The 56489-nt window shown below is 62.9% G+C and carries 56 protein-coding genes (2 of these 56 running past the window's edge); 36 read left to right on the top strand and 20 right to left on the bottom strand.

All coding sequences use genetic code 11. The annotated features are described in order from the left end of the window. The 3 genes in view from AC1RJW_RS15385 to AC1RJW_RS15375 are tightly spaced (at most 36 nt apart) and all read left to right on the top strand, a layout consistent with a single transcriptional unit that may run on beyond the window. Positions 1-719, top strand: the 3' portion of a protein-coding gene (locus AC1RJW_RS15385) for a pyridoxal-dependent decarboxylase (RefSeq protein ID WP_493045670.1). The gene continues 871 nt to the left of window position 1, outside the view; only the last 719 of its 1590 coding nucleotides appear in the window; its start codon lies beyond the left edge, outside the window; it ends in the stop codon at positions 717-719. 36 nt (positions 720-755) lie between these two features. Next, a complete protein-coding gene (locus AC1RJW_RS15380; RefSeq protein ID WP_493045669.1) occupies positions 756-1997 on the top strand; it encodes a voltage-gated chloride channel family protein in 1242 nt (413 codons plus the stop codon). Next, complete coding sequence (locus tag AC1RJW_RS15375; RefSeq protein WP_493045668.1) at positions 1994-2725, top strand: class I SAM-dependent methyltransferase; 732 nt, start codon at positions 1994-1996, stop codon at positions 2723-2725. Before AC1RJW_RS15380 ends, AC1RJW_RS15375 begins: the two co-directional genes overlap by 4 nt. Here AC1RJW_RS15375 and AC1RJW_RS15370 read toward each other — a convergent pair. From AC1RJW_RS15370 to AC1RJW_RS15345, 6 genes are all read right to left on the bottom strand, one after another. Next, positions 2722-3672 (bottom strand): cupin-like domain-containing protein, encoded by a 951-nt coding sequence (locus AC1RJW_RS15370; RefSeq protein WP_493045667.1) that lies wholly within the window; start codon positions 3670-3672, stop codon positions 2722-2724. The two genes, AC1RJW_RS15375 and AC1RJW_RS15370, sit on opposite strands and share 4 nt — an antisense overlap. 53 nt (positions 3673-3725) lie before the next feature. Then, positions 3726-4313 (bottom strand): chemotaxis protein CheB, encoded by a 588-nt coding sequence (locus tag AC1RJW_RS15365; RefSeq protein ID WP_493045666.1) that lies wholly within the window; start codon positions 4311-4313, stop codon positions 3726-3728. Between the two features lie 234 nt (positions 4314-4547). Beyond that, positions 4548-5291: a DNA-binding protein gene (locus tag AC1RJW_RS15360; RefSeq protein ID WP_046684938.1), complete on the bottom strand. Its 744-nt coding sequence runs from the start codon at positions 5289-5291 to the stop codon at positions 4548-4550. Between the two features lie 141 nt (positions 5292-5432). Beyond that, positions 5433-6050 carry an LON peptidase substrate-binding domain-containing protein gene (locus tag AC1RJW_RS15355; protein WP_493045665.1) on the bottom strand — a complete coding sequence of 206 codons (618 nt, stop codon included), beginning with the start codon at positions 6048-6050 and terminating at the stop codon, positions 5433-5435. 66 nt (positions 6051-6116) lie between these two features. Further along, positions 6117-7355: a DEAD/DEAH box helicase gene (locus AC1RJW_RS15350; RefSeq protein WP_493045664.1), complete on the bottom strand. Its 1239-nt coding sequence runs from the start codon at positions 7353-7355 to the stop codon at positions 6117-6119. Between the two features lie 118 nt (positions 7356-7473). Continuing rightward, a complete protein-coding gene (locus tag AC1RJW_RS15345; RefSeq protein WP_493045663.1) occupies positions 7474-9693 on the bottom strand; it encodes a TonB-dependent receptor plug domain-containing protein in 2220 nt (739 codons plus the stop codon). Positions 9694-9932: 239 nt separating this feature from the next. Here AC1RJW_RS15345 and asd point away from each other — a divergent pair, with 239 nt between their 5' ends. Further along, on the top strand, positions 9933-10781 hold the full coding sequence (asd, locus tag AC1RJW_RS15340; RefSeq protein WP_493045662.1) for an archaetidylserine decarboxylase: 849 nt from the start codon (positions 9933-9935) through the stop codon (positions 10779-10781). Positions 10782-10796: 15 nt separating this feature from the next. Here the strand turns inward: asd and AC1RJW_RS15335 are convergent, their stop codons facing one another. Then, entirely contained in the window at positions 10797-11702 is a 906-nt protein-coding gene (locus tag AC1RJW_RS15335; protein ID WP_493045661.1) for a LysR family transcriptional regulator, read from the bottom strand. Between the two features lie 112 nt (positions 11703-11814). On the opposite strand from AC1RJW_RS15335, the gene AC1RJW_RS15330 reads away from it, so the two are divergent. The 3 genes from AC1RJW_RS15330 to AC1RJW_RS15320 all read left to right on the top strand — a co-directional run bounded on the left by AC1RJW_RS15330 (position 11815) and on the right by AC1RJW_RS15320 (position 14426). Next, complete coding sequence (locus tag AC1RJW_RS15330) at positions 11815-12414, top strand: FMN-dependent NADH-azoreductase (RefSeq protein WP_493045660.1); 600 nt, start codon at positions 11815-11817, stop codon at positions 12412-12414. 68 nt (positions 12415-12482) lie between these two features. Further along, complete coding sequence (locus AC1RJW_RS15325; RefSeq protein WP_493045659.1) at positions 12483-13358, top strand: pirin family protein; 876 nt, start codon at positions 12483-12485, stop codon at positions 13356-13358. A 117-nt stretch (positions 13359-13475) separates the two neighbouring features. Next, positions 13476-14426 (top strand): cation diffusion facilitator family transporter, encoded by a 951-nt coding sequence (locus AC1RJW_RS15320; protein ID WP_493045658.1) that lies wholly within the window; start codon positions 13476-13478, stop codon positions 14424-14426. A 41-nt stretch (positions 14427-14467) separates the two neighbouring features. Here AC1RJW_RS15320 and AC1RJW_RS15315 read toward each other — a convergent pair whose 3' ends face one another. Genes AC1RJW_RS15315 through AC1RJW_RS15305 form a run of 3 tightly spaced genes read right to left on the bottom strand, consistent with a single transcriptional unit; the run spans position 14468 to position 18051 of the window. Then, positions 14468-16720, bottom strand: a complete 2253-nt coding sequence (locus AC1RJW_RS15315) for a RelA/SpoT family protein (RefSeq protein WP_493045657.1) — start codon at positions 16718-16720, stop codon at positions 14468-14470. 40 nt (positions 16721-16760) lie between these two features. Then, entirely contained in the window at positions 16761-17111 is a 351-nt protein-coding gene (locus tag AC1RJW_RS15310; RefSeq protein WP_070221557.1) for a RidA family protein, read from the bottom strand. A gap of 58 nt (positions 17112-17169) precedes the next feature. Further along, complete coding sequence (locus AC1RJW_RS15305) at positions 17170-18051, bottom strand: alpha/beta fold hydrolase (protein ID WP_493045656.1); 882 nt, start codon at positions 18049-18051, stop codon at positions 17170-17172. 226 nt (positions 18052-18277) lie between these two features. Between AC1RJW_RS15305 and AC1RJW_RS15300 the strand changes: the two genes are divergently transcribed. Further along, positions 18278-19615, top strand: coding sequence for a dicarboxylate/amino acid:cation symporter (locus AC1RJW_RS15300; protein WP_493045655.1), 1338 nt, complete (start codon positions 18278-18280; stop codon positions 19613-19615). Between the two features lie 234 nt (positions 19616-19849). Continuing rightward, positions 19850-20260, top strand: coding sequence for a DoxX family protein (locus AC1RJW_RS15295; protein WP_493045654.1), 411 nt, complete (start codon positions 19850-19852; stop codon positions 20258-20260). Between the two features lie 50 nt (positions 20261-20310). Here AC1RJW_RS15295 and AC1RJW_RS15290 read toward each other — a convergent pair whose 3' ends face one another. Continuing rightward, positions 20311-20961: a CoA transferase subunit B gene (locus tag AC1RJW_RS15290; RefSeq protein ID WP_077403229.1), complete on the bottom strand. Its 651-nt coding sequence runs from the start codon at positions 20959-20961 to the stop codon at positions 20311-20313. Positions 20962-20981: 20 nt separating this feature from the next. Continuing rightward, positions 20982-21683, bottom strand: a complete 702-nt coding sequence (locus AC1RJW_RS15285; RefSeq protein WP_493045653.1) for a CoA transferase subunit A — start codon at positions 21681-21683, stop codon at positions 20982-20984. A gap of 147 nt (positions 21684-21830) precedes the next feature. Here AC1RJW_RS15285 and AC1RJW_RS15280 point away from each other — a divergent pair, with 147 nt between their 5' ends. After that, positions 21831-22397: a LuxR C-terminal-related transcriptional regulator gene (locus tag AC1RJW_RS15280; protein ID WP_086137696.1), complete on the top strand. Its 567-nt coding sequence runs from the start codon at positions 21831-21833 to the stop codon at positions 22395-22397. On the opposite strand, the gene AC1RJW_RS15275 is transcribed toward AC1RJW_RS15280, so the two are convergent. Continuing rightward, a complete protein-coding gene (locus AC1RJW_RS15275) occupies positions 22394-23170 on the bottom strand; it encodes an SDR family oxidoreductase (RefSeq protein WP_034752351.1) in 777 nt (258 codons plus the stop codon). The genes AC1RJW_RS15280 and AC1RJW_RS15275 overlap by 4 nt on opposite strands. Before the next feature lie 251 nt (positions 23171-23421). Between AC1RJW_RS15275 and AC1RJW_RS15270 the strand changes: the two genes are divergently transcribed. The 13 genes from AC1RJW_RS15270 to AC1RJW_RS15210 all read left to right on the top strand — a co-directional run bounded on the left by AC1RJW_RS15270 (position 23422) and on the right by AC1RJW_RS15210 (position 38893). Beyond that, positions 23422-25098, top strand: a complete 1677-nt coding sequence (locus tag AC1RJW_RS15270; RefSeq protein ID WP_493045652.1) for an electron transfer flavoprotein-ubiquinone oxidoreductase — start codon at positions 23422-23424, stop codon at positions 25096-25098. 186 nt (positions 25099-25284) lie between these two features. Further along, positions 25285-26013 carry an LbetaH domain-containing protein gene (locus tag AC1RJW_RS15265; RefSeq protein ID WP_493045651.1) on the top strand — a complete coding sequence of 243 codons (729 nt, stop codon included), beginning with the start codon at positions 25285-25287 and terminating at the stop codon, positions 26011-26013. Positions 26014-26192: 179 nt separating this feature from the next. Continuing rightward, positions 26193-29405 (top strand): tetratricopeptide repeat protein, encoded by a 3213-nt coding sequence (locus AC1RJW_RS15260; RefSeq protein WP_493045650.1) that lies wholly within the window; start codon positions 26193-26195, stop codon positions 29403-29405. Further along, the gene (gene vioA, locus AC1RJW_RS15255; RefSeq protein ID WP_493045649.1) at positions 29402-30550 is read left to right on the top strand and encodes a dTDP-4-amino-4,6-dideoxy-D-glucose aminotransferase VioA; all 1149 of its coding nucleotides are present in this window, start codon (positions 29402-29404) and stop codon (positions 30548-30550) included. Before AC1RJW_RS15260 ends, vioA begins: the two co-directional genes overlap by 4 nt. Beyond that, positions 30547-31257, top strand: a complete 711-nt coding sequence (locus AC1RJW_RS15250) for a WbqC family protein (protein WP_493045648.1) — start codon at positions 30547-30549, stop codon at positions 31255-31257. Before vioA ends, AC1RJW_RS15250 begins: the two co-directional genes overlap by 4 nt. A gap of 106 nt (positions 31258-31363) precedes the next feature. Next, a complete protein-coding gene (locus AC1RJW_RS15245) occupies positions 31364-32353 on the top strand; it encodes a glycoside hydrolase family protein (RefSeq protein ID WP_493045647.1) in 990 nt (329 codons plus the stop codon). Next, the gene (locus AC1RJW_RS15240) at positions 32350-33321 is read left to right on the top strand and encodes a glycoside hydrolase family protein (protein ID WP_493045646.1); all 972 of its coding nucleotides are present in this window, start codon (positions 32350-32352) and stop codon (positions 33319-33321) included. Before AC1RJW_RS15245 ends, AC1RJW_RS15240 begins: the two co-directional genes overlap by 4 nt. After that, positions 33318-33773, top strand: coding sequence for a GNAT family N-acetyltransferase (locus tag AC1RJW_RS15235; RefSeq protein ID WP_493045645.1), 456 nt, complete (start codon positions 33318-33320; stop codon positions 33771-33773). Before AC1RJW_RS15240 ends, AC1RJW_RS15235 begins: the two co-directional genes overlap by 4 nt. A 10-nt stretch (positions 33774-33783) precedes the next feature. Continuing rightward, on the top strand, positions 33784-34548 hold the full coding sequence (locus tag AC1RJW_RS15230) for a class I SAM-dependent methyltransferase (RefSeq protein ID WP_493045644.1): 765 nt from the start codon (positions 33784-33786) through the stop codon (positions 34546-34548). A 138-nt stretch (positions 34549-34686) separates the two neighbouring features. Then, a complete protein-coding gene (locus AC1RJW_RS15225; RefSeq protein WP_493045643.1) occupies positions 34687-35559 on the top strand; it encodes a flagellin N-terminal helical domain-containing protein in 873 nt (290 codons plus the stop codon). 243 nt (positions 35560-35802) lie between these two features. Continuing rightward, the gene (locus AC1RJW_RS15220; protein WP_215409574.1) at positions 35803-36678 is read left to right on the top strand and encodes a flagellin N-terminal helical domain-containing protein; all 876 of its coding nucleotides are present in this window, start codon (positions 35803-35805) and stop codon (positions 36676-36678) included. 181 nt (positions 36679-36859) lie between these two features. Then, positions 36860-37735, top strand: coding sequence for a flagellin N-terminal helical domain-containing protein (locus tag AC1RJW_RS15215; RefSeq protein WP_493045642.1), 876 nt, complete (start codon positions 36860-36862; stop codon positions 37733-37735). A 57-nt stretch (positions 37736-37792) separates the two neighbouring features. Beyond that, complete coding sequence (locus tag AC1RJW_RS15210; protein ID WP_493045641.1) at positions 37793-38893, top strand: hypothetical protein; 1101 nt, start codon at positions 37793-37795, stop codon at positions 38891-38893. 54 nt (positions 38894-38947) lie between these two features. Here the strand turns inward: AC1RJW_RS15210 and AC1RJW_RS15205 are convergent, their stop codons facing one another. The 7 genes from AC1RJW_RS15205 to AC1RJW_RS15175 are packed head-to-tail and all read right to left on the bottom strand — an operon-like array spanning position 38948 to position 45289. After that, positions 38948-41035 (bottom strand): flagellar biosynthesis protein FlhA, encoded by a 2088-nt coding sequence (locus AC1RJW_RS15205; RefSeq protein ID WP_493045640.1) that lies wholly within the window; start codon positions 41033-41035, stop codon positions 38948-38950. Beyond that, complete coding sequence (locus tag AC1RJW_RS15200; RefSeq protein ID WP_493045639.1) at positions 41032-42171, bottom strand: EscU/YscU/HrcU family type III secretion system export apparatus switch protein; 1140 nt, start codon at positions 42169-42171, stop codon at positions 41032-41034. Before AC1RJW_RS15200 ends, AC1RJW_RS15205 begins: the two co-directional genes overlap by 4 nt. Positions 42172-42191: 20 nt before the next feature. Beyond that, positions 42192-42989, bottom strand: a complete 798-nt coding sequence (locus AC1RJW_RS15195; RefSeq protein WP_493045638.1) for a flagellar biosynthetic protein FliR — start codon at positions 42987-42989, stop codon at positions 42192-42194. Between the two features lie 11 nt (positions 42990-43000). Then, entirely contained in the window at positions 43001-43273 is a 273-nt protein-coding gene (locus tag AC1RJW_RS15190; RefSeq protein WP_034757874.1) for a flagellar biosynthetic protein FliQ, read from the bottom strand. Between the two features lie 3 nt (positions 43274-43276). Then, entirely contained in the window at positions 43277-44047 is a 771-nt protein-coding gene (gene fliP, locus AC1RJW_RS15185) for a flagellar type III secretion system pore protein FliP (protein ID WP_493045637.1), read from the bottom strand. Further along, a complete protein-coding gene (locus AC1RJW_RS15180; protein WP_046684914.1) occupies positions 44044-44409 on the bottom strand; it encodes a FliM/FliN family flagellar motor switch protein in 366 nt (121 codons plus the stop codon). The genes fliP and AC1RJW_RS15180 overlap by 4 nt, the downstream gene beginning before the upstream one ends. 1 nt (position 44410) lies before the next feature. After that, positions 44411-45289, bottom strand: coding sequence for a FliM/FliN family flagellar motor switch protein (locus AC1RJW_RS15175; protein WP_493045636.1), 879 nt, complete (start codon positions 45287-45289; stop codon positions 44411-44413). Positions 45290-45836: 547 nt separating this feature from the next. On the opposite strand from AC1RJW_RS15175, the gene fliE reads away from it, so the two are divergent. The 13 genes from fliE to motA form a co-directional block, all read left to right on the top strand. Beyond that, positions 45837-46175 carry a flagellar hook-basal body complex protein FliE gene (fliE, locus tag AC1RJW_RS15170; RefSeq protein WP_493045635.1) on the top strand — a complete coding sequence of 113 codons (339 nt, stop codon included), beginning with the start codon at positions 45837-45839 and terminating at the stop codon, positions 46173-46175. Between the two features lie 59 nt (positions 46176-46234). Further along, positions 46235-47971: a flagellar basal-body MS-ring/collar protein FliF gene (gene fliF / locus AC1RJW_RS15165; RefSeq protein ID WP_493045634.1), complete on the top strand. Its 1737-nt coding sequence runs from the start codon at positions 46235-46237 to the stop codon at positions 47969-47971. After that, a complete protein-coding gene (locus AC1RJW_RS15160; protein WP_326457484.1) occupies positions 47949-48989 on the top strand; it encodes a flagellar motor switch protein FliG in 1041 nt (346 codons plus the stop codon). The genes fliF and AC1RJW_RS15160 overlap by 23 nt, the downstream gene beginning before the upstream one ends. After that, positions 48986-49675 (top strand): flagellar assembly protein FliH, encoded by a 690-nt coding sequence (gene fliH, locus AC1RJW_RS15155; RefSeq protein ID WP_076569647.1) that lies wholly within the window; start codon positions 48986-48988, stop codon positions 49673-49675. Before AC1RJW_RS15160 ends, fliH begins: the two co-directional genes overlap by 4 nt. Then, positions 49672-50982: a flagellar protein export ATPase FliI gene (gene fliI, locus AC1RJW_RS15150; protein WP_493045633.1), complete on the top strand. Its 1311-nt coding sequence runs from the start codon at positions 49672-49674 to the stop codon at positions 50980-50982. The genes fliH and fliI overlap by 4 nt, the downstream gene beginning before the upstream one ends. An 8-nt stretch (positions 50983-50990) precedes the next feature. After that, positions 50991-51428 (top strand): flagellar export protein FliJ, encoded by a 438-nt coding sequence (locus AC1RJW_RS15145; RefSeq protein WP_046684908.1) that lies wholly within the window; start codon positions 50991-50993, stop codon positions 51426-51428. Positions 51429-51517: 89 nt separating this feature from the next. Further along, a complete protein-coding gene (gene fliD, locus AC1RJW_RS15140; protein WP_493045632.1) occupies positions 51518-52930 on the top strand; it encodes a flagellar filament capping protein FliD in 1413 nt (470 codons plus the stop codon). Positions 52931-52980: 50 nt separating this feature from the next. Further along, positions 52981-53370, top strand: a complete 390-nt coding sequence (gene fliS, locus AC1RJW_RS15135; protein ID WP_034757830.1) for a flagellar export chaperone FliS — start codon at positions 52981-52983, stop codon at positions 53368-53370. Continuing rightward, complete coding sequence (locus AC1RJW_RS15130; protein ID WP_475415836.1) at positions 53363-53680, top strand: hypothetical protein; 318 nt, start codon at positions 53363-53365, stop codon at positions 53678-53680. Before fliS ends, AC1RJW_RS15130 begins: the two co-directional genes overlap by 8 nt. Continuing rightward, positions 53677-54834, top strand: a complete 1158-nt coding sequence (locus AC1RJW_RS15125) for a flagellar hook-length control protein FliK (protein ID WP_493045631.1) — start codon at positions 53677-53679, stop codon at positions 54832-54834. The genes AC1RJW_RS15130 and AC1RJW_RS15125 overlap by 4 nt, the downstream gene beginning before the upstream one ends. A gap of 11 nt (positions 54835-54845) precedes the next feature. Beyond that, on the top strand, positions 54846-55310 hold the full coding sequence (locus AC1RJW_RS15120; RefSeq protein ID WP_493045630.1) for a flagellar basal body-associated FliL family protein: 465 nt from the start codon (positions 54846-54848) through the stop codon (positions 55308-55310). 33 nt (positions 55311-55343) lie between these two features. After that, positions 55344-56087 carry a FliA/WhiG family RNA polymerase sigma factor gene (locus tag AC1RJW_RS15115; RefSeq protein ID WP_326456117.1) on the top strand — a complete coding sequence of 248 codons (744 nt, stop codon included), beginning with the start codon at positions 55344-55346 and terminating at the stop codon, positions 56085-56087. Between the two features lie 56 nt (positions 56088-56143). Further along, a protein-coding gene (gene motA / locus AC1RJW_RS15110; RefSeq protein WP_034757817.1) for a flagellar motor stator protein MotA crosses the window boundary here: on the top strand, positions 56144-56489 show its beginning. Its footprint extends 569 nt past the window's final position; the window shows 346 of its 915 coding nt (coding positions 1-346); its start codon is at positions 56144-56146; its stop codon lies off the right edge, out of view.

Below are 56489 nucleotides of genomic sequence, written 5' to 3'. Positions count from 1 at the left end.
GGTTCCACGTGGATGCGGCCTGGGGCGGCGCCCTGCTGATCGCGGAACAGTACCGCGCCCTGTACGACGGCATCGCCCTGGCCGACTCAGTCGTCATCGACGGGCATAAATTGCTGTGGGTGCCGATGGCGCAAAGCATGGTGCTGTTCAAGGACAGCGCCAGCCTGAACCTGTTGAAGCACAACGCCAACTACATCTTGCGCGACAACTCGGGCGACCTGGGCCAGACGTCGCTGGAAGGCTCGCGCCGCTTCGACGCCCTGAAACTGTGGACCTCGTTCAAGGTGCTGGGCGTGTCCGGCTATACCACCCTGCTGCTGCAGGCGGCCACCCTGTCAGGCCAGTTGCAGGATTTATTGGCCGACCAGCAGGATTTCGAACTCGTCACGCGCTCGGACACCTTCATCCTGACCTACCGCTACGTGCCCGCGCACTTGCGCCAGCGCATGGACAGCCTGCTGGCCGGCGGTCAGGTGGAGGCGGCGACCGAGCTGAACACGCACCTGAACACCTTGAACGCCAAGCTGCAAAACCGGCAAAAGGCGCAAGGCCACAGCTTCGTGTCGCGCACGGTCCTGGAATCGACGCGCTACCCCGGCCCGACGAATGTATTGCGCGTGGTCATGACGAATGTCAAGACGCGCCCCCACCACCTGCGCGCCATTTTGGCGGAACAGCGGGCCATCGGCCAGGCGCTGGTGGCGGAACTGGGCCTGTAAGGAATCCCCCACCCATCCCCCTTGACTGGATGCCCGATGCACCGCCTGAGCGCCCTCACCGATCTATTCAAGCATCTGTTGAAATGGCTGCTGCTGGCCTTTGTCGTGGCCGTGCTGGCGGGAACGGCCTCGGCCGGCTTCCTGTACGCCCTTGAATGGGCAACCGCGACGCGCCTGGCGCACGCCTGGCTGATCTGGCTGCTGCCCGTGGCGGGCTTTGCCGTCGGCTGGCTGTATTTGCGCTACGGCAGCAGTGTCGAGGGCGGCGCGAATCTGCTCATCGATGAAATCCACGACCCGAAGAAAATCATTCCGCTGCGCATGGCGCCGCTGGTGCTGGGCGGCACCGTCATCTCGCATCTGTTCGGCGCCTCCGTCGGGCGCGAAGGCACGGCCGTGCAGATGGGCGGCGCGCTGGCCGACCAGCTCACGCGCATGTTTCGCCTGAATAATGAAGACCGCCGCATCATCCTGATGGCCGGCATCAGCGCCGGCTTTGCCTCCGTCTTCGGCACGCCGCTGGCGGGCGCCATCTTCGGCCTGGAAGTGCTGGCCATCGGCCGCCTGCGCTACGAAGCCATGCTGCCCTGCCTGGCTGCCGCCGTCATCGCCGACCAGGTGGGCTTGTTGTGGGGAGTGCATCACACGCATTACGCCGTGCCTTTGATCCCCGCCCTTTCAACCTGGACCTTGTGCACCATGGTGATCGCCGGCGTGCTGTTCGGCGTGACCGGTAAACTGTTTGCGCACGCCACGCACGGCTTGAGCGGCTTGATGAAGCGCAAGATTGCCTACGCGCCGCTGCGCCCGCTGATAGGCGGCCTCGCCGTCGCCGGCGCCGTGTGGCTGCTGGGCACCGACAAATATATCGGCCTGGGCATTCCCACCATCGTCGACGCCCTCAAGCAGCCGCTGCCGGCTTACGATTTTCTGGGCAAGATGGCGTTGACCATCGTCTCGCTGGGCACGGGATTCAAGGGCGGCGAAGTGACGCCCCTGTTCTTCATCGGCGCGACCCTGGGCAATGCGCTGGGGCCAGTGCTGCACCAGCCCGTCACTCTGCTGGCCGCCATCGGCTTCGTCGCCGTGTTTGCGGGCGCCGCCAACACGCCGATCGCCTCGACCCTGATGGCGATGGAACTGTTCGGCGCGGAAATTGGCGTGTACGCGGCCATCGCCTGCGTCGTCGCCTACCTGTTTTCCGGCCACGCGGGCATTTACCGGGCGCAGCGCAGCGGCCACGCCAAGCGCAGCGGCCGCAAGGAGCTTGAACCATGACACAGAATATCTACGACAACGACGCCTTCTTTAGCGGCTACAGCCAGCTGCCCCGCTCGATTGGCGGCCTCGACAGCGCACCCGAATGGCCGGCCCTGCGTGCCATGCTGCCGGACGTGCAAGGCAGGCAGGTACTCGACCTGGGCTGCGGCTATGGCTGGTTCTGCCGCTGGGCGGCAGAACAGGGCGCGGCGCGGGTGCTGGGCGTGGACGTGTCGGAAAAGATGCTGGCGCAGGCGAATGCCATGGGGACGCACGCGGCCGTCAGCCATGCCCGGCTTGATCTGGAACAACTGGCCTTGCCGCCAGCCGGCTACGATCTGATTTACAGTTCGCTGGCCTTCCACTACATCGAGGATTTCGCCACCTTGCTGGCCGCCATCCGCCACGGCTTGAAGCCCGGTGGCAAGCTGGTGTTTTCCATCGAGCACCCGATCTTCATGGCGCCGCGCCAGCCAGGCTGGCTGACGGATGCGCAAGGCCGCAAGCGCTGGCCCGTCGACAGCTACCAGCAGCAAGGCCCGCGCGTGTCGGACTGGCTGGCGCCCGGCGTCATCAAGCAGCACCGCACCCTGGGCACGACCATCAATGCGCTGCTGCGCGCCGGTTTCCAGCTGGAACATGTGGAAGAATGGGGCCCCACTGACGAGCAGATCGCGCAGCAGCCGGCCCTGGCGGAAGAGCGCGAACGGCCGATGCTGCTGCTGGTGGGCTGCAGCCTGCGCTAGGCCCCTTGAGGCCGCAGCGCCGTATCTCCATGCAAGGCCAGCGGCATGGCCCTGGCCCAGCGGTTCGACGACAGCGAAAACGTCAGCGCGCGCACCTGGTGATACCAGCCGGCGGGCACGTACAGCATGTCGCCCGGTTCGACGAGGCATTCGATCATGGTCGCCTGGCTTGCCAGGGGGAAACGCTGGAAATCGGGCGCTTCCGGGTCGAAGGGCGAGCCGAACAGGATGGCGTTCGCTTCGCTGGGATACAGGAAGGCGTCGTGGTGCGGCGGCGACAGGAAGATGCGCTTGCGGCCCCACACCTGTGCGAAGATATTGTCGTCGTAATCGCAATGCAGGGGCGTCACCGTGCCGGCCGGCCCCACCCAGAAACGGGGCGGGCCCATCTTGTCGAAATACGTGGGCCAGTGGCACAGGCGGTTCAGCTCGCGCAATTCCAGGTTGCCCAGGTATGGCGGCAACGCGTACTCGCCCTCTGCCACCAGGTCCAGGTATTGCCCCATCGACATGTCCTGCATGGCACGGTCGGCCGCGAACGCCGTATTGATGTAGTCGCCCACCCGCGCGCGCACGGGCACGTGGCTGAACTGCTCGCGCAAGACGTCGGGATCCAGCTTGGACAAGGGCCAGCGCTGCACCAGCCCGCGCATCAGGAAAGGCAAGCCCAGCGCGGCGCGCGCGCGGAAGGCGGCCGCGTCCAGCATGGCCAGGCGTGGCACTTCGGTGATGGCGGGCAAGCCGCGTGCCGCCTGCTTGATGGCCTCGCGCATGGCGTCGATGGACGTGACGCCGCGCACCTGCGCATCCTTGTCTTCGCGCGCCTGCTTGCGCGCCAGGGCCGCTTCGGGCGAACTGAATTCTGCTGGCGGCCGGGGCGGCAGCGCGCGCGGCGTCGTGAATGGCGGCAATTGCCCTGGGGCAGGTGAATTTTTCTCTACTGACATAAACCTTCTTTGCTATCGATGTCTTGCGCGGCAGGGGCCAGGCGTGCGCTATTTTAAGCGAATGCGGCCTGGCCGGTGCCAGCCAGCGCCAGCAGCACGGGGGCCATGCCGGCGACGGGCAGGCACCAGTCCACGTCCACATGGGCCAGCGCGCTGTGCGGCATCGATGGCGCTTGCGCCTCCCGTGGCTCCTGCACCAGCGCCTTGCCGCCCCGGGCCTTGATCGCCCGCAAGCCAGCCGTGCCATCGTCGAGATAGCCGCTGAGGATCACGCCCACCACTTTCGGCCCGCAAGCGGCGGCCGCGCTGCGAAACAGCGGGTCGATGGCGGGACGCGTGTAATGCTCCCTGGGGCCCCGGTTCAGCTCGACCGTCGCCCGGCCAGCCGGGTTGGCAACGAGCATATGCCGGTCCGGCGGCGCCAGCAGGATGCGCCCGGCGCGCACGGCTTCGCCCGTTTCGGCAAAGCGCACGGGCAAGGCGGAGTTTTTATCGAGAATGTCGGGCAGCACGCTCTTGCGCGCCCCCATGTGCATGACGGCCAGGATGGCCGCAGGGAAACTCGCCGGCAAGGCGGCGAAGATGGCGGACAGCGCAGTCACGCCGCCCGCGGAAGCACCGATGACGATCAGCGTTTCCATGCCAGGCCCTTACACCCAAGTCCAGCATGGATTCTGCTGCGCCTTGCATCACGATTCCGTGCGCCGTCTAACCCAGTACGTCGCGTCAAACCCGCCCCACCCCACGACGCATCGACGCCTGGCAAAAGCGTCGCGAGCGGAAGGGAGAGGTGGCCGAGAAGCGCAACCGCACTGAAGTGCGGTGAACATCGCAGGCTACCTATACCGACGCGCAGCAGCTTAGGCTAGGCGTCCTCAGACAGGGGTTTTGAAGATCGGATCGACGATAAACTGCTGTGCCTTGATGCGCAAGGTACGCTCCTCGTCCAGCTCGGCGCGCGTTTCGCCCAGCTCTTCGCGTTCCGCTTCCAGCTCCAGGCGGGCGGCCGCCAGTTCCGTTTCCACGCGCGTCAGGCTTTCCAGCTTCAGCTGGGCCTGGATCAGTTCGGCGCGCGCCGCTTCGGCAGCCTCTTCCAGGCGGGGGATGCCTTCGAGCTTGAACTGCGCCTTGGCCAGGTCCATGCGCGCCTGCTCGGCCGCCTCTTCCAGGCGCGGCAAGCCTTCCAGGCGCAGTTGCGCCTTGGCCAGGTCCGTGCGGGCCTGGTTCGCCACTTGCCGCTCGCGTTCGAGTTCCTCGCGCAAGGTTTCCAGTTCGCCCGCCTGCAGGTCGAGCAACTCTTGCTGGCGCTCGTTTTCGCTGGCCAGGTCCATCAATTCCTGTTGATTGTCGTTCATCTCGGCTTCATGCGCGCTGTGGCTGGCGCTTAATTCCTGTCCTACATAATCGAGGATGGCTTGCTGCAGCACGGGCGACAGTTCGGCGGCGGCAGCGATCTGGCGCTGCGCACCCGCCTTGCGGCGCTGCAAGAGCTTGCTGATGGTCCCCAGGCAGGCACCGTTGCCCAGCCGTTCGCGCAAGGCGCGCACCGTGATGGCCTGGCCTTCGCCCGCCATCGCTTCCATTGCCGCATTGATCTGTTCCGCGCTTACTTTTGCCATGTCGTCTGCTCTTGAATGTTGCCCAGGGCAATCTTGCCCAGGGGCATTATCTTATGCCAGCGGAGGCAAAGCGTAAAGTATTTCTCAATAGTAATTGCAATTGCACAACGGAAGCATGAGAAAACATGCGGCCTGACGTGTCTACTCTTCCAGCAAGCCGTTTTCCGTGAGCATATCCTGTACCAGTTCCAGGCGCAGCACGGGATTGTCCTGGCTCAGCAGCAATTGCTTTTGCATGGCACTCAGGGACAGCAGCTCGCACCAGCGGTTCGCCACCCAGCCGCACTCGTCGAGGCGGTACGGCGGCTGCAGGGGCATTTGATCGGGCGGAATCTTTTGTTCCTGCAAGGTGCGGATCAGGGCGCCCAGCGCGTCGGCCACGTTTTGCTGCTCTTGGGGAATGGGGATGGTTTTATCGGGCGGCAAAGTTTCAACTCGTCCCATCCACAAGCCGTGCTTCAGCTGTTCGCTGGAGACGATATGAAAGCGCTGCATGCCCATGCATTTGATTTGCAGCAAGCCCGACAGGGGCGCGGCCCAGTCGATGATGCGCGCCAGGGTGCCCACGGGCGCCAGGGTTTCCAGCTGGCCCGGCTTGCGCACTTCCGCGCCGTCCAGCAGCTGCACCACGCCGAACGGCTGCTCGCCCATGATGCACTGACGTATCATGTCCAGGTAGCGCACCTCGAAGATCTGCAGAGGCAGATAGCCATCGGGATACAGCACCGTATTGAGCGGGAACAAAGGTATCGAGGTCATGGCGCATGATGGCACGAATGCGATATCCGTGCTGCGCGCCTTGCCCTGCCTGGCCAACTGCGCCGGTTATTTGTAGAAGCGCCTTTTCTTGGCCCGCTCCGCCGCCTTCGGTGCCAGCACCTTGACGGGCTTTTTCTGGATCGTGCCGCCGGCGGACGTGCCCGGCACGCGGTGTTCCGCCTCGAAACCGGGCTCCTCGTTGCGTTTCAACGTTTGCCGCGTCAGCGCTTCCACGGCCGACAGCAGCTCAACCTCGTCGGCGCAAACGAGCGAGATCGCTTCGCCCGACGCGCCCGCGCGGCCCGTGCGGCCGATGCGGTGGATATAATCTTCCGCCACGGTGGGCAAGTCGAAATTGACGACGACGGGCAATTGATCGATATCCAGGCCGCGGGCGGCCACGTCGGTGGCCACCAGCACCTGCACCTCGGCAGATTTGAAACGGGCCAGCGCGCGCAAGCGGTTCGGCTGGGTCTTGTCGCCGTGGATGGAATCGGCGCGCACGCCCTGCTCCAGCAAGGTGTTCACCAGCAGCTCGACACCCTTGCGCGTCTTGACGAAGACCAATACCTGGCCCCAGCGCTTTTTCTTCAGCAAGTGCAAAAACAGTTCCGGCTTGCGTTTCTTGTCGCACACGATCACCGACTGCTTCACGGCTTTCACCGTGCTGTTGCGCGCGCTGACTTCCACCGAAATGGGGTCTTTCAGCATGGTTTTCGCCATGGCGCGGATGGCGTCCGAGAACGTGGCCGAAAACAGCAGGGTCTGGCGCTGCTTGGGCATCGTCATCAGCAATATATCGAGTTCGCGCTCGAAACCCAGGTCCAGCATGCGGTCCGCCTCGTCCAGCACCAGGGTCTGCACCTGCTCGAACTTGACGGCGCCCTGCGTCTGCAAGTCCAGCAAACGGCCCGGCGTGGCCACCAGCACGTCCAGGCCCTTGCGCAGCTTGCTGATCTGCGGCTCGATGGGCACGCCGCCATAGGCGACAAAGCTGCGCAGCGGCAAGTTGCCGCCATAGCTGCGGAAGCTGGCATAGACTTGCTCGGCCAGCTCGCGCGTGGGCACCAGCACCAGCACGCGCACGCATTGCGGCGCCACCACGCCTTCCAGGGTCAGGCGCTGCAGCAAGGGCACGGCAAAGCCGGCCGTCTTGCCCGTGCCCGTCTGGGCGGCGGCCATCAGGTCGCGCCCGGCCAATACGGCGGGAATCGCTTGCGCCTGCACGGGCGTGGGCTTGGCATAGCCGAGCTCATCGAGTTTGCGGACCAGGGGATCGATCAGGCCGAGGGAGGAAAACGTCATGGGGAAAGCAATCTTGGCAAATGAAAAGGCGGCGCGCACGGGCTGGCCGCGCGCGCAATTGCCGAGATTATAGGCCAGCGGGGATGCCGGCCGGGGTTTCACCGTTCAAACAAACGCGTCAAAACTTCATTTCCAGGGTCGCACGCGCCTGCGGCGAACTCGGCGAAATGCTGTTGCGCACGATCGTGCCGCTGGCATCCGTATAGATGGTGTCGCTTTCGAAGTCCTGCGCCAGCAGGTTAGACACGGCCAGGCGCAACTGGTTCTTCGCATCGAATTTCCACAGCGCATAAATGTCGAGGTCGCGCCGCGGCGACGTATAGGCGCTCTGGCGCTCGGTGATGCGCACGGGGCCGCCATTGCGGAAGTTGAAGCTGCCGCCCGTAGTCAGCACGCCATCCGGCGTCTTGTAATCGAGGCCAACGTTGCCGCTGACGGGCGTTTGCTGGTCGAGCCGGTTGTCCGGCCCCGGCACCTGCTCCACCTGTGACCAGTTGCGGCTGACGCTGGCGCGCAGGTCGATGGCCGGCACGGGCGCGGCCATCACGGCGCGCAGCGGGAACTTCGCTTCCAGTTCCAGTGTCTGCGTATTCGCGCGGCCATCGTTGACGGGCGTCGATACCCAGCGATCATTGATAAACAACAAACCCTGGCGCGTATAACCATCGATGCGGCGGGCCGAGGCGCGCGCGCTGAGCAAGGCGCCTTCGGCCCAGTAGTGCTCGTACGAAGCATCGATGCCCAGCGCCAGCTCCGGTTTCAGATACGGATTGCCTTCGCGGTCAGGGTCCGTCTGGCTGTTATTCGTCGAGGTATTGCGGCGCGGAATCAGGCTCGACGTGGGCTGCGCCTTGTAGGTGCGCGTCAGGGCCAGGCGCACCTGGTCGCCCTTGGTATCGGGCAACTTCCACAACGTTTGCAGCAGCGGACTCCACACGCTGGTGCGCTGGTTCACTTCGTCGTAGGTAACGCCCGCGCTGCGCGTATCGATGCCTTCCCAGCGCACGCCCGCATACATGGACCAGCGCGGCGTGATCTCCCATTCATCCTGCACGTACAGGGCCAGGCGCTTGATGGTGGCGTCGAAACCCTCGTCGCTGTTGACGGGCGGGCGCACGCCCAAGGCCGCTTCGCGCTGGCGGCGCGTTTCCTCGCGCTCCGTGTAGGCGCCATCCCAGCCCATCGACAGGGCATGGCCGGGCAGCAAGGGCGAGGAATACTTGCCGGTGGAACTGACGCCGTTTTCCGTCGCCTTCACGCCTACCTTGCGCTCGAGCGCCAGGCCGCTGCCGTCGATAAAGCCCTGCTGCAGGCTGTCGGACGTATTGCGGGCGGCCGAGGCGCCGATCTTCAGTTCCAGCTTGGCGCCGCCGGCCAGCTTGTGCATCCACGTCAGGTCGCTGCGGCCGAAGGCATTGTGGTTGCTGGAACTGCCCGTATTCGTGTCGTAATCGGGGCGCACGCCCTGCTCCGTTTCCGCGCGGCTGAAATTGCGGTGGTTCGAGCGCCCGCCGTTGAAAAAGAATTGCGCCGTCACGTTGTCGCCGTTGGCCAGTACCCAGTTCAGGCGCGGCGACAGATTGATGCCTTCCGGACGGCCATCGCCCGTGCCATTCGTGCGGCGCAGCAAGTTTTGCCGGCCGTCAGGCGCGTAGCCCAGTTCCAGTCCGGGATTGTCGTAGTGATAATCGTAGCGGAACAGCGAGCCGGCCAGCGAATACGAGAAATTGCCGTCGCGGTCGGACAATTGCAGGTTCACGCTGGGCGAAAAGCTCACGTCGCTGCCCTGCACGCCCAGCTTGAGTTCGCGCTGCGCCGTCTTCACGGCCTTTTTCAGCACCACGTTGATGGTGCCGGCGATCGACTGGGTGCTGTACTCGGCGCTGGCCGCGTGCAAAATCTCGATGCGCTCGATCACGTCGGGCGACAGGGTGTCGAGCGAAAAGCCGGCCGGCGCCCGCTCGCCGTTGAGCAATATCTGCGTGTAGCCGCTGCCCAGGCCGCGCATGCGAATTTCGCCGCCCGAGCGGCCGGCCGCGCCGGACACGGTAATGCCGGGCAAGCGCTTGAGCACGTCGGTGACGTTCGTGTCGCCATACTTGAGGATTTCCTCGCTGCTGACGATCATCTTGCTGGCCGTATCGTCGCGGCGCGGATCATAGCCGCTGCCCTTGACTTCGACCGTTTGCATGGCAGGCGCGGCGGCTTTGTCGGCCTTCAGCGGCGCGGTGGCGGGTTTATCGACGGCGGGCGTTTCGGATTGCTGGGCCTGGGCATTCCAGGCAAACAGGACAGCTGAACAAACAACGGTGAGGCGGAGGCAACGGCGTGGCATCATGAGCTGGCTGAAAAAAGTTGGCTGAATAAAAATGGCTAAAAGCTAAAAAACAGGCAGCCGTATTTTGCGACAATTTTGCTCTTATGGCACAGTTTCCTGAAAATAATTCCTATGGCAAATTAAATTCGGCCCGGACGGCAAGAAAACACCGTCTCGTGCGGCCCGTATCATTGCGCGCCATATCGCCGCTATAATGCGTTTTTCGCCGATTCCCATCATCCCGTCAAAGGCTTCCCATCGTGTCTGACCGTCTTGCCGTTTTGCCTCAATATCTGCTGCCCAAGGGAGCGTTGACCAACTTCGCCGGCCGCATCGCCGGTGCCAAGGGCGGCGCCATGACAACCCGCCTGATCCGCTGGTTCGTCGGCCGCTACAACGTCAACATGGATGAGGCGCTGGACCCGGACATCACGCACTACACGAGCTTCAACGACTTTTTCACGCGCGCGCTGCGCCCCGACGCCCGCCCGCTGGCCAAGGCCGACTACGTCTGCCCCGTCGATGGCCGCATCAGCCAGTTCGGCACGATCGACAAGGACCAGATCTTCCAGGCCAAGGGCCACAACTTCAGCACCACGGCCCTGGTGGGCGGCGACGCGGCGCTGGCGGCCCGGTTCGAACATGGCAGCTTCGCCAATCTGTACCTGAGCCCGCGCGACTACCACCGCATCCACATGCCGTGCGACGGCCGCCTGACGCGCATGATTTATGTGCCCGGTGAATTGTTCTCCGTCAATCCGACGACGGCACGCGGCATCCCCGGCCTGTTCGCCCGCAACGAGCGCGTCGTCTGCGTGTTCGACACGGCCAACGGCCCCTTCGTCATGACCCTGGTGGGCGCCACCATCGTCGGCAGCATGGCCACCGTCTGGCACGGCGTCGTCAACCCGCCCCGCACGGGCGAGATCCGCGACTGGAGCTATGCCAACGACAATGTCGTGCTGAAACAGGGCGAAGAGCTGGGCCGCTTCCTGCTCGGTTCCACCGTCGTGATGCTGTTCCCGAAAGACACCGTGCAATTCAATGCCAACTGGCAACCCGCCGGCCCCGTGCAGCTGGGCGAAGTCATGGGCAACGTGCCCAGGTAAATGACAGGCGCCTGCTTAGACAGGCGAATCTGTCTGATACATCTCTTCCATCAAGTCCAGGAAAGCCCGCGTCTTGGCCGGCATCAGGCGCCGGCCGGGAAATACGGCCCAGCCCGTGACCAGCGGAAAACTCCACTCCGGCAGCACGCGCACCAGTTCCCCCGTCGCCACATAGGCCTTGGCGAAGCGGTCCGTGCTGGCAGCGATGCCCACGCCCGTGCAAGCCATGCGCACCAGCAATTCCGGCGAGTTCGCCAGCAGGCGCACGGGCAAGTCGCGCTCCCACGTCGTCTTGCCGCGGATCAAAGTCCAGTGCACGAGGCCATGCACGGCCCGTGGCAAGCTGAGCAGATCATGGCCATACAGATCGTCGGGATGCTCGGGCAAGCCGTGCACGCTCGTGTATTGCGGCGAGGCATACAGCGCCAGCGTACTGAAAGCTACGCGGCGCGCCGCCAGGCTGGCGTCGTCGGGCAAGTTGCCCATGCGGATAGCCAGATCGAAATTCTCTTCCAATAAATCCACGCGGCGCGCCGACAAGTCCAGTTCCAGCGAAATGGCCGGGTAGCGGCGCACGAATTCGGCCAGCACCTGGCGCATCAGCGCGTCGCCGAAGTCGGCCGGCATGGAAATGCGCAGCAAGCCGCTGGGTCCCGCCTGGCGGTGCTGGGCCAGCGCGCCGGCCGCCTCCGTTTCCTCGACCACCTTGCGCGCATGCTCGAGCAGGCTGGCGCCAAATTCCGTCAGCGCCAGCTTGCGCGTGGTGCGCAGCAGCAGCCGTTCGCCCAGCCGCGCTTCCAGCTGCGAGATGCGCCGCGACAGGGTCGACTTGGGCAAGTCCACGCGCACGGCGGCGCGCGAAAAACTGCCGCATTCGACGACGCGGGCGAACAGCAATAAATCTCCGGGATCGATATCCATCGTCTTGATTGTTCCATTGGTGGATTAATGTTATCCATTTTAACGGCTTCCGGATGGTTTTTGGAATTGCTATAGTTCATCCATCGCAAGATACCTCACACGGAGAAACAAGATGAACATCCTGCAAATCAATTCCAGCGCCCGCAGCACCGGCTCCGCCTCGACCCGCCTGGCTGACGCCATCGTTGCCCGCGTGCAAGCCGCCAACCCCGGCGCCACCCTGGCGCACCGCGACCTGGCCGCTGCACCGCACCCCGTACTCGACGAGCCGACCCTGCAAGCGCTGTTCACGCCGGCCGACAAGCGTACGCCGGAGCAAGCGGCCCGCATCGCCCTGGACGACGCGCTGATTGCGCAAGTGCAAGCAGCCGATGTCATCGTCATCGGCGCGCCGATGTACAACTTCGGCATCACCGTGCAACTGAAAAGCTGGTTCGACGCGATCGCCCGCGCCAACGTCACCTTCAAATACACGGAAAACGGTCCCGTGGGCCTGCTGACCGGCAAGAAAGTCTACGTGGGCCTGTCCCGCGGCGGCTTGCACCGCGACAGCGCCAACGATAGCCAGGTGCCTTACCTGAACACCATGTTCGGCTTCCTGGGCATGACCGACGTGCAATACGTGTATTCGGAAGGCATGGGCATGGGTCCGGAAGCCGTGGCCAAGGCACAGGCGCAAGCCGATGCCGAGATCAACGCGATCCTGGTATAAGTACAAAGATTGATGGGCATCAAACCGGGACGGCGCACGAGCGCCGTTCCTCCCGACTGGAGAGCACAATGAGCGACATCACTACCATCAACGCACCGCGCGCCGTCGAGCGCGTAATCGCCGGCCAGGCCGTCATGGATGGCGCCGGCGTGAAGATCAACCGCGTACTGACGCAGCAGCTGCAGCGCCGCCTCGACCCGTTCTTGATGCTCGACAATTTCGCCAGCGACCAGCCGAACGACTATATCGCCGGCTTCCCCGAGCATCCGCACCGTGGTTTCGAGACGGTGTCATACATGATCACGGGGCGCATGCGCCACAAGGACAGCGCGGGCCACGAAGGCTTGCTGACGTCGGGCGGCGTGCAATGGATGACGGCCGGCAGCGGCGTGATCCATTCGGAAATGCCGGAGCAGGAAGAAGGCGTGATGGAAGGTTTTCAGCTGTGGCTGAACCTGCCCGCGCGCGACAAGATGCGCACGCCGTGGTACCGCGATTTCACCAGCAGCGAAATCCCCCGCTACACGACGGACGCGGGCGTGGCAGTGCAAGTGATCGCCGGGACCAGCCATGGCGTGACGGGCGCCGTGCAGCGCGAGCTGACGGAACCGCTGTACCTCGATATCGACTTGCCAGCCGGCAGCAGCTTCGAGCAGCCCTTGCCGCCAGGCCATAACGCCTTCCTGTACACGTTCCGCGGCGAAGTGCAGGTCGATGGCAAGGCCGTGCCCGCCCTGCGCATGGCCATCTTCGCCAATACGCCAGGCAGCGACGGCGTGCGCATCGAGGCGCCCGCTGGCGGCCGCGTGATCCTCGTCGCCGGCCAGCCCTTGAACGAGCCCATCGCGCAGTATGGCCCGTTTGTCATGAATACCCAGGCGGAAGTGTTCCAGGCCGTACAGGATTTCCGCGAAGGCAAGTTTGGCGAGACGGCCGCGCAGTAAAAATGTTTGCTTAAGAAAAAACCTGCAGCGCCTACGGGCCTGCAGGTTTTTTTTCGTGCCGACCATGTTGTTGCTTTTCAATTACACTGACGGCAACCTCATTCCACAAAGCATTCCATGCAGCCGACGCACACCGAACACGACGCCACCCATTTGCACGCCCACCTGAAGGGCGACGCCAAGCACACCCACTCGTTCGAGGGCCGCAGCCAGAGCATCCTCGCGTGGGCGCTGGGCCTGACCCTGTCGTTTGCCGGCATCGAGGTGGCGGCCGGCTTCCTGTCCAACTCGCTGGCGCTGATTTCCGACGCGGGCCACATGGTCACGGACGCGGCCGCGCTGGGCCTGGCCCTGCTGGCGCAGCTGATCGCGCGCCGCCCTCCTTCGCCGCGCCATTCGTTCGGCTTCGGCCGCGCCGAGGCGCTGGCCGCCTTCGTCAACGGCCTGGCCATGCTGAGCGTGGTGGGCTGGATCTGCTACGAAGCCGTGCTGCGCTTTTCCGCCCCGCAACCCGTCAAGGGCGGCATGGTCTTCATCGTCGCCTTCATCGGCCTGGCGATCAACGTCGTGGTGGCGTGGGTATTGTCGAAAGACAAGCAAAGCGTGAATACGCGCGCGGCCCTCGTACACGTGATGGGCGACTTGCTCGGTTCGGTCGCCGCCATCGTCGCGGGCGCCGTGATTTACTTTACGGGCTGGATGCAGATCGACCCGCTGCTGTCCGTGCTGGTATCCCTGCTGATCCTGAAATCCACGTTCGGCGTGCTGCGCGAGTCCTACCACTTCCTGATGGAAGGCGTGCCCCTGCACATCGACTACATCGAAGTGGGCACGGACGTGGAGCAGGTGGACGGCGTGATCGCCGTGCACGATCTGCACGTGTGGGACATGTCGCCGGGCCAGCCCGCCCTGATCGGCCACGTGGAAATCGAGCACCTCGACCATTGGCCGAAGGTTTTGCGCGCGATCAAGAAAATGTTGCTGGCCAAGCATGGGATAGACCATATTACCCTGCAGCCGGAGACGGCCACGATGGCGGGGCTGCATGCGAGCGACAAGACGCATTGACAGGGAGACGTGGGAATCCGGGCCGGATTCCCACGGATAAATTAACTTCTTCTTGCCTCAAGCACGCCACTGACGTCCTTGATCACATTCAGCGCTTTTAATAACTGCGCCGTCGAGCTGATCTCGGCCGTAAACGTCATGCGGGCCTGGCCCTTGGCGCTTTGGGTGTTGACGCCGATCACGTTGATCTTTTCGCGCGAAAAGATTTCGGAAATGTCGCGCAGCAAACCCTGGCGGTCGCCGGCCAGGATAAAAATGTCGACCGGATACACGGTGTCGTGCCCGCCCGTGCTGCCCCATTCGGTAAAAATCACGCGCTCGGGCGACTTGGCGCGCATTTCCTCGAAATTCTTGCACGTGGCGCGGTGGATGGAGACGCCCTTGCCGCGCGTGACGAAACCGACGATGCTGTCCGGCGGCGCCGGCTTGCAGCACTTGGCCAGCACCGTCATCAAACCTTCCGTGCCGACCACCAGCACGCCGGACTTGGCGCCCTGCTCCACGCTGGAAGCGCGGCTCTTGCCGACCAGCACGGCGTCTTCCGGCACCACCACTTCGCCATTGTCGTGCAGCGCCTGCTCCACGTGGCGCAGGCTGAATTCATCCTTGCCGACAGACAGGAACAGCTCGTCGACTTTCGCAAAGCCCAGCTTTTGCGCCAGCGCCTCGAGGTTGACGGCCGTCTTGCCTTCGCGCTGCAGGGATTTTTCCACCAGCGCGCGGCCGTGGGCCAGGGTTTCCTGCATGTCGATGGCGTGGAACCAGGCGCGGATCTTCGAGCGCGTGCGCGTGCTGACGGCGTAGCCGGCGCTGAGCCAGTCGCGCGACGGCCCCGCCGTGCCCGGCGCGCCCTTGGCCGTGATGATTTCGCAGGTCTGGCCGTTCTTCAACTGCGTATTCAGGGGCACCATGATGCCGTCGACCTTGGCGCCGCGGCAGCGGTGGCCCACGTCCGTGTGCAGGTGATACGCAAAATCGACGGGCGTGGCGCCCACGGGCAATTCCAGCACGCGCGCCTGCGGCGTCATGACGAAGATGCGGTCATCCAGGGTGGCGGATTTCAGCTTTTCCACCCACTCGCGCTGGATTTCTTCCTGGCCCACGACGGCGTCGGCCACCTCCGTCTTCCAGGCCAGCAGCTGGCGCAGCCAGGCAATCTTTTCGTCGTATTTCTGGCCGGCAAAATTCGAGCCGCCCTCTTCCTTGTAGCGCCAGTGCGCAGCCACGCCGTATTCGGCAAAGCTGTGCATTTCATTCGTGCGAATTTGCACTTCCAGCGGGCGGCCATCCTCGGCCGTCACCACCGTGTGCAGCGACTGGTAACCGTTGGGTTTCGGCCGCGAAATATAATCGTCGAATTCTTTCGGGATGGGGGTCCAGATATTGTGGACCACGCCCAGTACCGTGTAGCAAGTTTTCACGTCGGCAACAATGACGCGGAAGGCGCGCACGTCGTACAGGGCCGTAAAATCGAGTTCCTTGCCGCGCATCTTGTTCCAGATGCTGTAAATATGTTTCGGGCGGCCAAATACTTCCGCCTGGATGCCGGCCGAAGCCAGTTCCGTCTGCAGGCGGAGAATCGCCGAGGACACGAAGCCCTCGCGCATCATGCGCTTTTCTTCCAGCATCTTGGCGATGCGCTTATACGCTTCCGGTTCGATGAAGCGGAACGACAAATCTTCCAGTTCCCACTTCAGTTGCCAGATACCGAGGCGGTTGGCCAGCGGCGCGTACAAATCCAGCGTTTCCTTGCCGTATTCACGCGTCATTTCATTGAACAGCTTTAATTCGGCAAAGTAACGCAAAGTCGTCACGCAGGCGGCCAGGCGCACCAGCACGACACGCATGTCGGACGCCATCGCCAGCAACATCTTGCGCAAGGTTTCCACCTGGGCCACGGCTTGCTGCGCCGCATTCTTGCCGCGACCGCCAGCGCTGCCGTGCTGCGCCTGGGTCAGCGCGCGCAAACGGATCAGCTGGCGCACGCCTGTTGCCAGGTCGCACACCTGCTTGCCGAAGCGCGGCTCGATGTCGGCCGCCGTGTCGGGTTCCAGCAAGGTCAGCTCGAACATCAGGCCCGCGATGCGCGTTTCCGCATCGCTGCGCAGGAAAGCCAGCGTAGTAGCAACGCCGATGGCGAAGTCCAGCGCGGAACGGCCGGCAAAGGTCTGCTTGTCGCCATACGCTTCGGTGGCATACGCGAGCGCATCCAGCACGCGCGCGCTGTCCGGCGCACTCAAGCCCTCTACCAGTTGTTCCGATGTGGCGCTATTCGGGGCCGAGATGGAAACCATGTGATACCTTATAAACTTAACAACTCAATAACTGAATGACTTAGCGCTCTGCAGCGATGATGACGATTTCCACCAAGCAAGCCGGATTGGCCAGTTTCGCTTCCACGGTGGCGCGCGGTGGCGTGTGGCCGGAAGCGACCCAGTCATCCCACACTTCATTCATGCCGTCGAAATCCTTCATGTCGGCGATGTAGATCTGGCACGACAGGATGCACGTCTTGTCGCTGCCCGCTTCCATCAGCAAACGGTCGACATGACCGAGCACTTCGCGCGTCTGGCCGACGATGCCTTGCGTGGTATCTTCCGCGATCTGGCCTGCCAGGTAGATGGTGTTGTTGTGTATCGCTACTTCGGAGAGGCGTTTGCCTACGTGCAGTCGTGTAATTTCCATGCTTCTTCTTTCGGTTGTTTCAAAATCTGTACAGCGGTATTGCTTGATTTATATCTGCTTACTTGCCCAGTAAAAACTTGCGCGCAATGGCGATCTGGTCGTCGTGCACGAAAGTGGGCGCATGGCCCACGCCGGCGATTTCCACCAGCTGCGCCTTCGGGCCGCGGCCCAGCATGAGCGTGGCCGTTTCATGCGACAGCAAATCGGATTCCGACCCGCGCACCAGCAAGGTGGGGCAGCGCACGGCATCATACGCGGCCCACAGCATGGCTTCGTCGCTGGCCGCCGATTCCGGCGTGGCCGAACGGAACGGCATGGCCAGTCCCATATCATAGTGGCGGCGCCAATGGCCATCCTTGTCTTGCCGCAACACATCCACTGCCAGTTTATGCCATTCCGCGTCCGTGTGCGGGCCGAAGCTGGCGGACACATCGCGCACAAACTTGGCGCCCTGCTCGAAGGTCTCGAAACGCAAGTCCTGGCCGATGTAGTCGCCGATGCGCTGCAGGGCTTCCGGCGCCAGGGTCGGGCCGATATCGTTCAGGACCAGCTTGCTGATCGGGCTGTGCGGCAACGATGCCAGGCCCAGGCCGATCAAGCCGCCCATCGAGGTGCCGAACCAGTCCACCGTCTGGCGCTCGCCATTGGCCAGCACGCGCGCCAGCAGGGTCACCATGTCGCTCACATATTGCGGCACGCGGTAGAACTGGGGATTGGCCAGCCAGCCCGAGCGCCCGCGCCCCACCACGTCGGGGCAGATCACGCGGTAATCGCTGGCCATGGCGCGCGCCAGGTTGTCGAAGTCGTCCGCCACGCGCGTCACGCCGTGGGCGCAGACGAGCACGTTCGGATTGTCGGGTGCGCCCCACTCCTTGTACGACATGGTATGCAGGCCTGCGGGGGAGATGCATTGCACTGACTTGATGCTCGCTTCGATCATGCCGATTCCTTATTTGATATAAAAAGAGCACCGCTTTCTGCCTGCCAAGGGGTATCCCGCGCGCGACGCTACGGCAGTGTAGCGCAGCGCGGGCAATGCTCCAAGCGCGCGCCTGAAATGCTGCGCCGCAGCATAGCACTGGCACATTCGCCATGGCGCAATACCCGATATAGCGAAAATGCATATCTGCGGTTATCCACAATTGAGCCGGCCCGGCAATGGGCGGATGATCGCAGCATCAACCCGCAAGAGGAGACCACTCGTGAAAAAACCATTCTATAAAATCCTGTATGTGCAGGTGCTGTTCGCCATCGTGGCTGGCGTGCTGCTGGGGGTGTTCTACCCCTCGAACGCCGTCGACATGAAACCGCTGGGTGACGGCTTTATCAAACTGATCAAGATGATCATCGCCCCGGTGATCTTCTGTACCGTGGTCTCCGGCATCGCCGGCATGCAGGACGTCAAGAAAATCGGCAGAGTGGGCGGCAAGGCGCTGCTGTACTTCGAAGTGGTCTCCACCTTCGCGCTGGCCATCGGCTTGCTGGTTGCTAACATCCTGAAACCGGGCGCCGGCTTCAACGCCGATCCGGCCCACCTCGATGCCAAGTCGATCGCGCAATACACGCACGCCGAAGGCATGAGCACCGTCGACTTCCTGATGAATATCATCCCGAAGACCTTCGTCGATGCCTTCGCCAAGGGCGACATCCTGCAAGTGCTGCTGATCGCCATCCTGTTCGGCTTTTCGCTGTCCCTGCTGGGCGAGCGCGGCCGTCCCGTCACCAAGCTGATCGACGAGCTGTCGCATGCCATCTTCGGCATGGTCAACATCATCATGAAAGTCGCACCGATCGGCGCCTTCGGCGCGATGGCCTTTACCATCGGTAAATACGGCCTGGCCTCGCTGATCCCGCTGGCCAAGCTGATGGGTTCGTTCTACCTGACCTGCTTCCTGTTCGTCTTCGTCGTGCTGGGCTTGATCGCCAAGTACACGGGCTTCTCCATCGGCCGCTTCTTGCTGTACATCAAGGAAGAACTGCTGATCGTGCTGGGCACGAGCTCGTCGGAATCGGCCTTGCCGGCGCTGATGAAGAAACTCGAGCGCCTGGGCTGCTCGAAGCCAGTCGTCGGCCTGGTCGTGCCGACCGGCTACTCGTTCAACCTGGACGGCACCAACATCTACATGACCATGGCCGCCCTGTTTGTTGCACAGGCAACCAACACGGACCTGACGATCTGGCAAGAGCTCACCATCCTGGGCGTGGCGATGCTGACCTCGAAAGGCGCATCCGGCATCACGGGCGCCGGCTTCATCACCCTGGCCGCCACCCTGGCCGTGGTGCCGACGATTCCCGTGGCCGGCATGGCGCTGATCCTGGGCATCGACCGTTTCATGAGCGAATGCCGCGCGCTGACCAACTTCGTCGGTAACGGCGTGGCCACCATCGTTGTCTCGAAATGGGAAAAAGAACTGGACATGGACAAGCTGAAAAGCGAGCTGGCCCATCCCACCCACCCGACCGACGACGCCTACGTTGCGCCGACCGTGAATATCGTCAAGTAAGCGGTACTCAACATTGAAAAGCCCCGCGGAGCGATCCGCGGGGCTTTTTTCATTGCGCGCGGATTTTAGCGCATCATCAACCCACAGTAAATCATCCATCAATATTTATCATGATGATCAATGAATGAAAAACCATTACAGTACTGCTTACTGTTCGCCGCCAGGCTCCCGCATAATGACATTGCGTTAATGCAAGCCTGACACCGAACCATCCACTTTTTGAATGGAGTACTCATGTCCCTCTCGCCCGCCCTCTACGCCACTTGGTCCCCACGCTTGCTGGGCCTGCTGCGCATCATCCTCGGCTTCCTCTTCCTGCAGCACGGCACGGCCAAGCTGTTCGGCGCGCCGCACGTGGCCATGTTCGACGGCTTGCAGCTGTTTTCCCTGATGGGCGCGGCCGGCGTCATCGAACTGGTGGGCGGCACCCTGCTGCTGCTCGGCCTGTTCACGCGCCCCGTCGCCTTCATCCTGTCGGGCCAGATGGCGGCCGCCTACTTCATCGCGCATGCGCCGGCCGCCTTCCTGCCCATCCTGAACGGCGGCGAAATGGCCGTGATGTACTGCTTCACCTTCCTGTACTTCGCGGCAGCGGGAGGCGGCGCCTACAGCCTGGACGGGCTGCGCGGCAAGGCCGGCGCATAAAAAAAGGGCGGACATCGCTGTCCGCCCTTCTATTTCAGACTACAAACCGTTTATACGGCGGAAACGTCCAGCTCAGCGCCCGTGGCCGCCTGCACCTGCTCCTTGGTCACGCCCGGCGCCAGTTCCACCAGTTTCAAACCGTTTTCCGTCACGTCGATGACGCCCAGGTCGCTGATGATGACGTCGACCACGCCCACGCCCGTCAGCGGCAGGTCGCATTGTTTCAGCAGCTTGTGCGACGTCGTGCCATCCTTGGCCGTGGCCACGTGTTCCATCAGCACGACGACGCGCTTGACGCCGGCGACGAGGTCCATCGCGCCGCCCATGCCCTTGACCATCTTGCCTGGAATCATCCAGTTCGCCAGGTCGCCCTTTTCCGACACCTGCATGGCGCCCAGGATGGCCAGGTTGATCTTGCCGCCACGAATCATGCCGAACGAATCCGCCGAGCTGAAGTAGGCAGCGCCCGGCAAGGCCGTCACCGTCTGCTTGCCAGCGTTGATCAGGTCGGCATCAACTTCGTCGTCGGTGGGGAACGGGCCGATGCCCAGCAAGCCGTTTTCCGACTGCAGGAAGACTTCGATATTCTCCGGCACATAGTTGGCCACCAGGGTCGGCAAGCCGATGCCCAGGTTCACATAAAAGCCATCCTGCAATTCTTTCGCCGCGCGCGCGGCCATTTCGTCACGTGTCCAAGCCATAATAATCTCCGTATTCTTTTTTATGCGTCAGTGCGCACGGTGCGCTGCTCGATGCGTTTTTCCGGGTTCGCGTTGACCACGATGCGGTGCACGAAGATGCTCGGCGTGTGGACCTGGTCCGGATCGATCTCGCCCACTTCGACCAGTTTTTCCACCTCGACGATGGTGATCTTGCCGGCCATGGCCACGTTCGGGTTGAAATTGCGCGCCGTTTTGCGATAAACCAAATTGCCCGCGCGGTCGGCCATGTAGGCTTTGACCAGGGCCACGTCGGCCACCAGGCTGCGTTCCATCACGTATTGTTCGCCGTCGAATTCGCGCAGTTCCTTGCCGTCGGCAACGATGGTGCCCACGCCCGTCTTGGTGAAGAAGGCGGGAATGCCGGCACCGCCGGCGCGCAGTTTCTCGGCCAGGGTGCCTTGCGGCGTGAATTCCAGTTCCAGTTCGCCGGCCAGGTACTGGCGCGCGAATTCCTTGTTTTCGCCCACATAGGAGGCGATCATTTTCTTGATCTGGCGCGTGGTCAGCAACTGGCCCAGGCCGAAGCCGTCCACGCCGGCGTTGTTGGAAATGGCGGTCAACCCCGTCACGCCCGAATCGCGCAAGGCGCCGATCAGGGCTTCGGGAATGCCGCACAGGCCAAAGCCGCCAACGGCGATGGTCTGGCCATCTTGGACGATACCGGCCAGCGCCGAGGCGGCGTCAGGATAAACTTTATTCATGGGTGTCCCTCTATCTTTTGTTAAGCTTTGGTCTTGAGTCCATGACTCAGGCAGCGACTCAGCATAAAATACGCGAGTGGAAAGTACAATACCGTAGAACTACCGGCGCCGTGCCAGCAATCCCCCTGTGAGAGTGATACGTATCAGATGAACGCCGCGTCAGCCATCGATTATGAAAGCATCTTCCTGCACGCGCCCGTGGGCATGTGCATGTCGGAAAACCGCATCATGCGCAGCTGTAACGAAGCGCTGGCAGCCATGTTCGGCTATGCGCGCGCCCAGCTCGACGACCAGTCCTTCGAAGTACTCTACCCCACGCACGACGAATTCCTGCGCACGGGTGACCGCATCATCCCCATCATGAACGCCAGGGGCCGCTATTCGGACGAGCGCATCATGCGCCGCAGCAATGGGGAATTGTTCTGGTGCCACGTCACGGGCCACGCCATGCTGCCGAACAAACCGCTGGGAGCGGGCATCTGGACGTTCGAGGATGTCAGCGAGAAACGTCCCGTGACGGCGGAGCTGACCCCGCGCGAGCGCGAAATCGCCGCCCTGCTGGTGGAAGGCAAGACCAGCAAGGTCATCGCCCGCCAGATCGACCTCAGCCCCCGCACGGTGGAAATGCACCGTGCCAAGCTGATGCGCAAGTTCGCCGCCTCGACGTCGTCGGAGCTGGTGCACAAGCTGGTGGGGCTGCAGCTGCAGCGTTAGAAGGTACTCATTCCACCGTCTGCGGAAATAATCGCGCCATTGATGAAGTGCGAATCCTCGCCCGCCAGCAGCAGCAACAGGCCATCGAGGTCTTCCGGCTTGCCCGGGCGCTTGTTCGGCAGCATTTCGATCAGTTTCTTGCCCTGCTCGGTGGCGAAGTAATCTTCGTTGATTTCCGTGGAAATGTAGCCGGGGCAGATGGCGTTGGTGTTGATGCCATATTTACCCCATTCCACGGCCATGGCGCGCGTCATGTGCACCATGCCCGCCTTGCTCATGCAGTACACGCCGATCTGCGGCAGCACCTGCAAGCCCGCCATCGAGGCGATATTGATGATGCGGTGCTGTTTCTTCGGGTCGCCCTTGGCGCGCGCGATCATGCGCTTGGCCGTCTGCTGGGCCACGAAGAACGATCCGCGCAGGTTGGTGTCCATCACGAACGAGTAATCTTCGGGCGTGACGTCGACCAGGCGTTGCGTGGTGGAGACACCTGAGTTGTTGACGAGGATATCGATGGGGCCCGCTTCCGTTTCCGCGTGGGCGATGGCCGACTTGATGCTGGCAAAGTCGGTCACGTCGAGCGACACCACGTGCGCGGCGCCGCCGTCCGCTTCGATCTCGGCGCGCAATTCCTTCAGGCGTTCGGTGCGGCGCGAGGCCAGCACGACCTGCGCGCCGGCCTGGGCCAGCACTTTCGCAAAGCGCGCGCCGAGGCCGCTCGATGCGCCGGTAATCAGGGCAATCTTGCCCTCGAAATTGACTTCTATGCCCACGAGCTGCTCCTGTTTTATTTTAGATAACACTTTACGCCGTGCCGCCGGCACCGGGGCAAAATACCCTGCGCCGTACTTGAGCAAAGGTAAACGCCATCATTACACAAAATGGCCGGATTTAGATTGCGGCGAGGGGCAATGTCACGCAAAATGGCGCCAAAGTTGCAATCCTCGCCAAAAACAAGCACACTCGTGCTTAAATTTCTTCGAAGATTCCTCACCCACCCATTTAGTGACTAACAATCGAGACCATGACACAGCCTAATAACTTAGTTGAACAGTACGGACCGCGCGAAACCATGGAGTATGACGTGGTGATCGTCGGCGGCGGCCCCGCAGGCCTGGCGGCGGCGATCCGCCTGAAGCAGCTGGCCGCGGAAAAGAGCCAGGAAGTGTCCGTCTGCGTGCTGGAAAAAGGCGGCGAGCTGGGCGCGCATATCCTGTCGGGCGCCATCATGGACCCGAAAGCGTTGACGGAACTGATTCCGAACTGGAAAGAACTGGGCGCGCCCCTGAACACGGCAGTGACGGAAGACCGCATCCTGTTCCTGACAGAAACGAAAGCCTATAAAACGCCAGGCTTCGCCGTGCCGGCCTGCTTTGAAAACCATGGCAACTACATCGTCTCGCTGGGCAATGTGGTGCGCTGGATGGGCCAGCAGGCGGAAAACCTGGGCGTGGAAATCTTCCCCGGCTTCCCTGCCGCGGAAATCCTCTACAACGACGACGGCTCCGTGAAGGGCGTGGCGACCGGCAACATGGGCGTCAAGCGCGACGGCGAGCCGGGTCCCGACTTCCAGCTGGGCATGGAATTGCACGCCAAATACACCCTGTTCGCCGAAGGCGCGCGCGGCCACCTGGGCAAGCAATTGATGGCCAAGTATGACTTGAACGCCGGCAAGGATCCGCAATCGTACGGCATCGGCATCAAGGAACTGTGGGAAATCGACCCGGCGCAGCACAAGCCGGGCCTGGTGATCCACTCGAGCGGCTGGCCGCTGGACACGAAAACCTATGGCGGCTCCTTCCTGTACCACCTGGAAAACAACCAGGTCATGGTCGGCTACGTGGTGGGCCTGAACTATGAAAACCCGTACCTGTCGCCGTACGAGGAGTTCCAGCGCTATAAGACGCATCCGGAAATCCGCAAGTTCTTCGAAGGCGGCAAGCGCATCTCGTACGGCGCGCGGGCGATTGCGGCCGGCGGCCTGCAATCGCTGCCGAAACTGGTGTTTGCCGGCGGCGCGCTGATCGGCTGCGATGCGGGCTTTTTGAACATGAGCCGCATCAAGGGCAGCCACGCGGCCATCAAGAGCGGCATGCTGGCGGCGGACGCGGCCTTCGGCGCGCTGGGCGAACAGCGCCAGCACGACGAACTGACGAGCTACCCTGTTGCATTCGAGAAATCCTGGCTGCATGAAGAACTGCACGTGGCGCGCAACGTCAAGCCATGGCTGTCGAAGGGTTTGTACCTGGGCAGCCTGATGACGGGCATCGACCAGCTGATCTTCCGCGGCAAGGCGCCATGGACCCTGCACCACTCGCATGGCGACCACGAATGCCTGAAACCGGCCGCCCAGTCGAAAAAGATCGTGTATCCGAAACCCGATGGCAAGCTGACCTTCGACAAGATGTCGTCCGTCTTCATCTCGAACACGAACCACGCGGAAGACCAGCCCATCCACCTGACCTTGAAGAACGCCAGCGTGCCCGTCGACGTCAACCTGGCCACGTATGCGGGTCCAGAAGCCCGTTACTGTCCCGCCGGCGTGTACGAATTCGTGAAGACCGACGACGGCGCCGAGCGCCTGCAGATCAATGCGCAAAACTGCGTGCACTGCAAGACCTGCGACATCAAGGACCCGACGCAGAACATCGTGTGGGTAACACCGGAAGGCGGCGGCGGCCCGAACTATCCGAATATGTAAGTTTCCCGCACGCCCCGGCTTCTTCGCCGGGGCGTTTTTCATACGGCCGCGATAAATTTCCTATTGGAAATTTTCCCATCACTTCCCGCACCAGTTACAATTCCCGCCACGGCAGCGGCCGACCTGGCCGGACAGCCGCGCGTCGCATCCCCCTCCCGCAACTTTACCGTCACAAAGAGCAATGTAGTGCAAATCACAACAGAAGCCAATTACACAGGCACCCTGCAAGATCATGCCCTGTCCGCCCACTTCACCGTGCTCGGCTATGCCGATGGCGCCAGCAGCACCTTGCCGCCGCAGTTTTTCCGCGACTGGCTCGACCAGGAGCCGGGTTTTGGCCACTTCTTCATCGGCCGCTGCTCCGGTTTCGGCGTCGGTTCGCAAGTGAAATACGACAGCAACAAGCAAAGCCTGTGCGTGGGGCGCTTTGTCGCCGGCGGCGCGCGCCTGCGCTTCGTGCTGAATGGCCAGCATGAAATGCGCACGATATCGACCTATATGCTCGGCGTGCTGGGTGGCGGCCTGAAATCGGTCGAGCCACTGCAGTACGGCAGCACCGTTATCAAGAACGATGTCTGGATCGGCGATGAAGTCATGGTGTTGGGCGGCAGCGTGATTGAAAACGGCTGCGTCATCGGCGCGCGGGCGCTGCTGCCGCCCAATTTCCGCACCGCCCCCTACGGGATATACGCGGGCTCGCCGGCGCGCCTGCTACGCTACCGCTTTTCCGAAAAGGTGCGCGCCGGGCTGGTGGAACTGGCCTGGTGGGAAATGCCGCTGGCCTGGATACGCGACAACAATGCCATGTTCCTGGAAGACCTTTCCACGGATGAGGCAAAAGCGCTGCTGGTAATCGACATCCTGAAGACCAGCCGCAAACAATGGGAACAGGAGCACGGCCCCATCGCCGTGTGAAACAGGCGCCGCCGGAGGGGGCCGCGCTGCCATTCGCATAATATTTTCCGGTGCGCTGTGGCTTTGCGGGCACGCCGCTGCCAGCGGCGCATCGCCGCGCCAAAAAATTCCCATGGGAAAGTTTCTATTCCCTTCCCCAACAGTTACAATTCCAGCTGACCTCACTTTTGCCACTTGCCATGACCGCTAGCACCACCACTGAGATGCCTCTCGACAACGACTTGCAAGCAGCGCTTGCAGCGCACCAGGCGGGGCTGCTGGAGCAGGCGGAGGAACTGTACCTGGCTATTTTGCAGGTCCAGCCTTATCACGCCATCGCCAATCACAACATGGGCTTGCTGGCGGGACAGGTTGGCCAATTCAAGGCCGGCCTGCCATACCTGCACAAGGCGCTGTCGGTGAATCCGGACGAAGGCCAGTTCTGGCTCTCCTACGCGGACGGCTTGCTGAAAGCGGGCGAGCGTGAGCAGGCGCTGGAAATCGTCAGCGAAGCGATGGCCCGCGGGCTGGACAACGAACAGTCGCAAACGCTGCGCAAGCGCGTGGAAACGGCGATTGCCGCCGCGCCAGATGCACAGGAAATCCAGGCCGTCATCGACCTGTACCAGGCCGGCCGCCATGCCGAACTGGAAGCGGCCAGCCGCGATCTGACGCAGCGCTACCCGCTGTCCGACTTTGCCTGGAGCGTGCTGGGCACCGCGCTGCAACAGCAGGGCAAGGATGCACTGCAGGCATGGCAACACACGGTGGAGCTGGCGCCGCATGACGCCGAGGCGCATGGCAATCTGGGCACCGCCCTCCAGGCGTGCGGCATGCACGAGGAGGCCATCGCCAGTTACACGCGCGCGCTGCAGCTGAATCCGGACTTTGTCGAAGCACATGGCAACCTGGCCGTGACCTTGCAGTCGCTGGGCCAGCTAGAGCAGGCCGAACAGGCCTACCGGCAGGCGCTGGCGCTACGCCCCGATTATGCCAAGGCCCACTTCAATCTCGGCAATACGTTAAAGGCCATGCAGCGCAATGAAGACGCCATCGCCAGCTACAAGGCGGCGCTGGCGCTGCTGCCCGGCGACGCGGAAGTCTACCTCAATCTCGGCAACGCCCAGCAAGACCTGAAACAATGGCAGGCCGCCATCTTCAGTTACCGCGCCGTGCTGCAGCTGGCGCCGCATACCACCGCCGTGCATGCCAACCTGGCCAGCGCGCTGCATGAAGCGGGCGACTTCAAGGGCGCAGCGGCCAGCTACCGGCGCGCCATCGAGGCGACGCCGGGCGAAGCCATGCTGTACAACAACCTGGCCCGCGCGCTGCAATCCCAGGGCCACGTCAGCGATGCCATCGCCGCCTATGAACAGGCACTGGCCATCGATGGCAACTTCGTGCAGGCGCTGAGCAGCTTGGGATTGCTGCAATGCCAGGAAAAAAATTATGCGCCGGCCATCGCCCTGTGCCAGCGCGCGCAACTTCTGCAACCCGGTGATGCCCAGGTCTGCGCCCAATTGGCCATCGTCTACGGCGCCGCCGAAGAACAGGACAATGCGCTGCTGTACTTCCAGCGCGCGATCGACCTGGCGCCGGACAGCGCCCTGCCCTACAACCAACTGGGCGACTATTACAACACCATCCGCCGCTATGTCCAGGCCGTCGAAGCGTATACCGGTGCGACCGAGCGCGAACCGGACAACGACGAAGTGCACAACAATCTCGGCGTGGCGCTGCAGGAGCTGAAGCGCTACGACGATGCCCAGGCCGCCTATCTGCGCGCGCTGGAACTCAACTCGAAGAATGTCTCGGCCCTGTGCAACCTGGGCACCGTGTTCCAGGCACAAAAAAACTATGAGCAGGCGCGCACACACTACCAGGCTGCGGTAGTGCTCGATCCCGCGTACGAGCGCGCGCACTTCGCGCTCGGCAACTGCCACGTGCTGACCAATGCGCCGACAGCGGCGCTGGAATGCTACCGTGCGGCGCTGGCCCTGAATCCCGACTATCGCGACGCCTATGTCAACATCAGCGCCACCCTGAGCAACGTCGGCCGCATCGACGAAGCCATCGAAACCTGCCGCGCCGGTCTGAAGGTGTGCCCATTGTGGGAGACCCTGTTCAGCAACTACCTGTTCCTGCTGTCGCACAGCGCCAACGTCGATGCGGCTACCCTGTTTGCCGAGCATCTGCGCTTTAGCGACACGTTCGAGACGCATGTGGCGAAAAATGCCAAGGAACACGGCAATGCGCGCGACCCGCTGCGCACCCTGAAAGTGGGCCTGGTATCGGGTGACCTGCACAACCATCCGGTGCCGCATTTCATCATCCCGGTGCTGGAGAATATCCGCGGCGAAGCGGGACTGTCGCTGCATGCCTACCACAACAATGCGCAGGACGACCACGTCACACAGCGCTTGCGCGAAGTCATCCCCCACTGGCGCCAGGTCGAGCAGATGACCGACCTCGAACTGGCGCAGCAGATCCGCGACGACGGCATCGACATCCTGATCGACCTGTCGGGCCACACAGGCAAGAACCGCCTGCTGGTCTTCGCCAGCAAGCCGGCCCCCATCCAGGCCAGCTGGATCGGCTATCCGCTGACGACGGGCCTGCGCGCCATGGATTATTACCTGACCGATCCATATTTCGCGCCGGACGGCATCCTCGACAGTCAATTCACAGAAAAGCTGGTCCTGCTGCCGGCCTGCTCGCCGTTCCTGCCATCGGAATATGCACCCGGCATCCACCCTGCTCCCGCGCTGACGAACGGCTACCTTACCTTCGGCAGCTTCAACCGCCTCAACAAGATCAACCGCCAGGTCATCGCGCGCTGGTCCATGCTGCTGCGCGCCATTCCGGACGCCCGCATGCTGATCGCGGCCATGCCCACCTCCGCGCCGCATCCGCTGCTCATGGGCTGGTTCGAGGAAGAAGGCATCGCGCCGGAGCGCCTGACCTTCGAGGGCCGCACGGGCATGACGCAATTCATGGCCATGCACCATCGCGTCGATATCTGCCTCGACACCTTCCCGTACGGCGGCGGCACGACGACCTTCCACGCGCTGTGGATGGGCGTGCCCACCCTGACGACGGCCGGCGCCACCATGCCCAGCCGCGCCGGCACATCGATCCTGCTGCAGGTAGGACTGGAAGAATTCATCGCCGAGGATGACGACGACTATGTGCGCAAGGCACAGGCCATGGCGGCCAACCCGATGCTGCTGGGCGCCTACCGCTACAGCATGCGCCACCGCCTGGAACAATCGGCCATGGGCAACCCAAAGCTGATCACAGAAGGCCTGGAAAACAGCCTGCGCATCATGTGGCAGCGCTGGTGCGAAGGCTTGCCGCCCGTCTCGTTCGAGGCCCCCGTGGCCGTCCCCAACCCGCCGATCGGACTCGTATGAGCACGCAAAACAAGAAACCCGTGTATGTCACGCAGCCGCTGCTGCCTGACCTGCAGGACTTCCTGCCCTATCTGGAAAGCATCTGGGAAAACAAGATCCTGACGAATGGCGGCCCGTTCCACCAGCAACTCGAACAGGCATTGTGCGATTACCTGGGCGTGAAATACATCAGCCTGTTCGCCAATGGCACCCTGGCGCTGATGACGGCGCTGCAGGCGCTGCGCATCAACGGCGAAGTCATCACCACGCCGTATTCGTTTGTCGCCACCGCCCACTCCCTGCTGTGGAACAGCATCAAGCCCGTGTTCGTCGATATCGATCCGGACAGCCTGAACCTCGACCCGGCCAAGATCGAGGCCGCCATCACGCCGCAAACCACCGCCATCATGCCGGTGCACTGCTACGGCCGGCCGTGCGACGTCGCAGCCATCGAAAAGATTGCCGACAACTACAACCTCAAGGTGATCTATGACGCGGCACACGCGTTCGGCGTGCGCCACCAGGGTGGTAGCGTGCTCAACCATGGCGACCTGTCCGTCCTCAGCTTTCATGCCACGAAGGTCTTCAACACCTTCGAAGGCGGTGCGATCATCTCGCCGGACGCCAAGACCAAGCAGCGCATCGACCACCTGAAAAACTTCGGCTTCGTCGACGAAGTCACGGTGGTGGCGCCTGGCATCAACGGCAAGATGAGCGAAATCAACGCCGCCTTCGGCCTGCTGCAGCTGAAAAATATCGATGCGGCACTGGCGCAGCGCAAGGAAATCGATGCGCGCTACCGACGCAACCTGGCGCCCGTGCGTGGCATCGACTGCCTGCAGCCGGCACTGGACGCCACCACCAATCACGCCTACTTCCCCATCCTCGTGCGGCCGGAATTTCCGCTGGGCCGCGACGCGCTGTTTGCCATACTGCGCGAAAACAATATCTATGCACGGCGCTATTTCTACCCGCTCATCAGTGACTTCCCCATGTACCGCGGCATGCCATCGGCGGCGCCCGCCAACCTGCCCGTGGCCCGCAAAGCGGCGGAACAGGTGATTTGCCTGCCCCTATATCCGACCCTGGAAACGGCGCAGATCGACGCCATCAGCGACTTGATCGCCATGCACGGGGCGCCGGCGGCGCTGCTGAAAACAGCATGAGAGTGGCCATCATGCAGCCGTATTTCCTGCCCTACATTGGCTATTACCAGCTGATCGCGGCGGCCGATCTGTTCATCGTGTACGACAACATCAAGTACACGAAGAAAGGCTGGATCAACCGCAACCGCATGCTGCTCAACGGGCAGGACGCGACCTTCAGCGTGCCGCTGAAAAACGGCTCGGACCAGCTGCACATCGGCGAGCGCGAGATCTCGCCCCAGTTTGACGGCGAAAAACTGCTGAACCAGCTGAAGGCGGCGTATGCGCGCGCGCCGCACTTCCAAGACATCTTCCCGCTGCTCGAAACGGTGGTGCGCCACCCTGCCGCCAACCTGTTCGACTTCCTGCTGCACAGCCTGGAAGCGAGCTGCCGCCAGCTGGGCATCAACACGCCGCTGGTGCGCGCGTCCGGCATTGCCATCGACCATGCGCTCAAGAGCCAGGACAAGGTGCTGGCCCTGTGCCAGGCGGTGGGCGCGCAGCGCTACATCAATGCATCCGGCGGCCAGGAACTGTACCAGGCGGTAGCCTTCCAGGAGCGCGGCATCGCTCTGGAATTCATCCAGCCGCGCTTGGCGAGCTATACGCAGTTCGGCGGCGAATTCGTGCCGTGGCTGTCTATCGTCGATGTCATGATGTTCAATGCCCCGCAAACATTGCAACTTGCCATCCAGAATCAGTATGATGTCATTCGTCCGCCTGCCTGACAGCGGCAGCGCGCAAGCATCAGCCCATGACGCCCCCTAACCATGCCCGTGCAGGCATCCACGCCACGCCAGCCGTGGACGCGCCCGGCGCAAGCAAGGAATAACAATGATTCAATCTCCCCCACGCGAAGCGCCCTTCCGCTGGAAAAAACTCGGCAAGGTGTTCACGCCCCAGGCCATCGAAGGACGGCCGTGGCTGAAGGAATTTGCCCAGGCGCCCGCCACGCTCGTGTTCGACGACTTCGTGCGCGTGTACTTCTCTTGCCGCCCGGGCCCCGACGCACAGGGCCAGTACGTCAGCTATTCGGCCTTTGTCGACCTCGAACGCAGCGACCTGTTCAAGATACGCCGGGTCAGCGACCAGCCGATTCTCGCCCTGGGCGGCCTGGGCGAGTTTGATGAATTCGGCACCTATCCCGTCTCCGTAATCCGCCACGGCGGCCAGGTACGCGCCTATTACGCGGGCTGGACGCGCTGCGAATCCGTGCCCTTCAACGTGGCCATCGGCGGCGCCGTCAGCGACGACGACGGCGTCACCTTCAGCAAGCTGGGCAAAGGTCCCGTGCTGCCCTACACGCCCGACGAGCCATTCGTCCTCAGCGGGCCGAAAATCCGCCGTTTCGGCGATCTCTGGTACCTCTGGTATATCGCGGGCAGCAACTGGAAGATGGTCGATGGCCGCGCCGAGCCTGTCTACAAGATCCGTATGGCCACCTCCAACGATGGGCTGCACTGGAACAAGGTCAACCGCGACCTGATCGACAGCCGCGTCGAAGCCGACGAGGCGCAAGCCAGCCCCGACGTGTTTTATGCGAATAATAAATACCACATGTTCTTTTGCTATCGCTACAGCGGCAATTACCGCGGCAAGGAATTTGGCTACCGCATCGGTTACGCTTCCAGCAGCAACCTGCTCGACTGGGTGCGCGACGACAGCAAGGCGGGCATCGACGTGGCCGAGGAAGGCTGGGATGCTGAAATGATCAGCTATCCGCATGTCTTCGAGCTCGATGGCAGCATCTACATGGCTTACCTGGGCGACCAGGTGGGCCGCCACGGTTTCGGCCTGGCCGTATTGGAAGGAAACCTCGCATGAGCAAGACCTTGCAGTGGAAAAAGCTCGGCCACATCTTCGATCCCGCCGAACACGTCCTGCCAAATGGCTGCCAGCACTTCGCCCAATCGCCGCAGGCACTGGTCTTCGACGACTTCGTGCGCATCTATTTTTCGACCCGCGCGGTGGACCCCGTGAATGGCAAATACCTAAGCCATATCGCCTTCGTCGACATGCAAAAGGACTTGCGCACCGTCATTGGGCTGGCGCAGCAGCCCGTCATCGCCCTGGGGGCCCTGGGCTGCTTCGATGAGCACGGCATTTTCCCCATGAGCGTCATGCGCCATGGCGACGCCGTCTATGGCTACACCTGTGGCTGGAACCGGCGCGTTTCTGTGTCCGTGGATACAGCCATCGGCCTGGCCATCAGCCATGACGATGGCCTCACTTTCGAACGCATCGGCCCCGGCCCCGTGCTGGGCCCCTCCCTGCACGAACCCAGCCTCGTGGGCGACGGCTTCGTCAAGCGCATCGGCGACGTGTACCACATGTGGTACATCTTCGGCACCGGCTGGCGCCGCTATAACGCCGACAGCGCGCCCGACCGCACCTACAAGATCGGCCATGCCGTCTCCAGCAACGGCATCGACTGGACCAAGGAAGAGGCGCGCCAGATCATCAGCGACCGGCTCGGCGCCGACGAAAGCCAGGCCTTGCCCACGGTGGTGACGATCGACGGGCGCCACCACATGTTCTTTTGCTATCGCCAATCGTCGGATTTCCGCGTCAACAGCGCGCGCGGCTACCGCATCGGCCACGCCTGGTCCGACGACCTGGTCAACTGGACGCGCGACGACGAGCAACCGGCGCTGCACGGCACCGATGGCGCATGGGATAGCGACATGCAATGCTATCCGCACGTGTTCGAATGCGACGGCGCAGTCTACCTGCTATACAACGGCAACATGTTCGGCCGCAACGGCTTCGGCCTGGCCGTGCTGGAACAATGATGCCAGTGCTCGACTACCGACACGGGCAGGCAGGTGAAGACGCGCTGCTGGCGCACTTCCTGGCTTGCGATGCCGGTTTTTTGGCCGCCTTGCGTGCACGCACGGAGTTGAGCGCCTACGTAAGCAAGCTGTATGCGCGGGCACTGCGCTACGAGGCATGGTCTGGTCCGCGCCTGGCGGGCTTGCTGGCCGCCTACCACCACGACGCGTCGGCCACCGTCCACATCAGCAATGTCAGCGTACTCAGCGACTTTTGGCGCGTGGGCATCGCGGGCCGCCTGCTGGAGCTGTGCCTGACACAAGCGCGCCGGGATGGCATGCGGCACGCCTCCCTGGAAGTGGCCGGCGACAACCATGCCGCACTCGTCCTGTATGGCACAGCGGGGTTCCTGCCGGCCGGCCCGGCGGAAGGCACGATGCTGCGCATGCAGCTACAACTATTTCACCCATAGCGAGACCGCCATGACCAATACACGTGATTACAATCAAGAAATGATCGACAGCCAGGACAGGAAATATGCGTACGGCTTCGATTTCGACGTCATGCATCCCTATATGCTGACCTCGTTCCAGCCTTTTTTCCGCCCCGGCAGCCTGCTCGAACTGGGCAGCTTCAAGGGCGACCTGACGCGGCGCCTGGCCAGGCACTTCGACGACATCACCTGCGTCGAGGCGTCCGAAGTGGCCGCCGCGGAGGCACGCGCGAAACTGGGCACGGCGGCACAGATCATCGTCTCGCGCTTCGAACAGGCCGTCCTGCCGCGCAAATATGACAATATCGTGCTCACGCACGTGCTGGAGCACATCGACGATCCCGTTGCGGTGCTCAAGCGCATCAATGACGAATGGCTGGCCGACGGCGGCAGTTTTTTCCTCGTCTGCCCCAACGCGAATGCACCATCGCGCCAGATCGCCGTCAAAATGGGCTTGATCAGCCACAATACGGCCGTCACGCCGGCCGAGGCCGAACATGGCCACCGCTGCACCTACACGCTCGATACCCTGGAACGCGATGCGCGTGCCGCAGGCCTGAACGTGGTGCACCGCTCCGGCATCTTCTTCAAGGCCCTGGCCAACTTCCAATGGGATCGTTTGCTGCAGACGGACATCATTTCTCCCGCGTACCTGGATGGCTGTTATCAATTAGGCCAGCAATATCCGGATTTATGCTCGAGTATTTTCCTGCTTTGCACGCGCGGCACCCTGGCGCCCGCACCAGCGGTTTGAGCAGTCAGACGATTTGCGGGAAAAAAATATATATATTTCCTCATTGCATTTAATTAAGGGGGCGGCACGGTCGTCTTGTACTGATAGGAGCAGCTAAAAGTCGCTCCTCATCGCAACCACCCAATTAGGAATGACACCATGCTGAGCCTTCACACCAACGCTGCCTCCCTGTCGGCACAAAATTCGATCACGAACACCCAATCCAAGCTGTCGACTTCGATGACGCGCCTGAGCACCGGCTTCCGCATCAACTCGGCCATGGACGACGCTGCCGGCCTGCAAATCGCCACCCGCCTGAAAGCACAAACCAGCGGCATGACCGTTGCGATGAACAACACGCAAAACAGCACCTCGCTGCTGCAAACGGCCGAAGGCGCGTTCGCCGAAGTGACCAACATGCTGGTGCGCATGAAAGACCTGGCCACCCAGGCAGCCGATGCGTCGTCGACCGCCAACGACAAGACCGCCATGCAAGCCGAGTACAATGCTCTGGGTCAAGAGCTGTACAACGTGATGACCAACACCACGTTCGGCGGCACCAAGCTGCTGGGCAACGGCGCAGCCGGAAATGGCACGCTGTCGGCTTCGATGACGTTCCAGATCGGTGCCAGCTCGACCGAAAAAATGAGCTTCGACGTTTCCGCCAATCTGAGCGCGCTGAATACCGCCCTGAGCGGCTTGAGCACGAACTTCTCGTCGGCAGGCACGACGACTTCCACGGAACTGACCGCTTCCGCCAATACCACCATCGGCCTGCTGGCTGACGCCATCGACAGCGTCAGCACCGTGCGTTCGGCACTGGGCGCGACGGCTAACCGTCTGGACCACGTCAACACCAACTTGTCGAACATCGCCACCAACACCAAAGCCGCTACCGGCCGCATCATGGACACCGACTTCGCGACCGAAAGCTCGAACATGACGTCGTCGCAAATGCTGCTGCAAGCTGGCACCGCGATGCTGAAACAAAGCAACAGCATGTCCTCGATGGTCATGTCCCTGCTGCAATAATATGGACTTGGCCGCTTGCGGCCAATCTATCGAAGCCAGACTCCAGTCTGGCTTTTTTTTCATCAACACCCTATACCAGCATGCCGCAAGACGGGCCAGAGGGACCGGCGGAGCAACAAATACGATTTATTTTCAAAAATTTCCTTAAAGCATTTAATTAAGGTGGCGGCACGGTCGTCTTGTACTGATAGGAGCAGCTAAAAGTCGCTCCTCACCGCAACCACCCAATTTAGGAATGACACCATGCTGAGCCTTCACACCAACGCTGCCTCCCTGTCGGCACAAAATTCGATCACGAACACCCAATCCAAGCTGTCGACTTCGATGACGCGCCTGAGCACCGGCTTCCGCATCAATTCGGCCATGGACGACGCTGCCGGCCTGCAAATCGCGACCCGCCTGAAAGCACAAACCAGCGGCATGACCGTTGCCATGAACAACACGCAAAACAGCACCTCGCTGCTGCAAACGGCTGAAGGTGCGTTCGCCGAAGTGACCAACATGCTGGTGCGCATGAAAGACCTGGCAACCCAGGCAGCCGATGCGTCGTCGACCGCCAACGACAAGACCGCCATGCAAGCCGAGTACAATGCTCTGGGTCAAGAGCTGTACAACGTGATGACCAACACCACGTTCGGCGGCACCAAGCTGCTGGGCGACGGTTCGGCTGCTACGGCGGGCACCCTGTCGGCATCGATGACGTTCCAGATCGGCGCCAGCTCGACGGAAAAAATGAGCTTCGACGTTTCCGGCAACCTGACCTCGCTGAACGCTGCCCTGACCGGCCTGAGCACAAACTTCGCCGCAGCCGCATCGACCGGCGCCACGGAACTGACCGCTTCCGCCAACGCCACCATCGGCAAGCTGGCTGCCGCCATCGACAGCGTCAGCACCGTGCGTTCGGCACTGGGCGCGACGGCCAACCGTCTGGACCACGTCAACACCAACTTGTCGAACATCGCCACCAACACCAAAGCCGCTACCGGCCGCATCATGGACACCGACTTCGCGACCGAAAGCTCGAACATGACGTCGTCGCAAATGCTGCTGCAAGCTGGCACCGCAATGTTGAAGCAAAGCAACAGCATGTCCTCGATGGTCATGTCCCTGCTGCAATAATTTTTGCCGGGCCGCTTGCGGCCTGACAAATACAAGCCAGACTCCGGTCTGGCTTTTTTTTCGCCTGCAGCGCGACGCATTCAGGCAAATTGAACTAAATTGCCATCACGTTTAACGATGTTGCCAACATAGTCGCCTATACAAGGCAGAACACCGAACAATCGTCCACTGGAGCCGCCGCGTGCTGAGCATTCATACCAATACTGCCGCACTGTCTGCCCAGCGGGCCATGGGCTGGGCCCAGCAGCTGCTGTCGACGTCGATGACGCGGCTCTCCACGGGATTTCGCATCAATTCGGCCATGGACGACGCGGCCGGCTTGCAGATCGCCACCAGGCTCAGCGCCCAGACCAGCGGCATGGCGGTGGCCATGCGCAACACGCAAAACAGCACCTCGCTGCTGCAGACGGCCGAAGGCGCGTTTGGCGAAGTCACCAGCATGCTGGTGCGCATGAAGGACCTGGCCACCCAGGCGGCGGACGCCTCGTCGAACCAGAAGGACCGCGACGCCATGCAGGGCGAGTACGATGCGCTGGGCGCCGAGCTGTACAACGTGATGACGAACACCCGCTATGGCGGCACCTTATTGCTGGGCAACGGCAGCGCCGGCAACGGCACCTTGTCGCAAGCCATGACGTTCCAGATCGGCGCCAGCGGCAGCGAGACGATGCAGTTCAGCGTGGCGGGCGACATGGCCGGCCTGGATGCGGCGCTGCAGGCGATCTCGGCCAATTTCGCGCCAGGCGCCACGCCCGGCAGCGAATTTGCCAGCAACAGCAGCGCCAACGGCATGATCGACCTGCTGGCGGCGGCCGTCGACAAGGTCGGCAGCGTGCGCTCGGCGCTGGGCGCCACGGCGAACCGGCTCGGCCATGTCTACAACAACCTGTCCAACATGATCACCCACACCAAGACCGCCATCGGCCGCATCATGGATGTCGACTACGCGGCCGAAAGCGCCAACATGACCTCGGCGCAAATGCTGATGCAGGCGAGCACGGCCATGCTCAAGCAAAGCCAGAGCATGAGCAAGCTGATTCTTTCTTTACTACAATAGTGACTGGCAGGGCGCGATGGCGGATCGGATGAATATGTATCAGCAGGAAGCAATGGCATGGCGATAGACCGCATTTCATCGGGCAATCCGGTGCCCCTGATTACCCAGCGCTTCGACGTCAGCCCCGCGACGCCGATGGTGCCGGGCGTGGTCCAGCCCCTGGTGCCCATCGGGCCCTACATGGCGCCCGCACCGGACGCCGGCACCCTGCCCGCCCAGCTGCAGCAGCAGGGCCAGGACAGCCTGGCATCCCTCATCAAGCCCAACGCCGATGGCACGGGCGGCGCCATGCCGCGCGACAGCAGCGCCATGCAGGTGAATCAGCTGTTCTTCACGCGCCAGCTGGTCTGGCAGCCGCCCGACGCGGCGCAGCTGGCCGCCTCGTGGCGCGTGATGGTCAGGACCTATGGCGAGCAGTATGCGGCGCTGCAGGAACAGGCGCGCGGCCAGCACGTGCCGGGCAACCTCTTCATGGCCGAGCAGCAACCGGCGCTGCTGCGCGAAGGCGCCCGTCCGCCCCTGACGGTCGACAGCGAAGCGTGGCGCTTTGCCGTGTATGGCTGGGGCGGCCAGCGCCTGCTGCTGCGCGTGCTGGCCAGCGACGAGGACGAAGAGGCAACGCCGAGGCGGCGCGGCAAGGTGGCGCTGCGCGTCGAGCTGATCATCATCGGCATCGGCCGGGTCGTGATCCAGATGGAGCCGGCCGGCGACGGCGTGCTGCTGGAACTGGCCGCCGACGAGGAAGCGGCGCTGCGCCACCTGCGCCTGGCCCTGCCCGAGATCGCCGGCGCCGTGCGGCGCGCGGGCCTGCGCGTCGTGCGCTGCCGCCTGAACCGCCAGCTGCATGCGCAGCGCGTGCACGGCAATTACCCGATGCAGGCGGGTGCCGCCGCGCTGTCGCAGCCCCTGTTCCGCGCCATGGCCGAAGTGGCACTGCTGCTGACGCAGCCGGAAGCGGAAGCGGCGGCCGATCCCGATGCGCGCGCGGCACCCGTGGCCGAGGCCGAAGAAGAAACCATCGCCGCCTCGAAGGAAGTGGCGGCGCCGCTCGGCTACGACTATGGCGACGAGGAAGAAACGGCGCAAGGCAGCACCGTGCTGCTGCTGGCCGACGGCCAGGAGCACGACCTGCTGCCGCCCATCGACGAGCAGGATTGATGCAGCACAAAAAAACGGCGCCCGCAGCGCCGTTTTTCTTTTCATCCCGCCCTACTAGCCCACCGTGCCGATGATGCTCACTTCGCGGTTTTCCGGGATTTCGTTGTACGACAGCACATGCAGGCCCGGCGCGAACAGGCGCGCGTAGCGGGCCAGCAGCGGACGGATCTGCGGCAGCACCAGCAGCAACGGCGGCGTGGCTTGCTGCTTCATCTGCTCGCGCGCCACCGGCATGTTCACTTGCAGCTGCGACAACAGGTGCGGGTCGATCGGATAATTGTCCAAGGTCACCTTGCCCGACTGGCGCGCCTGGTTCAATGAGCCGAGCAGCATGTTTTCCAGTTCGCCGCCCAGGTTAAACGCCTGCATTTCCATCTTCTGGCCAAACAGGCCGCTGACGATCTGGCGCCGCAGCGCGCAGCGCACTTCGGCCGCCAGCAGGATCGGGTCCTTGGTGGTTTCCGAACTGTCGAGCAAGGTGGTGGCGATGGGCACGATATCCTTCAAGGACACGTTTTCTGCCAGCAAGACGCGGAACACGCGCAGCAGCTGCGTGTGCGTCAGCGCCTTGTCCAGCGCGCCAGCCAGTTTCGGCGACAGGGCCGTCAAGCGTTCCATCATGTTCGACACGTCTTCGTGGCGGAACAGTTCCGGCAGGTATTCGCGCACCATCTTCGACAAGTGCGTGGCGATCACGCTGGGCGCCTCGATGACCTGGTAACCGAGGCCCAGCGCATGCGCCTTTTCGCTCGGTTCGATCCACGTGACGGGCATGCCGTAGGCCGGCTCGATGCCGGGAATGCCATCCAGCTGGCCATACACGTTCGGCGACGGGATCGCCATCAGCCGGTCGGCCTGCACTTCCGCCTGCGCCACCACGGTGCCGGACAGCACGATCGCATATTGCGACGGCTTCAGGGCCAGGTCATCGCGCACGCCGATGTTCGGCAGCAGCAAGCCCATCGCCTCGGACAGGCTCTGGCGCACGCCCTTGACGCGCTTGTTCAGCGGCTCACCTTGCGTTTTATCAACCATACCGACCAGTTTATAGCCGAGCATTACCATCAATGGCTGCACGGCAGGCAATTGCTGCCACTCCAGTTCCGCGGGCTTGTCGTCGCGCAAGGCCGCCTCGATGGCCGCCATGCCGGCCGCGTCGGGTCCCTTCACGCGCTTGGTCAAACGCCAGGCAACAAAAGCCAGCACGGCGGCAAAGGTCATGAACATGAGCCACGGCATGCCCGGGATCAGGGCCAGCGCCACCATCATGCCGGCCGCGCTGAAGATCACCGTTGGCGAGGTCAGCACCTGGCCCGCCACCTGCTGTTCGAAATCGCCCGAATCGCTGATGCGGGTCACCAGGATGGCGGCCGCAGCCGACAGCAGCAGCGCCGGGATCTGCGCCACCAGGCCATCGCCGATGGTCAGCAGTGCATATTGACGGAAAGCATCGCCGAACGACAGGTCGTGCATCAGCGAGCCGATGGCCACGCCGCCGACCATATTAATGATCAAAATCAGGATACTGGCGACGGCATCGCCGCGCACGAACTTCGACGCGCCGTCCATGGCGCCGTAGAAATCCGCTTCGGCGGCCACGTCCTTGCGGCGGATCTGGGCTTTTTCCTGGTTGATCAGGCCGGCGTTCAAGTCGGCATCGATGGCCATCTGCTTGCCCGGCAAGGCATCGAGGGTGAAGCGCGCCGACACCTCGGAAATACGCTCGGCGCCCTTGGTGACGACGGCGAAGTTGATGATCATCAAGATCACGAAGACGACGATACCGACGACGAAGTTACCGCCGATCACCACGTTACCGAAGGCCTCGATCACCTTACCGGCCGCGTCCGCGCCCGTATGGCCGTGCAGCAACACCACGCGCGTGGACGCCACGTTCAGGGTCAGCCTGAGCATGGTGGTGGCCAGGATCACCGTCGGGAAGACGGAGAAATCGAGCGGCCGCTTGGCCGAGACGCTGACCAGGATGACGATCAGTGCCAGCACGATATTGAAAGTGAACAAGATATCGAGCAGCACGGGCGGCAGCGGCAGGATGATCATCGCCAGGATCACCAGCAGGAACAGCGGCGTGGCGAACTTGTGGCGGCGCATTTCGGCAACCAACCGGTTCAGGAAATTCATGAAGGTACTACCTCGCTCAAATGAGATGGCACGACCACCTCGGTGGGAAATGGGGGCTGGGCGGCACGCTGCCCAGTACGGAATGCTTTCAGCTGCAGTATGTAGTTGAGCACCTGCGACACGGCCTGGTACAGCTGCACGGGAATCTGCTGCTGCACCTGGCTGGTGTTGTAGATGGCACGCGCCAGCGGCGGCAACTCCAGCGTTTCAATGTTGTGTTCCTTCGCCACTTGCCGGATATACAGCGCCATCTCGTCGACGCCCTTGGCAACGACAAACGGCGCCTCGGCGCGGTCCTGGTCATACTTGAGCGCAACGGCGTAATGCTCGGGATTGACGATCACCACGTCGGCGTCGGGCACGGTCTTGCGCACGCTGCGCCGGCCGATCTGCTGCTGCAGCTGGCGGATGCGCTGGCGCACTTCGGGGCGGCCCTCGCTGCTTTTATGTTCTTCCTTGACGTCCTGCTTACTCATGCGCTGGTTGCGGGCAAAGAAAAACGCCTGCGCCGGCACGTCGATGATGGCGAACAGCACGAAGACGGAAATAAGCGCCATCAGGCCGTCGAGCATCAGCGCCGAGCCGTCGAGCATGGCTTGCTGCAAGGGCCGGTGCTGCAAGTCCACGTACTGCGTCAGGCTGGAGCGGCTGACGTGCACGAGCACCATGCCCAGCACGGCGGCCTTGGCGATGGACAGGCCGAATTCAAAGCCATGCTTGGGCGACACCAGGCGGCCCAGGTTCTTGGCCGGGCTCAGGCGCTCCATCTTCGGCATCCAGTTCTTCGTGCTGACGACCCAGCCGCCGGGGATCAATGAGCCGAGCACGACGAACAGGGGCACGCAAAACAGCGGCACGACCATCTTGATCAGCAAGCCCACCGAGGTGGTAAACGCCATCGACATGGCATTGTCCAGCGCGCCTTTGCTGTCGAGCGGCATGAAGGCCATGGCGAACAGCTCGCGAAAGCTGACCAGATAACCGGGCAGCAGGTAAATGAAGACCTTCATGCTGATCAGGATGCCCAGCGCCGTCGACAGGTCGCGCGAACGCACCACCTGCCCTTCCTGGCGCGATTTCTTCAGCTTCTGGGCTGACGCCTTTTCTGTCTTGTCGCCCGTGCTGCTATCCGCCATGCGTCACACCTTTCCGCGCGCTATCCATGGGCCACCCGCATCTGTTCGGCGATCATGTCGAGCACGCGGTTCGTCATGGCGACATAGTGCTCCGGGATAAAGCGCACGATCTGCATCAGCATCAGCAGGCCGAACATGGTGATCATGGAAAAGCCCAGCGAAAACAGGTTCAGCGACGGCGCCACGCGGTTCAGGAACCCAAAGCCCAGCTGCACCACCATGGTGGAAAAGATGATGGGCAAGGCCAGCAGCATGGCGGCGGCGAAGATCCACGCCACGTTATACGCCACCGTCTGCAGCAACAGCGGCCCGTAGCCCTGCCCCACTGGCCAGGCCTTGAAACTGGCGCCGATCACGCCCGTCAGCACCAGGTGGCCGTCGATGGCGAAAAACACGATCATGCACATGATCGTGAGCAAACCCGTGATCACGTCCGACGAAGTGCCGTTGAGCGGGTCGTTCATGACGGCCATGGAAAAGCCCACCTGGCTCGACACCAGGTAGCCGAGCACCGACATGACGGACATGGCGAAATGGAAGGCCAGGCCCAGGACGAAGCCGACGATGGCCTGCTCCAGGGTGGCGACGAGGGCGTGCAGGGAAAACGGATCGATCTTCAGCAAGTCCTGCGAGATGCCCGAGGCCTGCATCACGGGCAGCATCAGGATCGCCAGCACCAGCGACAGCAGCACCCGCACGGGGACGGGCACCATGGCGTCGCCGATCACGGGCGAGGCGCTGAGCATGGCCAGGATGCGGCAGAACGGCCACCACACAGCCAGCAGAAACGGCAGCACCTGATTGAAAATCTGATCCATGGCGCGCGGCGCTATCCGACCAGGGTGGCGGCGCGCTGAAAAATGGACACGCAATAATCCATCAGGTAACCGGCCATCCAGCGTCCGGCCAGGATCAGGGCCAGCAGGGTGACCAGCAGGCGCGGCAGGAAACTCATGGTCTGTTCATTGATCGAGGTGGCCGCCTGCACCAGCGCGACCAGCAAGCCCATGAGCAAACCCGGCACGACCAGGATGACCACCAGCAGCATCACGACATGCAGCGCTTCGATGATCAGGTCGACGGCGACTTCAGGGGTAAACATCGCTCAATAGCCCTGTATGCTGGTAACTAAAGTGTTGACGGTCAGGGTCCAGCCATCGACCAGCACGAACAGCAGCAGCTTGAACGGCAACGAGATCACCAGCGGCGAGAGCATCATCATACCCATGGCCATCAGCACGGACGCCACCACCAGATCGATGATGAGGAACGGTATGAACAGCATGCACCCGATCTGGAACGCCGTCTTGAGTTCGGACAAGACAAACGCAGCCAGCTTGACCGTGAAGCTGTGGTCTTGCGGACGCATGCTCGACGGTTCCCCGGCCAGGTGGGCGATCTGCGCCAGCGCGGCCTTGCTCGTCTGCGCCAGCATGAAGCGCGAAATCGGCACTTCGGCGATCTTCAGGGCTTCCTGCATGCCGATCTGGTCGCGGTCGTACGGCACGAACGCTTCCTTCCACACCTGGTCGCCGATGGGGCGCATGACCAGCAAGGTGAGGATCAGGGCGATGCCGGTGACGATACGGTTGGGCAAACCCTGCTGCAGGCCCAGGGCCTGGCGCAGCAGGGACAGCACGATGACGAAGCGGGTAAAGCTGGTCATCATCATGACCATCACGGGCAGCAGCCCGAGCAGGGTCATGACGACGAGGATCTGCATCTTCACCGACAGGTCGGTCTTTGCGCCCGGCACCACGCCGGCCAGCAGGTCCTGCGCGCCGGCGGTGTTGCAGCACAGCATCAAAAGAGGGACAGCCAGTGCGGCAGCCAGCGCACCGCGGCGCCGGCTCAAACCGGGTACCGCCAGCTTCATGCTGTCATCAGGTCGAGATTGAGGCCGTCGAGGTCGATGACTTTGAGGCCATAGTTCTCGCCGGCCACCACCACTTCCGCACGGCCGATCGGCGTGCCGTTGACCTTGATCACCAGCGGTTCGCCGGCCAGCATGTCGAGTTCGATCACGCTTTCCGGGCCGATGGCCATCAGCTCTTCCAGCGAAATGCGGGCCGAGCCCACTTCCAGGGTCAGGGTGACGGGAATCTTGCGCATCATTTGCGGAATGTCGCGGCGCGCGCGGGTGCTGGCCACGTCGGAGACGTCGCCCTGGTCGATGATCATGTCATCGCCCAGGTCTTCCAGCAGGGTTTCGCTCTGGTTGGTATCGGTCATATTCATATTATTCGACATCTTCAAATGAGGTTAAACAGAGCTTGCCCTTATGTTCGGAAACAGCAGCTGTAAATAAACGGGAATCGTCCAGCATGACGTCGGTACGGCTCAGGCTGACGGGAATCACGTCGCCCACGCGCAAGTCGAACAAGGCGCCCAGCTGCATCTGCTTGCTGACCAGGCGGCCTTCCAGGGTCACTTGCAGGCGCGACGCGAGCGGACGCACGCTGCCGCGCAAGGCTTTCTTCGCCTGCGCGCGCTCGGGCAGCAGGCCGCGCAGCACGTCGGCCATCAGGCGCTTGTCCAGCGAGAACCAGAACTGGCCGCTCTGCCCCGCCTCGACGTCGCTGAGCGCCACCGTGATGATCCAGCTGCCGCGCGCCGGATGCACGCCCGACTGCACGGCGACCTCGGCACTGGTATCGATGTCGCTGCTCTTGCCCAGGGTTTGCAGGTTCTTGTGGATGCGGGCAAACAAGCTGCCCACCAACTGTTGTCCCAGCACCACAGCGAGGCGTTCCTCCGTGGCCGTCACGCGCACCTGCGCCGGATCGGGCAGCGCCCCCTTGGCGCCGGCACTACCATAGCGATAGTTCAGCACGCTCAAGAGTATCTGCCGCTCGAGCGCAAAGCCCGGCTGGCCGGCCGGCGCGGAAAAACTCAGCCAGCGGTTCACGCCGTCCTCGTTCTCCACGCGCGACAAGCTCACGGCATCGATCTGGAAATTGCCCCAGTAGCGTCGGCTCATGGGCTGGCGCAGGGCCACGGCCAGGTCGTCGCGCAACTGGGCGCCGAATACATGCAGCAAATGGACAGGACGTCCAAGCAGACAGGAATCGAGGACTTGATGGCGCGCAGTTTGATCTGTCTTGGTAATGATTGTCATGTAGTGGTCATGTCGGTATTGCGGTGGCAGAACAAATTATACGGATCGCCCGAAATTAAATACAGCATCATCTTGGCCTTGCCGGCAGGCCCGCAAGCAAACGATTGCGCATCGTATCGCATGGTAGATGACTACGGTGCTGAACAATACATGAAAACGCTAAATATTGCCATGTATCAATATTCCTTGAGCCAATCCACTCTTTACTTTATAGTTGCCGCGAGGTAAGCTTATAGCGACAAAATAGTGACTTGCAGTGCGCCATTCCGCTTACCTGATTCCGGTTTTTATGGCAGTTTCCATCCCGTTATTGCCACCAGCAGAAACTTTTATCAGATAAATATTAGTTGTCATGGCCATGTAAATCATGTCGGCGTGGGTTTGCTGAGTTTGTCTGAGTCTGCTTCAGCGGATGGTGTGGCAACTGATAAAACTGATGGGCCTTGCGGATCGGGCCGGGCAGGATGGCACGATTGCATTACTGCCGGATTGGCAACACCAGTAATTCTGATTGATACGTCACCGCATATTGAAAGTAGAGGGCAAGATGAGCAACGAACTCGCAGGTCTGATCAAGGCCGATCTGGCAGCACTGAGCAATGACGCGCGCGCCCTGGGCGCCAGCATCGCGCCCGCCGCCCAGTTCGGCGCGCCGGAACCATCCGGCTTCTCCTTTGCGCAAAGCATGCAAGACGCCATTGGCAAGGTCAACGGCGACGACCGCCTGGCCGCGCAGAAAATGAGCGACGTCGACAGCGGCAAGAGCGACGACATGGTCGGCGCCATGCTGGCCAGCCAGGAAGCGAGCCTGTCCTTCTCCATGTTGATGCAAGTGCGCAACAAGGTCATGGGCGCCGTCGACGAACTCATCAAACTGCCTCTGTAATCTTCACGTCCTGATCCACGCCCAGCCTCCCAGCGAAAGTTACCCAAGTGATTACCACCATGAAGTCCGCATTTGCGCGCTGGCGCCCTGGCGCCCAGCCCGCCATCCCGCCCGCCCTGCTGAAAAACCTGGTTCCCATCGTCGTGCTGGCCATCGGCATCACCGCCATGGTGACCATGTATGCCTGGCGCGACCAGGCCAACTACAAGCCGGTGTTTGGCGCGCGCGAAAAAGTGGCCGTGACGGACATGATGGCCACGCTGGATGCCGAGCACATCCCCTACCGCCTGCATCCGGACAGCGGCCAGGTGCTGGTGCCCGACGCCATGCTGGGCAAGGTGCGCATGCTGCTCGCCTCGAAGGGCGTGACGGCGCAGCTGCCGGCCGGCCTGGAACTGATGGACAAGAATGACCCGCTGGGCGTGTCGCAATTCGTGCAGGACGTGCGCTTCCGCCGCGGCCTGGAAGGCGAGTTGGCGCAAAGCATCATGACGATGGACGCGATCGCTTCGGCGCGCGTCCATCTGTCGATTGCCAAGTCGACCTCGTTCGTCGCCAGCGACGGCGACAAATCGTCCGCTTCCGTGGTGCTGGCGCTGAAACCGGGCCGCACCCTGGCGCCGGAACAGATCGCCGCCGTCATCAACATGGTGGCCGGCAGCGTCGCCAGCCTGGCGCCCACGCGCGTGAGCCTGGTCGACCAGGGCGGCAACCTGCTGTCCTCGCACGTCGACCTGACGGACGGTTTCGATGCGTCGGCCGCCGGCAATGAAGGCGCGAAACGTTTCCAGGATGAAATCCGCCACAACGTCATGGGCTTGCTCGGTCCCGTCATCGGCGAAGACAATTTCAAGCTCAGCGTGACGGCCGCCGTGAACAACGACCGCGTGGACGAAACGCTGGAAAAATACGGCGAAGCCCCGAAAGTGACGAGCGAAGCGATGCGCGAAGAGCAGGAACGCAACCGCACCGTGGCCGGCATTCCCGGCAGCCTGTCGAACCGTCCGCCCGCGGCGGCCGTGCCGGCCCCGGCCGACGCCGCCGGCGCCGCCCCGGCCGATGGCGCGCCGAAGCCATCCGACGATGGCACGGCCCGCAAGAACGCCACCACGCGCCAGTACGCGTATGACCGCAGCATCACGCAGATCAAGCGCAGCCGCGGCCGCCTGGAAAAACTCAGCGTCGCCGTCGTTCTCAACAGCGCCGCCGCACCGAATCCGAAAACGGGCTGGACTCCAGCCGAGCTGGGCAATATCGAAAAAATGCTGCGCAGCGGCCTGGGCATCAACGCCCAGCGCGGCGACAGCCTGAGCCTGACGGCGCTGGCCTTCCCTGCCAAGCCGCCCGTGGCGCAGTGGTGGGAAGAGCGCGACACCGTCGTCGATTTCAGCGGCTGGCTGCTGTACGCCCTGGGCGCCGTGCTCGGCTACTTCCTGATCCTGCGTCCGCTGCTGCGCCTGCTGACCTCGCGCCTGGCGCCGCCGCCACTGAAACAGCTCGATCCGGCCCTGGCACTGGGCGGCGGCAGCGCCGCCGCCGGCGCCAATGGCGTGGCCGCAGCCGGCGCGCCGGCCTTGGGCGTGAACGGCAGCCCGCTGGCCCTCGAAGGCGAAGCCGCCGCCGGCAACAGCATGCCGGTCGTGCCGCTGCTGGAAAATTATGACTTGCCGCCACCAGGCTCGGCGGTCGACGTGATGGTCGACCACCTGAAAGTGCTGGCTGAAAAAGAACCCGAGCGTGTCGCCGAAGTCGTCAAACAATGGATGCAGAAAAATGGCCGAACTCAACAACAATAATCCCTCCGACGGCGCAGAGTACGAAAGTGTCAGCCTGAATCCTGTGGAACAGGCCGCCATCGTGCTGCTGAGCATAGGCGAAGAACAGGCCGCCAACGTGCTGCGCTGCCTGTCGCGCGAAGAATTGCTGGAAGTCACGCAAGTGATGTCGCGCATGAGCGGCATCAAGGTCGAATCCGTGAAAACGGCCATGCAGACCTTCTTCGACGACTACCGCCAGCAAAGCGGCGTGCACGGCGCCTCGCGCAGCTACCTGAAGCGCTCGCTGGACATGGCGCTGGGCAGCGATATCGCCAATAGCGTGCTGAACAACATTTACGGCGACGCCATCCGTCCCAAAATGGCGCGCCTGCAGTGGGCCTCGCCAAAATGGCTGGCCGAATACATCGTCAACGAGCACGTGCAGATGCAAGCCGTGTTCCTGGCCTTCCTGCCGCCCGCGCTGGCCGGCCAGATCCTCGACGCCCTGCCCGCCGAAGGCCGCGACCTGGTCTTGCTGAACCTGGCGCGCCTGGACGAGATCGACCGCGACCTGCTGGTCGAGCTCGACGAACTGGTGGGCCGCTGCCTGGGCACGCTCGACACGCAAAGCACCAGCGTGGAAGGTATCCGCCAGGCGGCCGAGATTCTCAACCGCATGCCGGGCAACCGCGCCGCGCTGGTCGAACTGCTGCGCGCGCACGACCCGGACGTCGTCTCGGAAATCGAACTGAGCATGTACGACTTCCTGATCCTGGCCACGCAGAGCGATGTCACGCTCACGCGCATCCTGGAAGACGTGCCGATGGAACAGTGGGCCATCGCCCTGAAGGGCGCGGAACCGTCGATCCGCGACGCCGTGCTGAAAACCATGCCGCGCCGCCAGGCACAGAGCTTCGAAGACATGATGCGCCGTTCCGGCCCCGTGCCTTTGAGCCGTATCGAACAGACGCGCCAGGAAATCATGGCCACCGTCAAGGGCCTCGCCGATGCGGGCGAGATCGAAGTGCAACTGTTTGCCGAAGCGGTGATCGAATGAAACACTTCCGCTCGTATCGTTTCCCGCCCCTGTCGCAATTCATCGCCGCCGGCCAGCGCGCCGCCAGCGAGGACACGGACGGCCAGTGGCAGGCGTCCGTCTCGGAAGGCTTCGAGCAGGGCCAGCGCGACGGCTACGAAGTGGGCCTGGTGCAAGGCCAGCAGGACGGCTATGACGCCGGGCGCAGCGATGGCATGGCGCAGGGCCGCGAAGAAGGCCGCAATGAAACCCTGGTGGCGCTGGACCGCCTGGCCCGCCCCGTCGACGCCATCTTGCGCGACCTGAAGAAAGTGCGCGCCGATTACCGCGAAGCGCAGCGCAAGGAAGTGGTCGACCTGGTGGCCAAGGTGGCGCGCCAGGTGATCCGCGCGGAACTGGCGCTGCAGCCGGTGCAATTGCTGGCCCTGGTCGACGAGACCCTGGCCTCGATGCCGCCCACGCGCGAGGAAATCGACGTCTTCCTCAACCCGGAAGAACTCAAACGCATCAGCGAACTCGATCCGAAGCGCGCCAAGCGCTGGAACCTGATCGCCGACGCGCGCCTCGACGCGGGCGAATGCCGCATCAAGGCCGGCGACAATGAAGTCGACGCCGGCTGCCATCAGCGCCTGTCGGCCTGCATGGAGCAGGTCAGCAGCCACCTGGCGCTGGCCGCCGAACACGCTGACCAGGGCGCGCCTGCATGATCGCCGACACGCTGCGCAGTTTCGAGATCGGCGATATCCCGGTCGCGACCCCGACCGGCCGCCTGGTCGGCGCTTCCGGCCTGCTGCTGGAAAGCGCCGGCTGCCGCCTGCACACGGGCCAGCGTTGTCAAATTGAAACCGTGAGCGGCGAGTGGCTCGATGCGCAAGTCGTCGGTTTCCGCGAAAAACTGTCCTATCTGATGCCGTTCAAGAAGGCGACGGGACTGACCACGGGCGCGCGCGTCCTGCCCCTGCCCGACAAGGCCAGCCTGCAGATCGGCCCGTCGTGGCTGGGACGCATGGTGAATGGCCTGGGCGAGCCGATTGATGACCTGGGCCGCCTCGGTGGCGAACACGTCCTGGAAGTGACGCCGCCGAAAATCAATCCCCTGAAGAAACAACCGGTCGTCGAGCCGCTGGACGTGGGCGTGCGCGCCATCAACAGCATGTTGACCCTGGGCAAAGGCCAGCGCGTGGGCCTGATGGCCGGCTCCGGCGTGGGCAAGAGCGTGCTGCTGGGCCTGATCACGCGCCAGACGGTGGCCGATGTCGTCGTCGTCGGCCTGATCGGCGAGCGGGGCCGCGAGGTACGCGAATTCGTGGAAAAGTCGCTCGGTGCCGAAGGCTTGAAAAAAGCCGTGCTGGTGATCGCGCCAGCCGACGAATCGCCCTTGATGCGCATCATGGCAACCGAACTGTGCCATTCGATCGCCGCCCATTACCGCGACCAGGGCAAGCACGTGCTGCTGCTGGTCGATTCGCTGACGCGCTATGCGATGGCCTTGCGCGAAGTGGCGCTGGCCCTGGGCGAGCCGCCGGCCACGCGCGGCTACCCGCCGTCCGTGTTTTCGAACCTGCCGCAACTGGTGGAAAGCGCCGGCAACGGCGCCCACCCGGAAGGCAGCATGAGCGCCATCTACACGGTGCTGGCCGAAGGCGACGACCAGCAGGACCCCGTGGTCGACACGGCGCGCGCGATTCTCGACGGCCACATCGTGCTCACGCGCGAACTGGCCGAGCGGGGCCACTACCCCGCCATCGACATCGCCGCCTCGATCAGCCGCTGCATGGCGCAGGTGATCACGCCGAACCACATGCAGGCGGCGCGCGCGCTGAAAGCGTCGATGGCGCGCCATGCGCGCGTGCGCGACCTGATCCCGCTGGGCGCCTACGTGCCCGGCGCCGATCCGATCACCGACCGCGCCGTGCAGCTGCACGCCCCCATCGAAGCCTTCCTGTGCCAGGGCACCAAGGAAGAGGCGCCGATGGGGCCGTGCATCGAACAACTTGAACAGATCATGGCCTAGGAGCATACGTGAGCGACGCGCATACCATCCGCAACCTGACCACCCTGGTCGGCCTGCGCAGCACCGAAGTCGAACGCCTGCAAGGCGAAATGGCGGCGCAGACGGCCGTGCGCGAGCGCTACCAGAAAAACCTGGAGCGCCTGACGGGCCTGTACACGGATAGCGGCCCCAGCGGCGCCCTGCCCCTGGCCCTGTCCGTCAACTGCGGCAACTTCAAGCAGGCCGTCATGCAGATGGCCGACCAGCACCGTACCGACCTGCACTTGCACGAAGCCAACATGGCCGTTTCACAACGCGCGCTGAATACGGCCTGGGCCAAGCGCGAGGTGCTGGACCAGGTGCTGACGCAAAAACAAAAGCATGTTGCAAATGAGCAACATCGAGTTGATGCCAAGCGACAAGACGAGCTGGCGACGCAATTCTGGTTCCGCGGGCAGGTAAAATGAGGTTTGTGTAAGTTTCTTTCAGGAAAACTTCACGAAACGGGAATGGGGGTCGCCTTGTACCGGTATATCCCTTTATTCAGGAGTCTGGCATGGCAAACGCAATTACCGCACCACGATACGATCCGCTCGTCACAGCAGAACAACTGGCAACCAAATCGGTCGCGGCGCAAAAGGCAGCCCTGGCGGCTCAGACCACGCTGGCCAACAACACCACCAGCGCGCTGGGCAACCTGAAATCGGCCATCTCGGCATTCCAGCTGGCGATGACGACCATGACGTCCAGCAAATCCGTGCTGAGCCAGTCCGCCACCTTCAGCAATACCGCGTATGGCACAGGCACGGCCGGCATCAAGGCGGCGCCGGGCAGCTACGCGTTCTTTGTCGAACAACTGGCCACGGCCAGCCAGACTTCGTATGGCGGCTTGAGCAGCACCACGCCCGCCAATGGCGGCAACATGACCATCCGCATCGGCGACCCGGCAGCCGCCGTCACCGCCGACAACGCCTTCGACATCGACCTGGCCGCCGCCAACAAGGATGGCGACGCCTATTTGACGCCGCAGGAGCTCGCCGCCGCCATCAATGGCAACAGCAAGAATAATGCGCGCGTCACCGCGTCCGTCATCAATATCGGCAACCAGGCGCAACTGGTGCTGACGTCGAACCTCACGGGCGTGGCCAATGCCGTCTCGATCGACACCGGCAGCGTGACGGATCCGGCGCTGCAGACGTCGCTGCAAAGCGACATCAAAAGCCTCGCGGCGCCCAAGGATGCCATCGTCTGGCTGGGCGCCCAGGGTACCGGCACCAAGATCACGCAGGCATCGAACACGTTCACCAACGTACCCGACGTGAAGATGACGTTCACCAAGGCCATGACGGCCGGCGAGAATCCGCTGACCGTGACCGTCGGCACCGACAGTGCCGGCACCATTGCCAATGTCCAAGCCTTCGTCGATGCCTACAACAAGCTGAAAAGCGTGATGGATGGCCTGGCCAGCCCCGGCAATCCTGAAAAGAATATTGCCGCCGGCATCTTTGCCCACGATTCCGGCCTGAACGCCCTGCGCAGCAGCATGGGCGATGCCTTGCGCCTGAACGTCGATGGCGTATCGCTGGTGGCGTATGGCATTACCGCCCAGCGCGACGGCACGATCAGCCTGAATACCGCCAAGCTGACGGCCAAGCTGGCGGACAATCCTGGCGGCCTGGACAAACTGTTCGGCAATAACAGCCTGTCGGCGCCTGCCGGCGTGCTCGGCGGCCTGGACAAGGTGCTGGGCCAGTGGAGCAATGTCACCAAAGGCCAGATCACCCAGCGCATGGCGGCGACGGACAAGTTGCAGAAAAGCCTGGCCAAGAGCAGCGAACGTCTGACCAACCAGTACAACACGGCGTACAGCCGTTTCCTGGACCAGTATTCCCGTCTGCAAGTATTGCAGGAACAAATGACGCGGAATTCCGACATGTTCGATGCCATGTTTAGTAACGACAAATCCTAAGGCGGACGTGCCAGCCGCGCCGCCACAGTTAACATAGCGAGAAGATAACAATGTTGAACAATGAAGCTTACGGCAGCTACCACGCCGTCAACCTGGACTCCCAGACCGCCCGCGCCACACCGGTCGAACTGGTACTGGTGCTGACGGACGGCCTGCTGGAAGAACTGGCGCGCGCGCGCGGGCATATCGTGGGCAAGCGCTACGAGCAGAAGGCGATCAGCCTGGACAAGTGCACGCAAATCATCAACGGCTTGTCGAGCTCGCTCGATTTCGACAATGGCGGCGAAGTGGTGGTCAATCTGGCGCGCCTGTACGACTACTGCGTGGCGCGCCTGTACACGGCCGGAATCAAGCTCGACCCGACGCTGATCGACGAAGTGACGACCTTGATGACCACCATCAAGCGCGGCTGGGTGGGCGTCCAGGCCAACAATGCCTAGGCGCGCCGCGCTGCAGCAGCTGAGCCGGCAATTGAGCGCGGCGCTTGCCGAGCCGGACTGGGCGGCGATGGAAAAACTCTCGGCCAGCCTGGCGAAAAACATCCCGCTGCTGGCCGAACGGGGCGCATGGACTGCGCTGGAACAAACAGAATTGTTGCAATTGCGCAAAATTCACGCGCAAGCGGTTAAAATTTGCTCTGAGGAAAAAGAACGCCTGGGCTTACACCTGGGTGCATTACAGGCAAATAAGGAAGGTTGGGTCGCCTACGCCGCGCTCGGCGAATACGACTCGGACGGGAATCAAGCATGATCATGAACTTCAACACGGCGCCGGCCGCTCCGGCACGGGCGGCCGCTGCCGCACCTGCTGCACCAGCATCGGCGCCAGCGCCGTCACAGGCGGCCGCCTTGCCCGGCACGCCAGGCTATGGCAGCAATGGCGCCGCCCCCTCCGCCCTGCCCCTGTTTGCGCAGGTGCTCGACGTGACCGGCGTGGAGACGGCCGACGCCGGCACGCCTGCACCCGCCAAGGACGGCGATGCCGACAGCCAGGCCGACAGCAGCCTGCCGGCCATGGCCGCCCCCGTCATCGGCTTGCCGGTGACCATGCTGCCGCCAACGGATGCGGCCGCGGCCGAAGCGCGCGCCGGCGCGCAGGCACAGACACAAGCGCAGGCGAATGTGGCGCAAGCGAACCCGGCACTCAACATCAGCCTGCATCCGGCGGCGGTCACCCTGAACGCGCCAGCGCCGGCGACGCCGCAAGCGGCAGGCCGCGACACGCGCGAGCCGCTGGCCGCCGCCAATCCGGCAACAGCCGCCAAAGGCAGCGCGCCGGCACAGCCATTCGAGTCGCTGCTGCAGCAGAGCGCGCCGGCCGCAGCCGCAGCCGCCGCCCCTGCCGTCACCGCGCGCGAAGGCGAACGCGGCGCCGCGACGCCGGCGCCAGCCGCGCCCAACCTGGGCTTGACGGGCACGGTGGCCAACACCGCCACGGCGGCCCCGGCCGGCGACACCATCAAGCTCAACGGCCCAGCCCAGCAATGGCAGGAACCGCTGCGCGAAGCGCTGGGCGAACGCCTGCAGACGCAGATCGGCCGCAACAGCGAACACGCGACGATCCGCCTCGACCCGCCCATGCTGGGCCGCATTGAAATTTCCATTCGCCACACGGCTGGCGCGCTGCAGGTGAACGTCACGGCGTCGAACTCGGAAGTGTTGCGCCAGTTGCAAGGCATCGGCGAAAACATGCGCAGCGACCTGGCGCAGCGCCAGTACACCGACGTGGCCGTGAATATCAGCGCCACCCCGCGCAGCCCCGCCGCCCAGGCATTTGCCGAAGGCGATGCGCGCGGCCAGCGTCAGCCGGGCCGCCAGCAGGATGATGCCGAACCGGGCCGCGCCCTGTCCGACGGCAGCACTGCCGCCACCACTTACGCCATGCACGAGCGAGAGACCGCCTGATGAATATGAAAATGAAACTGATCGCCGGCTTTATCGGCGTGGCCGTACTGGCCGCCGGCGCGGCTGGCGGCGCCATGTGGTACCTGGCCAAGCCGGTCGCCGGCCATGCCGATGCCGCCGAAGCGAAAGCCCCGCCGCCGCCCGCCACGGGCAAGAAGGCGCGCAAGTTCATCACGCTGGACAAGGTCATCGTGATGCTGCGCCGCGGCCCCGGCGAAGGCGACACGCATTACCTGTCGGCCGACCTGGTGATCGCCACCACCGAGGAAAAGGAAAAGCTGACCAAGGACCACTTGCCGCTGATGCGCTCGATCGCCGTCAGCACCCTGTCGAGCTTTCCTCTGGACAAGGCGCAAACCATGACCGTGGAGCAATATGCCGAGCAGATCAACAAGGCCTTCAACGTCAGCTACGAGCGCGAACAGATGGAAAAGCCGTTCACCGAAGTCATGGTCGGCAAGCTGATCATTGAATAAGCCAACACGCCAGCCGACCTAGTGGGAGATCCCTTGGCCTATGTAGAGCAATACCAGGAAGCGTATGGCGCCGGCGAATATGCCGCCGCCAGCGCTTGCGCGGCCGTGCTCAGCGTTGCTGAAGAGCAACAACATCTGGTGGCGTACTCCCCTTTGGTGAAACGCATCGTGCGCCAGCTCAATTCACAGGTGTCGGGCGCCATCGACCGCGACGACATGGAACAGATCGGCCTGATGGGCCTGCTCGAAGCCCTGCGCCGCTACGGCGTGCCGGACCAGTCTTTCGGCAGCTATGCCAGCCTGCGCATCCGCGGCGCCATCCTCGATGAACTGCGGCGCCAGGACTGGCGCCCGCGCGCCGTGCGCCAGGAAAGCCACCGCCTGCGCGACAGCGTGCGCGCCCTGACCCGGCGCCTGGGACGCGAGCCGCAGGAGGCGGAAATCATGGCGGCCCTGAAGCTGACGCCGGAAGCCTTCCAGGAATATCAATTGGCGGAAAACGCCGAGCTGATCGCCAGTTTCGACGAAGTGCTGCAGGAAAGCCTCGGACAGGCCGACAGCGCACCGAGCCCGGAAGAGCAATTGATGGTGCGGCGCAGCCTGGAGCAAGCGCTGCGCGCGCTCGACGAACGCGAGCAGCGCGTGATCCAGATGTATTACGAATTCGAACTGAGCTACAAAGAAATAGCCGCCGTGCTGGACCTGAGCGACGCCCGCGTCTGCCAGCTCAACAAGACGGCACTGGGCAAGATGAAAGCCATGCTGCAAGACGCATAAGTTTCAGCACTATCCATCAAATTGACGCAGCACAATGACGCAGAAAGGCAGTTGACATGGTAATTATCGGTATCTTAATCGTGATGGGGTGTGTATTCGGAGGCTTCGCCCTGATGGGCGGCACCGTCCACGCGATCTGGCAACCGGTCGAGTTGATCATCATCATCGGCGCCGCCGTCGGCGCCCTGGTGCTGGGCAACCCCAAGCATGTACTCGGCGAAATGCTGCACCAGATGCGCAAGATCGTCACGCACAAGAAGCAAGGCTCGGAATTCCAGCGCCAGTTGCTGCTGCTGATGTATGAACTGCTGCAAACGGCCGCCGGCGGCCTGAAGGCGCTCGACGCCCACGTCGAGGCGCCGCGCGAAAGCGCCCTGTTCCAGCGCTATCCGCTGGTGCTGG

The sequence above is a fragment of the Janthinobacterium sp. GW822-FHT07A03 genome, from assembly GCF_058798815.1.
The sequence above is the reverse complement of the archived record's forward strand: the minus strand, read 5'-3'. Positions and strand labels throughout refer to the sequence as shown.

Excerpts from the sequence above, each read along its gene's own strand:
- AC1RJW_RS15345 (WP_493045663.1), bottom strand. The coding sequence starts at position 9,693 with ATGATGCCACGCCGTTGCCTCCGCCTCACCGTTGTTTGTTCAGCTGTC.
- AC1RJW_RS15270 (WP_493045652.1), top strand. The coding sequence starts at position 23,422 with ATGACACAGCCTAATAACTTAGTTGAACAGTACGGACCGCGCGAAACC.
- AC1RJW_RS15235 (WP_493045645.1), top strand. The coding sequence starts at position 33,318 with ATGATGCCAGTGCTCGACTACCGACACGGGCAGGCAGGTGAAGACGCG.
- AC1RJW_RS15180 (WP_046684914.1), bottom strand. The coding sequence starts at position 44,409 with ATGAATATGACCGATACCAACCAGAGCGAAACCCTGCTGGAAGACCTG.
- AC1RJW_RS15195 (WP_493045638.1), bottom strand. The coding sequence starts at position 42,989 with ATGGATCAGATTTTCAATCAGGTGCTGCCGTTTCTGCTGGCTGTGTGG.
- AC1RJW_RS15205 (WP_493045640.1), bottom strand. The coding sequence starts at position 41,035 with ATGAATTTCCTGAACCGGTTGGTTGCCGAAATGCGCCGCCACAAGTTC.
- fliS (WP_034757830.1), top strand. The coding sequence starts at position 52,981 with ATGTTGAACAATGAAGCTTACGGCAGCTACCACGCCGTCAACCTGGAC.
- AC1RJW_RS15290 (WP_077403229.1), bottom strand. The coding sequence starts at position 20,961 with ATGGCTTGGACACGTGACGAAATGGCCGCGCGCGCGGCGAAAGAATTG.
- AC1RJW_RS15285 (WP_493045653.1), bottom strand. The coding sequence starts at position 21,683 with ATGAATAAAGTTTATCCTGACGCCGCCTCGGCGCTGGCCGGTATCGTC.
- AC1RJW_RS15370 (WP_493045667.1), bottom strand. The coding sequence starts at position 3,672 with ATGTCAGTAGAGAAAAATTCACCTGCCCCAGGGCAATTGCCGCCATTC.
- AC1RJW_RS15295 (WP_493045654.1), top strand. The coding sequence starts at position 19,850 with ATGTCCCTCTCGCCCGCCCTCTACGCCACTTGGTCCCCACGCTTGCTG.
- AC1RJW_RS15175 (WP_493045636.1), bottom strand. The coding sequence starts at position 45,289 with ATGACAATCATTACCAAGACAGATCAAACTGCGCGCCATCAAGTCCTC.
- AC1RJW_RS15320 (WP_493045658.1), top strand. The coding sequence starts at position 13,476 with ATGCAGCCGACGCACACCGAACACGACGCCACCCATTTGCACGCCCAC.
- AC1RJW_RS15200 (WP_493045639.1), bottom strand. The coding sequence starts at position 42,171 with ATGGCGGATAGCAGCACGGGCGACAAGACAGAAAAGGCGTCAGCCCAG.
- AC1RJW_RS15315 (WP_493045657.1), bottom strand. The coding sequence starts at position 16,720 with ATGGTTTCCATCTCGGCCCCGAATAGCGCCACATCGGAACAACTGGTA.
- AC1RJW_RS15305 (WP_493045656.1), bottom strand. The coding sequence starts at position 18,051 with ATGATCGAAGCGAGCATCAAGTCAGTGCAATGCATCTCCCCCGCAGGC.
- vioA (WP_493045649.1), top strand. The coding sequence starts at position 29,402 with ATGAGCACGCAAAACAAGAAACCCGTGTATGTCACGCAGCCGCTGCTG.
- AC1RJW_RS15210 (WP_493045641.1), top strand. The coding sequence starts at position 37,793 with ATGGCGATAGACCGCATTTCATCGGGCAATCCGGTGCCCCTGATTACC.
- AC1RJW_RS15350 (WP_493045664.1), bottom strand. The coding sequence starts at position 7,355 with ATGACGTTTTCCTCCCTCGGCCTGATCGATCCCCTGGTCCGCAAACTC.
- fliI (WP_493045633.1), top strand. The coding sequence starts at position 49,672 with ATGATCGCCGACACGCTGCGCAGTTTCGAGATCGGCGATATCCCGGTC.
- AC1RJW_RS15360 (WP_046684938.1), bottom strand. The coding sequence starts at position 5,291 with ATGGCAAAAGTAAGCGCGGAACAGATCAATGCGGCAATGGAAGCGATG.
- AC1RJW_RS15230 (WP_493045644.1), top strand. The coding sequence starts at position 33,784 with ATGACCAATACACGTGATTACAATCAAGAAATGATCGACAGCCAGGAC.
- AC1RJW_RS15310 (WP_070221557.1), bottom strand. The coding sequence starts at position 17,111 with ATGGAAATTACACGACTGCACGTAGGCAAACGCCTCTCCGAAGTAGCG.
- AC1RJW_RS15335 (WP_493045661.1), bottom strand. The coding sequence starts at position 11,702 with ATGGATATCGATCCCGGAGATTTATTGCTGTTCGCCCGCGTCGTCGAA.
- AC1RJW_RS15130 (WP_475415836.1), top strand. The coding sequence starts at position 53,363 with ATGCCTAGGCGCGCCGCGCTGCAGCAGCTGAGCCGGCAATTGAGCGCG.
- AC1RJW_RS15125 (WP_493045631.1), top strand. The coding sequence starts at position 53,677 with ATGATCATGAACTTCAACACGGCGCCGGCCGCTCCGGCACGGGCGGCC.
- fliP (WP_493045637.1), bottom strand. The coding sequence starts at position 44,047 with ATGAAGCTGGCGGTACCCGGTTTGAGCCGGCGCCGCGGTGCGCTGGCT.
- AC1RJW_RS15120 (WP_493045630.1), top strand. The coding sequence starts at position 54,846 with ATGAAACTGATCGCCGGCTTTATCGGCGTGGCCGTACTGGCCGCCGGC.
- AC1RJW_RS15240 (WP_493045646.1), top strand. The coding sequence starts at position 32,350 with ATGAGCAAGACCTTGCAGTGGAAAAAGCTCGGCCACATCTTCGATCCC.
- AC1RJW_RS15330 (WP_493045660.1), top strand. The coding sequence starts at position 11,815 with ATGAACATCCTGCAAATCAATTCCAGCGCCCGCAGCACCGGCTCCGCC.
- AC1RJW_RS15220 (WP_215409574.1), top strand. The coding sequence starts at position 35,803 with ATGCTGAGCCTTCACACCAACGCTGCCTCCCTGTCGGCACAAAATTCG.
- fliH (WP_076569647.1), top strand. The coding sequence starts at position 48,986 with ATGAAACACTTCCGCTCGTATCGTTTCCCGCCCCTGTCGCAATTCATC.
- AC1RJW_RS15355 (WP_493045665.1), bottom strand. The coding sequence starts at position 6,050 with ATGACCTCGATACCTTTGTTCCCGCTCAATACGGTGCTGTATCCCGAT.
- AC1RJW_RS15325 (WP_493045659.1), top strand. The coding sequence starts at position 12,483 with ATGAGCGACATCACTACCATCAACGCACCGCGCGCCGTCGAGCGCGTA.
- fliE (WP_493045635.1), top strand. The coding sequence starts at position 45,837 with ATGAGCAACGAACTCGCAGGTCTGATCAAGGCCGATCTGGCAGCACTG.
- AC1RJW_RS15280 (WP_086137696.1), top strand. The coding sequence starts at position 21,831 with ATGAACGCCGCGTCAGCCATCGATTATGAAAGCATCTTCCTGCACGCG.
- AC1RJW_RS15250 (WP_493045648.1), top strand. The coding sequence starts at position 30,547 with ATGAGAGTGGCCATCATGCAGCCGTATTTCCTGCCCTACATTGGCTAT.
- AC1RJW_RS15300 (WP_493045655.1), top strand. The coding sequence starts at position 18,278 with ATGATCGCAGCATCAACCCGCAAGAGGAGACCACTCGTGAAAAAACCA.
- fliD (WP_493045632.1), top strand. The coding sequence starts at position 51,518 with ATGGCAAACGCAATTACCGCACCACGATACGATCCGCTCGTCACAGCA.
- fliF (WP_493045634.1), top strand. The coding sequence starts at position 46,235 with ATGAAGTCCGCATTTGCGCGCTGGCGCCCTGGCGCCCAGCCCGCCATC.
- AC1RJW_RS15375 (WP_493045668.1), top strand. The coding sequence starts at position 1,994 with ATGACACAGAATATCTACGACAACGACGCCTTCTTTAGCGGCTACAGC.
- AC1RJW_RS15245 (WP_493045647.1), top strand. The coding sequence starts at position 31,364 with ATGATTCAATCTCCCCCACGCGAAGCGCCCTTCCGCTGGAAAAAACTC.
- AC1RJW_RS15225 (WP_493045643.1), top strand. The coding sequence starts at position 34,687 with ATGCTGAGCCTTCACACCAACGCTGCCTCCCTGTCGGCACAAAATTCG.
- AC1RJW_RS15190 (WP_034757874.1), bottom strand. The coding sequence starts at position 43,273 with ATGTTTACCCCTGAAGTCGCCGTCGACCTGATCATCGAAGCGCTGCAT.
- AC1RJW_RS15380 (WP_493045669.1), top strand. The coding sequence starts at position 756 with ATGCACCGCCTGAGCGCCCTCACCGATCTATTCAAGCATCTGTTGAAA.
- AC1RJW_RS15160 (WP_326457484.1), top strand. The coding sequence starts at position 47,949 with ATGGCCGAACTCAACAACAATAATCCCTCCGACGGCGCAGAGTACGAA.
- AC1RJW_RS15260 (WP_493045650.1), top strand. The coding sequence starts at position 26,193 with ATGACCGCTAGCACCACCACTGAGATGCCTCTCGACAACGACTTGCAA.
- AC1RJW_RS15365 (WP_493045666.1), bottom strand. The coding sequence starts at position 4,313 with ATGGAAACGCTGATCGTCATCGGTGCTTCCGCGGGCGGCGTGACTGCG.